Below are 40,445 nucleotides of genomic sequence, written 5' to 3'. Positions count from 1 at the left end.
GTCACCCGCGGCCGCCCAAAGAAAAAATCCGAACCCTAAACGAGGGTTCGGACTATTCCGATGTCCTGAGACATCACAGAGTACCCCCGATGGGATTCGAACCCACGCTACCGCCGTGAGAGGGCGGCGTCCTAGGCCGCTAGACGACGGGGGCTAGAACTAGTCCGGGTTGTCAGCATAGCCCAACCCGCACGGCCCGCCTAATCGCTTGGGGCGGACCGGTTTTGCTGGGGTACCAGGACTCGAACCTAGAATGGCTGAACCAGAATCAGCTGTGTTGCCAATTACACCATACCCCAATGGCCACCGAGGGCCTGGCCATAACCGCTGGTCAGCGTGCCGGTTGGGCACTACCGGCCAGCTGCTGTGGGCCGACGTGCAGACTACCAAACTTCTACCGCGAAGTACTCATCGCGCTCACTCGATGCCGTCCCGGACCGCCCGCAGCCGCGCCAGGGTGCGCGCTGGACCCAGCAGCTCCAGCGACTCGAACAGCGGCGGGCTGACCAACCCGCCGGTGACCGCGACCCGCACCGGGCCGAACGCCTTGCGGGGTTTGAGCTCCAGCCCGTCGAGCAGCGCGGCCTTCAGTGCGGCCTCGATCCCGGCGGTGGTCCAGTCCCCCACGCCCTCCAGGGCGGCGATGGTGGCGTCCAGGACGGGCGCCGCACCGGCGCCCAACTCTTTGGCCACCGCACGCGGGTCGAGCGCGTATTCGTCGTCGTTGAAGAACTTGAGCAATCCCCAGGCGTCGCCCAGCACGATCACCCGGGTCTGCACCAGCGCCGCGGCCGCCGCGAATCCGGCGTCGTCAAGCCCGGTGCGGTAACCGTGGGCGTCGAAGTAGCCGCGCAGTCGCGTGGTGAAGTCGTCGACGTCGAGAAGCCGGATGTGCTCGGCGTTGAGCGCGTCGGCCTTCTTCTGGTCGAACCGGGCCGGGTTGGAGTTGACGTCGACCACGTCGAATGCGGCGACCATCTCGTCGAGACTGAACACGTCACGGTCATCGGCGATCGACCAGCCCAGCAGCGCCAGATAGTTCAGCAGGCCCTCCGGGATGAAACCCCGGTCGCGGTGCGCGAACAGGTTCGACTGCGGGTCGCGCTTGGACAGCTTCTTGGTGCCCTCACCCAGAACCATTGGAAGATGGGCGAATTCCGGAATCCTGTCAGCCACCCCGATGCGGATCAACGCCTGATACAGCGCTATCTGGCGTGGCGTGGAGGGCAGCAGGTCCTCGCCCCGCAGCACATGGGTTATCTTCATCATCGCGTCGTCGACCGGGTTGACCAACGTGTACAGCGGATCACCATTGGCGCGGGTGAGTGCGAAGTCGGGGACGGTGCCCGCCGGAAAGCTCGTCGGCCCGCGCACCAGGTCCTGCCAGCCGAGTTCGCCATCGGGCATGCGCAACCGCAGGACGGGCTTGCGGCCCTCGGCGAGGTAGCCGGCACGCTGATCGTCGGTCAGGTCGCGATCGAAGTTGTCATAGCCCAGCTTGGGGTTTCGGCCGGCGGCCAGGTGGCGGGCCTCGACCTCCTGCGGTGTGGAGAAGGCCTCGTAGGCCTCGCCGGCCGCCACCAGTCGCGCCACCACGTCGCGGTAGATGTCGGCGCGTTGCGACTGACGGTACGGGCCGTACGGTCCGCCCACTTCGGGCCCCTCGTCCCAGTCCAGCCCAAGCCAGCGCAGGGCCTCGAGCAGCGCCTGATAGCTCTCCTCGCTGTCGCGCGCGGCATCGGTGTCCTCCACCCGGAACACCAACGTGCCGCCGGTGTGTCGGGCATAGGCCCAGTTGAACAGTGCGGTGCGGATCAGCCCGACGTGCGGCGTGCCGGTCGGTGACGGGCAGAACCGAACCCGCACAGCAGAGTCAGCCTGGAAACCTTGAGTCACGACATTCCTTTGCGAATAACCGGGTTGGTGAGGGTGCCGATGCCCTCGACGGAAACAGACACGGTGTCACCGTGTTCGATCGGGCCGACACCGTCGGGGGTTCCGGTGAGGATGAGGTCACCGGGCAACAGGGTCATCACCGCCGATATCCACTCCACGATCGCGCCGATGTCGTGCAGCATCAGCGACGTCCGGCTGTCCTGTTTGACCTGGCCGTTGACCTCGGTGCGGATCGCCAGGTCGGCGGGGTCGAGGTCGGTGACGATCCAGGGCCCGACCGGGCAGAACGTATCGTGCCCCTTGGCGCGGGTCCACTGACCGTCGGATTTCTGCTGGTCACGGGCTGACACGTCGTTGCCGATGGTGTAACCCAGGATGTTGTCCTTGGCCCGGGCGGCCGGAACGTCCTTGCAGGGCCGTGAAATCACCACCGCCAACTCGCCCTCGTAGTGAACCGGGGAAGCGTTGGCGGGCAGCTGAATCGGAACGTTCGGCCCGATGATCGCGGTATTGGGCTTGAGGAACATCGTCGGGTTGGCCGGCGGCGCACCACCCATCTCGGCGATGTGGGCAGCGTAGTTCTTCCCGATGCAGACCACCTTGCTGGCCAGAATCGGGGCCAGCAGCCGCACGTCGGCCAGTGGCCAGGATCGACCGGTGAACTCCGGTGTGCCGAAGGGGTGCTCGGCGATCTCGCGAGCTGTCATCGCGGTCATGTCATCGTCCGGATCGCCCTCCAGGCTGACGAAGGCGACGCCGTCCGGGCTGGCAATTCGACCTAGGCGCATTCGAGCAAGCCTAATGGCGATCGCAAGCGCGGCGGAGCCGGGCGCAGCGGGTCGCCATCATCGGCCCAGCCGACCGCAAGCGCGGCGGAGCCGGGCGCAGCGGGCCGCCACCATCGGCCCAGCCGATCGCAAGCGCGGCGGAGCCGGGCGCTGGCGGCGCGGTCAAACGGCACCGTGGTCGTTGCCCGGCGGATGCGACCCGGTACGGGGCAAACGTGTGGAACCATTATCCGGGTGACCACGGAGTCGACGAGCAGCGCCGCGCGCTGGTCAGTGGTCATCGTGGCGTTGGTGGCCACGCTGTGCTCGTTCGTGTTCATCAACGGGATCGCCTTCGTCATCCCGATGCTGGAGACCAAGCGGGATACCAACCTGGCGATGGCGGGTCTGCTGGCGTCGATGCCCAGTTTCGGCATGGTGCTGACGCTGTTCGCGTGGGGCGCGCTGTTGGACCGCATCGGCGAGCGGGTCGTGCTGACCGTCGGCTCCGCGCTGACGGCGCTGGCCACCTTCGGGGCGGCCTCGATGAACTCCCTGGTCGGGGTGGGCGCCTTCCTTTTTCTGGGCGGTATGGCCGCCGCCAGCGCCAACACCGCCAGTGGCCGGCTGGTGACCGGCTGGTTTCCGCCACACCAGCGCGGGCTGGTGATGGGAATCCGGCAGACAGCACAACCGCTGGGAATCGCGTTGGGAGCCGAGGTGATTCCCGAACTGGCCGAGCACGGCCTGGCCCGGGCGCTGATGTTCCCGGCGACGCTGTGCGCAGTGGCGGCGGTGGCATGCGCCATCGGGGTGGTCGACCCGCCCCGCCGACCGCGGTCGGCGGCGACCGGAACGGAGCTGGCCAACCCCTACGCCGGCTCGAAGGTGCTGTGGCGCATCCACTTGTCGTCGGCGCTGCTGATGGTTCACCAGTCGGTGTTGGCCACCTTCATGCTGGTGTGGCTAATCGTTGATACCGACTGGTCGATCGCCGCCGCCGGCAGCCTGGTCACCGTGTCGCAGCTGCTCGGCGCCGCCGGCCGCGTGCTGGCCGGTCGGTGGTCGGATCGGGTGCGGTCACGGCTGCGACCCGTCCGCAGCCTCGCCGTCGCCGGCGCGGTGGCGATGGTGGTACTCGGCGTGACCGACCATCTGCACTCTCCGCTGGCCGAGGCGGCGATGGTCGTTGCGGTGGTAATCAGCGTGCTGGACAACGGCTTGTCGTCCACCGCGGTCGCCGAGGTCGCCGGACCTTACTGGAGCGGGCGTGCACTGGGTACGCAGAACACCACCCAGCGACTCACCGCCGGAATCGCTCCCCCGGTGTTCGGCGCGTTGATCGGCGCCGCAGGCTATCCGCTGGCGTTCGCGCTGTCCGGGCTGTTCCCACTGGCCGCCGTGCGGTTGGTACCGGTCAGCGCCGAGCCGGAGGGCCACTCGGTGCTCCAGGCGCTGCGCACGCTGCGGGTGCCGCCGCAGCCGTTGCCGCCGGAACAACGCCCTCCCGACGGCTGACACCTGCCGCAACCGGGCGGATCCGCGGCCGACGCCGAATCGGCGGCCGGTAGCGTCGGCGAGATGACCGAACCGGCTCACATCGCACTCCGGACACCGACGGTGGCCGACGGCCCGGCCCTGTGGAAAATGGCCCTCGACAGCGTGACGCTCGACGTCAACGCCCCTTACGCCTATCTGTTGTGGTGCCGCGATTTCGCGGCCAGCTCGGTAATCGCCGAGGTCAGCGGCGAGCCGGCCGGTTTCATCACCGGCTACCGCCGCCCGGATCAGCCGCAGACCCTGATGGTCTGGCAGGTTGCGGTCAACGACGCGCATCGCGGGATGGGTGTGGCCGGCCGGATGCTCGACCATCTGGCGACCGCATTGGTAGCCGACGGCGGTACGCATCTTGAGACGTCAATCACACCGGACAATGAGGCCAGTCGACGGCTTTTCGGGGCATTTGCCCGGCGATGGGACGCCGGTCTGGAGTGCTCCGAGCTGTTTGAGGCCAGCTTGTTTCCCGAATCCCATCTGGCAGAAGAACTGTTTCGAATTGGGCCACTGCGGGTAAACAGCGGCCGTTGAGGACAGCATGGCAAGGTTGAGATCACAAAACGGTCTCGGTAAGGTCACGTCCGCGCAAACGTGAGCCCCGGCAGACCTAGCCGGGGGTATCCGAGCGGGGTGGTGGGTCGAGCCGAGATCACCCACGGCACGAGTTTTGAAATCGACCTGTCGTTCCGTTCCGTTGTATGTGACCGACGGACGGAGGAAATCGTGACTATTTTTGAAACCCTTGAATCCGAGGTGCGGAGTTATTGCCGATCCTGGCCGGTGACATTTGACCGGGCCCTCGGCTCCCGCATGTGGGATGTCGACGGCAACGAATACGTCGACTTCTTCGCCGGCGCCGGCGCGCTGAACTACGGACACAACCACCCGGACCTGAAGGCACCGCTGCTGGAGTACCTGAGTTCGGACCGGGTGGTGCACAGCCTGGACATGAACACGGTGGCCAAGGCGGCGTTCCTGCAACGGTTCGAAGAGGTGATCCTCAAGCCCCGCGGGCTCGACTACAAGGTCCAGTTCCCCGGCCCCACCGGCACGAACGCGGTCGAGTCGGCGCTGAAACTGGCCCGCAAGGTCACCGGCAAGGAAAGCATCATCAGCTTCACCAATGCCTTCCATGGCATGACGCTGGGCTCGCTGAGCGTCACCGGCAACTCGATGAAGCGCGGCGGCGCCGGGATCCCACTGGTGCACGCCACCCCGATGCCCTACGACAACTACCTCGACGGCGTCACCCCGGACTTCATCTGGTTCGAGCGCCTGTTGCAGGACAGCGGCAGCGGCCTCAATGAACCGGCCGCGGTCATCGTCGAGACGGTGCAGGGCGAAGGCGGGATCAACGTGGCGCGGCTGGAATGGCTGCACGGGCTGGCCGAACTGTGCAAGCGGCACGGGTTGCTGCTGATCGTCGACGACGTGCAGATGGGCTGCGGACGCACCGGGCCGTTCTTCAGCTTCGAGGCGGCCGACATCGTGCCCGACATCGTCTGCATGTCCAAGTCGATCAGCGGTTACGGGCTGCCGATGGCACTGACGCTGTTCAAGCCCGAACTGGATGTGTGGGAGCCCGGCGAGCACAACGGCACGTTCCGCGGCCAGAACCCGTCCTTCGTCACCGCCACCGCGGCGCTGAACTTCTGGACCGACAACCTGCTGGAAAAGCAAGTGCTCCGCAAGGGCGAGCAGATCGAGCAGGCGCTGCATGAGGTAATCGAGCCGTTCGACGGGGTCGAGACCCGCGGCCGTGGCCTGATCCGCGGGGTGGCCTTCGAGCGACCCGAGTTGGCCGGCGCCGTGCAGCAGGAGGCGTTCGCCCGCGGCCTGCTGCTGGAGACCTCGGGACCGGAGGGCGAGGTGGTAAAGCTGATGCCACCGCTGGTGATCGATGACGACGACCTGGCCGAAGGCCTGACACTCGCGGCCCAATCCATCGAGGCCGTGGCCGCCCGAGAACTTGCCGCTACTAGCTCAGGAGCCAACCGATGATCGTTCGTACCCTCGCCGAGATCAAGGGCACCGACCGCGATGTCCAGGCCAAGACCTGGAACAGCCAGCGACTGCTGCTGGCCCGGGACGGCCAGCGCTTCTCGCTGCACGAGACGATCCTGTACGCCGGCACCGAAACCTCGATGTGGTACGCCAACCACGTCGAGGCGGTGTACTGCGTCGGTGGCGAGGGTGAGCTGGTCAATGAAGAAACAGGCGAGACCTTTCCGCTTGCCGACGGCACCCTGTACCTGCTCGACGGGCATGAGCACCACCGTGTTTCGGCCCACACCGATCTGCGCATGGTGTGCGTGTTCGACCCGCCGGTCACCGGGCAGGAGGTGCACGACGAGACCGGCGCCTACCCCCTGCTCACCGAGGAACCTCAAGAGGCGGCGCCGTGACCCCTCCCATCACCAAAGCTGTCACCGATCACTACCCGACCCGCAACAACGTCCAGCTCGGCATTGAGCCGCGACGGGACCCGGTGGTGTGGGCGCCCGCGGGCAGCGGCGGTCCGCTGCGGCCCGACAGTGTCGCGGCGTTCGATGCCGACGGATTCTTGTCCGTCGACGCATTGGTGGACGCTGACGTGGTCGCCGACCTCCGCAATGAGCTGGACCGGCTGCGCTCCGACCCGGTGCTGGCAGCCGACGAGCGCTCGATCTGCGAGCGGGACAGCGGCCAGATCCGGTCGATCTTCGAGGTGCACCGGATCAGCCCGGCATTCGCCGCGCTCGTCGCCGACCCGCGGCTGGTCGGGCCGGTCCGCCAATTGCTCGGCTCGGAGGTCTACGTGCACCAGAGCCGGGTCAACTTCAAGCCGGGTTTCAACGGCCGGGAGTTCTACTGGCACTCCGACTTTGAGACCTGGCACGCCGAGGACGGGATGCCTACCCCGCGCGCGATCAGCGTGTCGGTGGCGCTCACCGAGAACCTGGACAGCAACGGCTCGCTGATGATCATGCCCGGATCGCACCGCTGGTTCGTGTCGTGCCCGGACGAGACGCCGCCTGATCACTACCGCTCGTCGCTGAAGCAGCAGGAGATCGGCACCCCCGACGACGACAGCCTGACCTGGATGGCGGAGCAGCACGGCATCCGCCAGATCACCGGCCCGGCCGGGTCAGCGGTGTTCTTCGACAGCAACTGCATGCACGGGTCGAGCAGCAACATCACCCCGTGGCCGCGCTCGAACGTCTTCATCGTCTACAACAGCGTGGAGAACACCCTGGTGGAGCCGTTCGGCGCTGCCGCGCCGCGGCCGACGTTCGTCGCCAGCCGAACCTTCGACCCGGTGTAAGGCTGCTGTGGCGCGTTTCCTGTCGATCACGTTGACCAGCCGCGGCGTGTCTTGCCGAGCGCGCCTGCTCGAGGACGAGGCTCCCCGGACCTGCGCCGTGGTGTGGAATGCGTTGCCGGTCGCCGGTCAGGCCTACCACGGCAAGTACGCACGCAACGAGGTCTACACGCTGTTGCCGCCGATGGGGGCGCCGGGCCGGGAGAACACCACCGTGACGCCGATCCCCGGCGACGTCTGCTTCTTCAGCTTCGAGCCGGGCGATATCGGCAATCCGGCCTATGGCTATGAGGAAGGCGCGCAAGGGAATTCGCCGGTCGGCGCGACCGACCTGGCGATCTTCTACGGCCGCAACAATTTACTGCTTAACGGCGACGTCGGCTGGGTTCCCGGAAATGTGTTCGCCACGATCGAAGACGGGTTGGCCGAGATGGCGGCCGCCTGCAACGACCTGTGGATGGCCGGCGCGGTCGGCGAACAGTTGGCGTTCTCCCGCGCCTAAGTCCCGAGCAGACGCGAAAGCCCCTCATCCAAGCGTATTTTAGGGACTTTCATGTCTGCTCGCCGTCAGAGACCCAGCACCCGCTCGGCGAACAAGCCGGCCGCCAGCACCAGATCGTCACTGTGCCGCGGTCCGATGATCTGCATGCCGATCGGCAGACCCTCCGACGTCGTGCCGATCGGGATGCTCAACGCCGGCTGTTGAGTCATGTTGAACGGGTACGTGAACGGCGTCCACTGGGCCCACCAACGCATGCCGGAGTCGGCCGGTACGTCGTGGCCGGCGGCGAACGCCGGGATCGGTGTGGTCGGCGTGATCAGCAGGTTGTGGCGCTCATGGAAGCGCCCCATGATCAGACCCAGGTCGACGCTGACCTGACGTGCGGCCAGGTAGTCGACCGCCGAGGCCGCCTGGCCGCGCTCCCACATCTCGGCCAGACCCGGATCGACCAGCCCACGGTCCGCCTCATGGCCGCGCAGGCTGCCCGCGGCCCCCGTCGCCCACAGCACTTCGAACGCGTCGATCGGATCGGCGAAGCCTGGGTCGGCCTCGGTCACGTTGAGTCCGGCGTCGGCCAGTGCCCGGACCGCAGCGCCGACCGCGGCCTCAATCTGAGGATCGACGTCGGCATAGCCCAGGTTCGGTGAATAGGCGACGCCCAAGCCGACCACGTCGCGGCGGACTTCGCCGCGGTAGGTGGTCAGTGTCGGTGCCAACGATGTCGGGTCGCGGTGATCGGGCAGCGCGATGATGTCCAGCAGCATGGCGGCGTCCTCGACAGTGCGGGTGATCGGGCCGGCATGTGCCAGTGGCCCGAACGGGCTGATCGGGTACATCGGCACCCGCCCGTGGGTGGGTTTGAAGCCGACCACGCCGCAGAAGGCGGCCGGGATGCGGATGCTCCCCCCACCGTCGGTGCCGATCGCCATCGGCGCCATCCCGGCGGCCACCGCGGCGGCGCTGCCACCCGACGAACCGCCCGGGGTGCGGGTGATGTCGACAGGATTACGGGTGACACCGGTCCGCGGGCTGTCGGTGACGCCCTTCCACGCCAGTTCCGGGGTGGTCGTCTTGCCCAGCAGCACCATGCCGTCGTCGCGCATCTTGCCGACAGCCGGGCTGTCGTCGGGCCAGGGGCCGGCGGCATCGGAGAGCAGCGATCCCCGCAGGGTGGGCCAACCGGCGGTGCGGAACACGTCTTTGACGGCGACCGGGACCCCGTCGAGCAGGCCCTTGGTGTAGTTGCCGCTCCAACGGGCTTCGGACTTACGCGCCGCGGACAGCGCGGCCTCCTCGTCGATAAGGCAGAACGCGTTGACCTCGCCGTCGCGTTCGTTGATCACCGAGAGGGCGGCCGCGGTTGCTTCAACCGGCGAGAGCTCACCGGAGGTGTAGGCGGCCACCAGTTGCAAGGCCGTCAGTTCGGTGGGATGAGTCATGTGACACGCCTCCTCAACCGGTGCCGCTCGGCGCGTATCCGTGGCCCTTGTCGACGACATTATGGAGTGGTTGGCCGGCCACGTACCGTTGAAAATTGGTGATGAACTGCTGCTGCAACGCATTTCGCCAGCCTTTGATATCGCCGCTGTGGTGCGGCGTCAGGCGGACGTTGGGCGCAGTCCACAGCGGATGGTTCGGCGGCAGCGGTTCGGGGTCGACGACGTCGAGGGCAGCACCGGCGATCACGCCGTCCCGCAACGCCGACACCAGCGCGTCGGTGTCCACCAACTCGCCACGTCCGACGTTGATCAGTCGCGCGGTGGGGCGCATCGACGCCAGCACGGCGGCATCGACCATGCCCCGGGTCTCGGGCGTCAGCGGGGCGGCGAGCACGACATAGTCCGCGTCGGCAGCCGCGTCGACCACATCGGTGGTGATGACGCCGAAGTCGGGGTCGTCGCGTGCCGAGCGCCCGACGCCGCGCACCGACATGCCGACCCCGCGCAGCAACCGCGCGACGGCCCGCCCGACCGGGCCCGGTCCGACGATGGTGACCGACGAGCCGGCGATCGGCTCGGTGTCGAAGTGCTGCCAGCGTTTTGCGGCCTGCGCGTCCCAGGACCGCCGGAAATCCTTGGCGAAGGCCAGGATCTGCCCCAGCACGTACTCGGCGATCGGTTCCTCGAAGATGCCGCGGGAATTGGTGACGACGACGTCACTGTCGACCAGCCCGTCGAACAACACCGCATCGACCCCGATGGCGGCCACCTGAACCCAGCGCAGCGCGTCGGCGTCGGACCACACCGACGCCAGGGCCGGCGATGAGAAGTCGTACACGAACAGCACATCGGTCCCGGCGATCGCCTCACCCAGCCGCGACGACGGAACCATCCGCAGTTCCGCGGCTGCGCTGATCGAATCGAGTTGGGCGGGAACCGACTCACCGTGCTGGACGGTCACCACCGGACGCGCGTCCACATTGACACGGTAAAAACCGATCGTATGATTGTCAACAATCCAGGGGCGGCCTGGGGTTGCGACGTCAGTATGGGGACACGCATGGATCTGTCCCAGTTGCCGGACTTCGACGGGCCGGTGGATCAGCGCGGTGTCGGCATCATCGCGCCCTTCGACCTGGCGATCGAGCGCGAACTGTGGCGCTGGATCCCCGCCGAAGTGACGCTGCACCTGGCGCGCACTCACTATGAACCCGTCCCGGTGAGCCGGGCGATGGCCGAACTGGTCTCCGATACCAACCACCTGCAGGCCGCCACCCGCGACGTGCTGCACGTCGAGCCGGAGGTGGTCGCCTACCTGTGCGCGTCGGGCAGCTTCATCCACGGTGTCGAGTACGAGAAAACGCTGGTCGCCGCGATCGAAGCGGCAGGCGCCAAAGCCGCGGTCACCACGTCGGGGGCGCTGGCCGAAGCCATCGTCGCGCTGGACATCTCCCGGATCTGCGTGCTGACCCCCTACGACGAGGAGCTGACCGACCTACTGCGGGTGTTTCTCAACCAACTGGGGGTGACGGTGCTGCACTCGGATTACCTCGGCCTGGGTGGCGGGATCTGGAAGGTCAACTACCGGACCGTGGCCGAGCGGATCCTCGCCGCCAACCGCCCGGAAGCCCAGGCGATCTTCGTCAGCTGCACCAACCTGCGCACCTACGACATCATCGCCCCGCTGGAGCAGATGCTCGGCAAACCGATCCTGACGGCCAACCAGCTGACGATGTGGGCGTGCCTGGGCCGGATGAATCTGCCGATGATGGGCCCCGGCCAGTGGCTCCGCGATGTCTTCACCGGAGCCCCGCAGTGAGCAGCGCCCGTGTCGGCTTCATCTATCCCGACCATGCCGCCGAATCCGACTACCCGCACGCCGCGCGGCTGCTGGGCGTGGACCTGCCCGTCGTCCACATCTACGGCACCGACCTGCACGCCGTACCGGAGCTGCTGGATCTCGGCAGCCCGGCCAGGCTCGCCGAAGGGGCCGCGCTGCTGGCCCCGCAGCGACCGGCCGCCGTGGTGTGGGCCTGCACGTCGGGCAGCTTCGTATTCGGTCCCGACGGCGCTGCCGAACAGGTCGACCGGCTGGCCGCCGAAGCCGGTGTGCCCGCGTCGAGCACGTCGTTCGCGTTCGTGCACGCCCTGGCTGCGCTCGACTGCCGCCGCGTTGCGGTTGCCGCCAGCTATCCGCACAACATTGCCGAGCTGTTTGCGGGTTTCGTTGCAGCCCACGGTATCTCGGTCGAATCGATGGGGGACGCCGGCATCCCCACGGCTGCGCAGGTCGGCCGCCTGACCCGCAGTCAGGTCCGGGACCTGGCGCTGGGCAACGATTCGCCCCGGGCGGAGGCATTGTTGATCCCCGACACCGCCATGCACACCGTGGACCAGGTCGACGAGCTCGAGCGGCTGCTGGGCAAGCCGGTGCTGACCGCCAATGCCGTAACGATTTGGGAGGGCCTGCGCATCGCCGAAATAACCCGGCACACCACCGGGCTCGGGATGTTGTTCGAGGACAACCGATGACGCTCTCGCACGAGGCCGGATTCGAGCCGTTGAGCAGGCCATCGACGCCCGAGCTGATCGCCGAGCGGCTCCGGGAGGCGATCACGCGCGGCCGGCTGGCGCCCGGACAGCAGCTCGGTGAAGCCAGCCTGGCCGCGCAGTTCGAGGTGTCTCGCGGCCCACTGCGCGAGGCCATGCAACGGCTGGTGGCCGAAGGCTTGCTGCGCAGCGAGCGCAACCGGGGCATCTTCGTTGTGGAACTCAGCGACGACGACGTCCGCGACGTGTATCAAGCGCGCAAGGCCATCGAGCGTGCCGCCGTGATCGAAGTGCTGGGCGGCGACCCTGCGGCGGCCGCCGCCCGGTTGCGAGGCCCGGTCGAGGCGCTGCGCACCGCCGCCGCCGCGGGCGACGGCTCCGCGGTGGCCGACGCCGACCAGGCGTTCCATGAGGTCCTGGTCGACTGCGCGGGCAGTCCCCGCCTGCACCGGGCCATGCGGACCCTGCTCTCGGAGACCCGGATCCTGCTCGGCGAGCTCGAAGAGGCCTATCCCGATCTGCGCGAGCAGGTCACCGAACATGTCGTGCTGCGCAAGGCGATCGCGGCCGGTGACGAGGCAGCCGCGGTCCGGCTGATCGACGAGCACATGGACGATGCGGTCCGCCGACTGCTGGCGCGCAGAGCGCAGTTGGCGTTGTAGCCGCCGGTCATCCGATTCGGTCGCCGATCTCTTTGGCGGCTTCGACCAGCAGAGCTGCCACCGCCCGGTGCCGCGACGGGCTCAGGCGGTGAACCGGCGCGGCGGCATTGAGCGCCAGCAGCACACCGGACGCCCGGGTTGGAATGGGAACCGCGACGGAGGCGACACCGTCCTCGCTCCCCTCCCGGTTCACCGCGTACCCCTGTTGTCGTATCCGGCTGAGCTCCCGTTGCAGTTCGGTTCTGGTGCCGACCGAATGCGCCGTGACACGCTCGAGTTCCTCGTCCGGGTAGAGGCGGGCGACGTCAGCCTCGGACAGACGTGCCAGCAGCGCCTTTCCGGTCGAGGTGCAGTGCGCGGGCATCGTGCGTCCGAGCCGTGATGCGACCCGAACCGCCGTCGGCCCCTCGGCGGCTGCGATGAACCGGACGCGGGCGCCCTCGATCATCCCGATATGAACCGATTCCCTGAGGTGCTCGCTGAGCCGGCGCAGCACCGGGGTCGCCGCGTCTTCGATGTCGAGGCGGTTGAACACCGACGACGCCACGCTCATCAACGCGGGCCCGGGGTAGTACACCTTGGACACCGGATCCTGGCGAACAAAGCCGCGGTATTGCAGCATCGCCAGCAGCCGATGGGCCGTCGATGACGCGACGGCCAGGTGTTCGGCCGCATCCGTCAAACGGAGCCGCGGTTGTTCTCCCAGCAACAGGATGAGCTTGAGCGCCCTGTCCACCGATCCGATCGGATACTGCGGCACCCCGTGGTTCGGGGCGGCGGGGCCGACGGCCGCGGACCGGGCGCGCGGTTGTCTCTGCATAGCAGAGAGATTACCTGGCCAATTGACCTTCAAGACGCATTCCTGGCAGAGTTTTCACCATGTACCAGGAATCTTCTCTGTGCAGCAGATACCCTGGCAGGCCCAGAGACTGGAGTCGCACCAATGAGTGATCACCGGCAAGTCCTCGACGAGGTCCGGCGGGGGATGGTGCCGGCGTACATCTACAACGACGCCGAGATCTTCGAACTCGAGCGCGAGCGACTCTTCCGCCGGGCCTGGATGTTCGTGGCGCACGAGTCGGAGATCCCGCAAGACGGCGATTACGTCGTACGGCGACTCCTCAACGACTCGTTCATCATCGCCCGCGACTCGAAGGGCGATGTGCGGGCCATGTTCAACATGTGCCTGCATCGCGGCATGCAGGTGTGCCGCGCCGAGATGGGCAATGCCTCGAATTTCCGGTGCCCGTACCACGGCTGGTCGTACCGTAACGACGGGCGACTCACCGGCCTGCCCTTTCACCAGGAGGCCTACGGCGGCGAGGCAGGCTTTCAGAAACGAGGCCAGACGTTGTTGCCGGCACCCAACCTCGCCAGCTACAACGGCATGATCTTCATCAGCCTCGACGCGCAAGCCCCGCCGCTGGAAGAGTTTCTCGGCGACTTCAGGTTCTACCTCGACTTCTACACCCGGCAAAGCCGAAGCGGTTTGGAGGTGCGCGGACCGCAGCGGTGGCGCATCAAGGCCAACTGGAAGATCGGCGTCGAGAACTTCGCCGGCGACATGTATCACACGCCCCATACCCACGCCTCGGTCGTCGACATCGGGTTGTTCCGCGAACCCAAGGCGCAGAAACGCAAAGACGGCGCCACGTATTGGGCCAGCTGTGGCGGTGGCACGACTTACAAGCTGCCCCCGGGCACGTTCGAGGAGCGGATGCGCTACGTCGGCTACCCCGACGACATGGTGGAGCGAATCAAACAAGTGTGGTCCGAGGATCATCAGCGCGTCGTCGGCGAAGACGGCTTCATGATCTCGGCGGCATCCTGCTTTCCGAACCTGAGCCTGGTGCACAATTGGCCCAAGATCCAAGACAGCGACGATGTGTTGCCGTTCATATCGATTCGCACCTGGCAGCCGATCAGCCAGAACGAAACCGAGGTGTATTCGTGGTTCGCGGTCGACGCAGCGGCGCCCGAGCAGTTCAAGAAGGACTCCTACAAGGCCTATCTGATGTGCTTCGGTTCCACCGGCATGTTCGAACAGGACGACGTGGAGAACTGGGTCTCGCTGACCAATACCGCCGCCGGATCGATGGCGCGCCAGCTACTGCTCAACGGCCGGATGGGACTGCTCGCTGACGGCACACCGGTGGTGAATGCGTTGCCGCCGGAACAGTTCCATGGACCGGGTGTCGCCCAGGTCGGCTACAACGAGAACAACCAGCGCGCCATGCTGCGGATGTGGGCAGATCACCTGCAGCTGCCTCCGGTGCCGCTGGAGCCCGCGGCTATCGGCGGACAGCCCGAGGGGATCACCCCGCTGGTGCAGACCAACGGCGTTTCGGCATGCCCGACGGCCTACCAGGAGGCCCGGGCATGACGACGACCGAACGAGATGAGCGCGCCGGGTTCCCCCGGCCGAGCGACGCCGCACGACCGTGGGAGCTAGCCGTGTTGGGCGGTCATGCGCCCCGGCAGGTCCGCACCGGCAAGCCACTGCCGTTCAACGACGTCCGGCATCTGCAGGCACATCAGTTCCTGGTCGATGAGGCCTATCTCCTGGACGCACAGCGCTACAGCGAATGGCTCGACACCCTCACCGAGGACATCCACTACTTCGCCCCGGTCCGGGTGACCACGGCCTCGGGCGCCGGATTCGACACCTCGCCGGGCATGGCCCACTTCGACGAGAACAAGTACTCGCTGAACCGGCGCGTCGCGCGCTTTGCGACCGAACACGCCTGGACCGAGGATCCACCGTCACGGCTGCGCCATCACATCACCAACGTGCGCACCTTTGCCTGCGACGATGACGCGCATCTGATCGTGGAGTCGGCCGAGTTGCTTTTCCGCAGCCGTGGTGACGTGAACGAGGCCGCGCTGATCTCCTGCGGTCGAGAGGATCTGCTGCGTCTCACCGATCAGGGGTGGAAGCTGGCGCGCCGCACGATCTATCTCGACGAGTCGGTCCTTCGCATGCAGAATCTGGCGGTGTTCCTGTGAGTGAACTCGAAGACCTCATCGGTTGCTCGGTGGGCGAAACCATAACCATCGCCAATGAATTCACCGAGGTGACGTTGCGCCGAGTCGACACCCGGAACGGTTCGCGGCTGCTCATCACCTCACCCAAGTCGGGACAGTGGATCAGTCTGGACGCCTTGGAGATCGAAGCACTGACGTGGCAGAACGCCTACACCCTGGCGGCGATGGTCGGAAAGCTGCACGAACCGCTGCTGTGCGACGAAACCGAACTGCCATGACGCGATGGCTCGAGGGCAAACGGGCACTGGTCGTCGGCGCTGGGTCCGGTATCGGTCGCGCGGTCGTGGACGCATATCTCGAAGAGGGAGCGCAGGTCGCCGTCCTGGAACGCGATGCCACCAAATGCGCTGCCCTGCAGGAGCAGTTGCCGGGGCTGCCGGTGACACAGGGAGACGCGACGACGGCCGAGGCCAACGCGCGTGCGGTCGCCGCCGCCGTCGCGTCCTTCGGCGGACTGGACACGCTGGTCAACTGCGTCGGGATCTTCGACTTCTACAAGGGCATCGGTGACATATCGACCGATGAGCTTGCGCCGGCCTTCGACGAGATGTTCACGACCAACGTGTTGAGCCATCTGCAGTCGGTGAAGGCGGCCCTGCCGGCGCTGCGAGCCCAGGAGCGGTCCTCGATCGTTCTCACCGAGTCCACGTCCTCGTTCTATCCGGGCCGCGGCGGCGTGCTCTACGTCGCCTCGAAGTTCGCGGTTCGCGGCCTGGTCACCACGCTCGCCCACGAACTCGCCCCGCACATCCGCGTCAACGGCGTTGCACCGGGTGGAACGCTGCACACCGACCTGCGCGGCCTGCGCAACCTGTCGCTGGACCATATCCGCCTGGACGACACCCCCGACCGTGCCCGCGATCTGGCAGCGCGCACCCCACTCAATGTCGCCCTCACACCGCAGGATCACGCCTGGAGCTTTGTGTTCCTGGCATCAGACCGCTCCCGCGGCATCACTGCCGGAAGCATCCATCCCGACGGCGGGTTCGGGATGGGTAAAGCCGCAGCGCCCACCGGGGACAACGCGTGATTGCAGCCGACCTGACGGTGCTACGGGCCGAGATCGCACAAGCGTGCCGAGTGGCTGCATCACGTGGCCTCGTCGACGGCATTCTCGGACACATCAGTGCCCGAATCGACGAAGATCACCTGCTCATCCGGTGCCGTAGCGACTCCGACGACGGCGTGGCATTCACCCGGCCCGACGACATCCGCCTCATCCGATTCGACGGAACACCCGGGGCAGCAGGCGAATTGAACGGCTACCGGGTGCCCAACGAGTTGCCGATCCACGTCGAGACGCTGCTGGCACATCCCGAGCACCGCGCGGTGGCCCACCTGCACCCGCCGGCCGTCGTGGCGGCTGATCTGGCCGGTATCACAATCGAACCGATCTACGGCGCCTTCGATATCCCGGGCGCATGGCTGGCCCGTGACGGTGTTCCGGTCTATCCGAGGGCGGTGCTGATCCGCACCGCGGAACTGGGCAAGGAGATGGTCGCCGCCATGCGGGGAAAGCCGGTGGTGATCTGTCGTGGCCACGGCATCACCAGTGCCGCCGCCACGGTCCCGCAGGCCGTCCTGCAAGCGATCAGCCTCGACCGGTTGGCGGCCATGTCGCTGCGCATCCGCGCCGCGGGCGGCACGTTGACACCGATCGATGAGTCCGATTGGGCAGATCTGCCCGATTTAGGCCCGACGTTCACCGCAGCCGCGGCCTGGCGCCATGAGATCGCCCGAGTCGAAACCGGCTGAACCGATGACGCCTACCGATATCGTGACGCTATGACCGGCCAGGCGGAGATCAGCGCAGAGATCGCAGCGCTCCAGGCCGAGTACCGGGCCGCAGGTACCCGGGAGAGCCAACCGAGGCTGGACTATCCGCCGTATCGCAGCAGCAGGCTTCGCCATCCCAAAAGGCCGCTACACCTCACCGATCCGGAGGCCGTCGAGTTGCGGGGGCCCTGCTTCGGCGACTCCGATGTCGATGCAGCCGACGCCGATCTGACGGCCCAGCACCCCGGCGAACCGATCGGCGAGCGCATCGTGGTGACCGGGCGGATCCTTGACGGTGGCGGCAGGCCGGTGCGCCGGCAACTCGTCGAGATCTGGCAGGCCAACGCCAGCGGGCGCTACATCCACCAAGGGGATCAGCACCCGGCGCCGTTGGACCCTAATTTCACCGGCGCGGGACGTTGCCTCACCGACGACGACGGCTCCTACCGGTTCACGACGATCAAACCGGGTCCCTACCCGTGGCGTAACCACCACAACGCGTGGCGCCCCGCGCATGTCCATTTCTCAGTGTTCGGCACTGATTTCACGCAGCGGATGGTCACTCAGATGTACTTCCCGGGCGACCCGCTGTTCGCGTTGGACCCGATCTACCAGTCGATCACCGATCAGCAGGCCCGCGACCGGCTCGTCGCGAGCTACGACCACGACATCACCAGCCCCGAATGGGCCACCGGCTACCGGTGGGACGTGGTGCTCACCGGCCCGGCCGCAACGCCGTTCGAGGAGCCGCGGTGACCAGGTTGACCGCCACCCCCGGGCAGACCGTCGGCCCGTTCTTCGGGTTCGCGTTGCCGTTCGACCGTGGCAACGAACTCGTCTCCCCCGACTCACCCGATGCCATCCGGCTGCACGGCACCGTCAGCGACGGCGCCGGAGCGCCGGTTCCCGATGCGTTGCTGGAGATCTGGCAGCCCGATACCGACGGCTCGGTGTCAACGGCCACCGGATCGCTCCGCCGGGACGGCCGGGCCTTCACCGGCTGGGGACGCGCTGCGACCGACACGCATGGTCATTACAGGTTCACGACGATCAAGCCCGGTGCACGGCAACGGTTGACACCATTCATCGCGGTCACCGTGTTCGCGCGCGGTCTGCTGAACCGGTTGTTCACCCGCGCCTACCTGCCCGACGAGCAGCTCCACGCCGACCGACTGCTCAGCTCGTTGCCCGATGATCGGCGCCATACCCTCATCGCGGTGCCCGACGAGCACGGGTTCCGTTTCGACATCAGGCTGCAGGGCGCCCAGGAGACGGTGTTTCTCCGTTATCGGGGGCAACCGTGACGGACTTGCTGTGGCCCGGCGACCACCGGGCGGGGCAGATCTTCAGCGACGCGGCGTTTCTGACCGCAATGGCACGGGTCGAAAACGCTTGGCTTCGTGCGCTTGTCGACGCAGGTATCGCGCCGGACTCGGCGCGAGCCGACCTGACCGCGATGATCGCGGCAACCGACGTCGAGGCGGTGGCCGTCGCGGCCGAGATCACCGGCAACCCGGTGCCCGCGCTGGTGACCCTGCTTCGTGACCGCACCGGCGGTGAACCGGCACGCTGGCTGCACCGAGGCCTGACCAGCCAGGACGTCGTCGATACCGCGCTGATGCTCTGTCTTCGCGATGCGCTGGAGCGCATCCACGGCGAAATCCTCACGCAGGTGCGGCGGTTGGCCGAGCTGGCCGAGACCTACCGCGACAGCCCCATGCTCGCCCGCACCCTGACCCAGCCCGCGTTGCCCACGACGATCGGCATGAAGGTCGCACATTGGCTTGACGGGGTTCTCGATGCGGCCGACTCATTAGCCGCGCTGCCGGCACTACCGGTTCAGGCCGGTGGCGCCGTGGGGACGCTGGCGGCTGCCACGGAGCTGGCCGGCTCACCCGGCGACGCCGTCGCACTGTCTGGGCGACTGGCCACCGCGCTTGATCTCACCGACCGCCCCCCGTGGCACACCACCCGGTCCGTTCTGACCCGTGTGGGCGACGCGTTGGCCACCTGTTGCGACGCCTGGGGCCACATCGCCGGCGATGTTGCGATCGGCAGCAGGGCCGAGATCGGCGAACTGGCGGAAGGCCGAGGTGGCGGTTCATCCACCATGCCGCACAAGAGCAATCCGGTGTTGTCCATCCTGATCCGGCGCGCCGCGTTGGTTGCGCCGTCGCTGAGCGCCGCCGTGCACGGCGCGTCGGCGGCCAGCGTCGATGAGCGCTCCGACGGCGGCTGGCATGCCGAATGGGCCACCCTCCGAACATTGGGCCGTCACACCGTCGTGGCCGCAGCCCAGACTGCCGAACTGCTCGCCGGACTGGTCATCGACACCGACCGTGCCGCGGCGAACCTGGCCGCCGCCGGTGATCTGCTCGCAGAGCAGCGGTCCATGACCGAGTTGACCGGTCGTACGGCACGGCGCGACTACACCGGCGCGACAAGCCATCTCATCGATGTCGTACTGCAACGCGCGCGCCACACCACAGGAGCGACATGAGCGTGCCACGGCTGATCGGGACTGACTTCGGCGGACCGCCGGACGCGGAACTGCTGCTGTTGGGGCCATCACTGGGCACCTCGGCAAGCACGCTGTGGGGCGCGGCCGCTGAACGGCTCGCCGAGCACCTGCGCGTCATCGCGTGGGATCTTCCCGGCCACGGCCGCAGCCCGGCAGGGCGATTCGGAATACCGGATCTGGCAACCGGCGTGCTCGCGTTGGCCGACGAGATCGTGCCGCACAGTGCGTTCCACTACGCCGGTGTCTCCATCGCCGGTGCGGTCGGCTTGCAGTTGCTGCTCGATGCCCCCGAGCGGTTGTCGAGCGCCACGCTGCTGTGCACCGGTGCCAGCATCGGACGGGCCGAGGATTGGGCCAACCGCGCCGCCACCGTGCGCACATCGGGCACCGGCGCGGTCATCGAGTCGTCCCTGCAACGCTGGTTCGCCCCCGGTTTCGCCGACCGCCGCCCCGACGCGGTCGCGGCGCTATCGGAGGCGCTGCGCCTCACCGACACCGAATCGTATGCGCAGGCGTGCGAGGCGCTGGCCGATTTCGATGTCACCGCGCGACTTGCTCAGATCACTGTGCCCGTGTTGGCCGTTGCGGGCTCGGAAGATGTCGCCACTCCCCCGGAATCGCTGCGGCGTATCGCTTCCGGCGCCCGCCAAGGCCGGCTGGTAACACTCGACGGCGTTGGTCACCTGGCGCCACTCGAGGCGCCCGCGGCCACCGCCAGCCTGATTCTCGACCAGCGGATGGTGCGCGACCCGGTCTACACCTCGGGCATGGCGGTGCGACGGCAGGTGCTCGGCGATGCCCACGTCGATCGGGCGATCGCGCACACCACCGGCTTCACGGCCGACTTTCAGGACCTGATCACCCGCTACGCGTGGGGCAGCATCTGGACCCGGGACGGTCTCGACCGACGCAGCCGGTCGATCGTCACGCTGACCGCGCTGGTGGCCCGCGGCCACCATGAGGAGTTGGCAATGCATCTGCGCGCAGCGCGCCGCAACGGTCTCAGTGATGACGAGATCAAGGAGGTGCTGTTGCAGACCGCCGTCTATTGCGGTGTGCCCGATGCCAATGCGGCTTTCCGCATTGCGGCGCGGGTGCTCGCCGACCAGGAGAGTTCGGACGGCGACGCACCCTGATCCGACGAGCGCGGGCCCCCCAACGACTGGGCCGCTGTCGCAGACTCAGAGCAGGTCCAGGATCCGATCGCCGGTCGCTGCCGTGGACAACTTCGCCTCACCTCGGGTGGCCAGGTGCTCGGCGACGGCCCGGTCGACCCGCTCTGCGGCGGTGTCCTCGCCGACGTGTGCCAGCAGCAACGCCACCGACATGATCGCCGCTGTCGGATCGGCGATGCCCTGACCGGCGATGTCCGGTGCGCTGCCATGCACCGGTTCGAACATCGACGGGTTGGTGCGGGTGGCGTCGATGTTGCCGCTGGCCGCCAGTCCGATACCGCCGCACACCGCGGCCGCCAGGTCGGTGACGATGTCACCGAACAGGTTGTCGGTGACGATCACATCGAACCGGCCGGGATCGGTGACCAAATAGATGGTCGCGGCGTCGGTGTGGCAGTAGGCGATCTCGACATCGGGGTATTCGGCAGCGATCTCCTGCACCGTGCGCCACCACAGGTCCCCGGCGAAGTTCAGCACGTTGGTCTTGTGCAACAACGTCAGGTGCTTGCGGCGGCGCTGGGCCCGGCCGAACGCATCGTGGACCACGCGGCGCACGCCGTATGCGGTGTTGACGCTGACCTCGGAGGCGATCTCGTGTTCGGTGCCGCGCCGCAGGAAACCACCGGTGCCGGCGTAGGGCCCCTCGGTGCCCTCGCGGACCACCACCAGGTCGATCTCCGGATTGCCTACCAGCGGGCCGCTGACCCCGGGATAGAGCCGGGCCGGACGCAGATTGACGTGGTGATCCAGCGCGAAACGTGCTTTGAGCAACAGGCCGCGCTCCAGCACCCCGGACGGCACCGACGGGTCGCCGATCGCGCCGAGCAGGATCACATCGTGTGCGCCGAGCTCCTTGAGCACCGAGTCGGGCAACACCTCACCGGTGGCGTGATAGCGCTTGGCCCCGAGATCGTAAGTCGTCTTCTCGGTGCCGGGCAGCACCGCATCGAGCACCTTGACGGCTTCGGCGATGACCTCCGGGCCGATGCCGTCGCCCGGGATGACCGCGAGTTTGACACTCATGCCAGGTCGACCTCCTCGAACTTGTTGGCACCCACCGCGGCGGTGATCGCCGACTGCACGTCCGCCGGCACCGGGCGGTCCACCCGCAGCAGGATCGTCGCCGCGGGCCCTTCGGCGTCTTCGGACAGTTGCGCGGCGTGAATGTTGATGCCGGCGGAGCCCAGCAGGGTGCCGATCTTGCCGAGGGCCCCGGGCTGGTCGGAGTAGTTGATGATCAGGTTGACACCCTCGGCGCGCAGATCGAAGTTCCGTCCGTTGATCTGGACGATCTTCTCCACCAACTGCGGGCCGGAGAGGGTGCCGGCCACCGTCACGGCCGCGCCGTCGGCGGTGACCGCCTTGAGCTCGACGACGCTGCGGTGGTTGGGACTTTCGCTGGCCGTGCCGATCTCCGCGTGCACTCCGCGCTCGGCGGCCAGCGCCGGCGCGTTGACGAACGTCACCGGATCTTCGATGATCGCCGAGAACAGCCCGCGTAGCGCCGAAAGTTTTAGTATTCCAACGTCTTCGGATGCCAGCTCGCCGCGTACCTGCACACTCAGCGAGACCGGGAGACCGTCGGAGACCGCGCCCGCCAGCAGCCCGAGCTTGCGCACCAGATCGAGCCAGGGCGCGACCTCCTCGTTGACCGCGCCGCCCCCCACATTGACCGCGTCGGGCACGAATTCACCGGCCAGTGCCAGCTTCACACTCTTGGCGACATCGGTGCCGGCCCGGTCCTGCGCCTGGGATGTGGAGGCGCCCAGGTGCGGGGTCACCACCACCTGCGGCAGGTCGAATAACGGGGAGTCGGTGCACGGTTCGGTGGCGAACACGTCCAGCCCGGCGGCCCGCACATGACCACTGGTGATCGCATCGGCCAACGCCGCCTCATCGATCAGCCCACCGCGGGCGGCGTTGACGATGATCACCCCCGGCTTGGTCTTGGCCAGCGCCTCCTTGCCGATCAGGCCCGCGGTCTCGGGGGTCTTGGGCAGGTGGACCGAGATGAAATCGGCGCGACCGAGCAACTCGTCGAGGCTCAGCAACTCGATGCCCAACTGGGCGGCACGCGCGGCCGACACATACGGGTCGTAGGCGACGATGTGGGCGCCGAACGCGGCCAGCCGCTGAGCGACCAGCTGGCCGATCCGGCCGAGGCCGACCACGCCGACGGTGTGGTCGAAGATCTCGGTACCGGAAAACGATGAGCGCTTCCATTCCTTGGCGTGCAGCGATGCGTCGGCGGCCGGGATCTGCCGCGCGGCGGCGAGCATCAGCGCAATGGCATGCTCGGCGGCACTGTGAATATTCGAGGTCGGGGCGTTGACGACCAGCACACCGCGTGCGGTGGCGGCGTCGACGTCGACATTGTCCAAGCCGACCCCGGCCCGGGCCACGATCTTGAGCTTGGTACCGGCCGCGAGCACCTCGGCGTCGACTGTGGTCGCCGAGCGCACCAGCAGTGCGTCCGCCTCCGGTACGGCGGCCAGGAGCTTCTCCCGGTCGGGGCCATCGACCCAGCGAACCTCGACCTGATCCCCCAGGGCGGCGACGGTGGATTGGGCGAGCTTGTCAGCGATCAGTACCACGGGCAGAGTCACCCGAACAGCCTAACGATGGCCGCCGGAGCGGCGTAGCCGGGCGCTGGCGGACACTTCCCGCCTTGCGGGGAAAGGCTTTTACCGTCGATCCCCGGCAATGACCGAGACCGGCGCTGCACCGCTTCGGTCGCGGCTGGACCGCACCTGGACCGGAGCAACTCGGCCGGCGACCGATTTCCGTACCGGCGGACGTATCCGGCATAGAACCCGTGTCCACATTAATTTTCAATTAAGTATGGACTTGTTTGTACTTTAGTGTAATCTCAGTTCCTCTGTGGTGACCATTACACACAGCCCTAGTCATGACACAGATCACATTTCGAGGAGCAGCCATGAACGCCACCCTTCGTCCGTTTGCCCTGGCGGGCGCCGCGATCATCGGCGCCACCGCAATCGCCGCCACGCCCGTGGTGGTCGCACCCGTGAGCGTGCCGACACCGGTCATCGAACTCACAGCCGACGTCGGCGGCGGGTTCGAGGGTGTGCTGGGCTCGCTCGGCGACGGTTTGGGCAACCTGCTGAGCAGCCTGGACCTGTCGGCGATCATCGGCGACCTCTTTGGCGGCCTGAACCTGTCCGAGCTCATCGGCGACCTCTTTGGCAGCCTGGACCTGTCGGCGATCATCGGCGACCTCTTTGGCGGCCTGAACCTGTCGGAGCTCATCGGCGACTTCTTCGCCAACTTCGACCTATCCGGCATCTTCACCGGCATCACCGACTTCTTCGCCAACTTCGACCTATCCGGCATCTTCACCGGCATCACCGACTTCTTCGCCGACTTCGACCTATCCGGCATCTTCACCGGCATCGGCGACTTCTTCGCCGACTTCGACCTGTCGGAGCTCCTGGGCGGCCTGGATCTGTCTGGCTTGCTCGACGACCTGTTCGGCGGCCTGTAAAGGGCGGCGCCGGCAGACCGGACCCGGGCGGGCCGGAGGTCCAGCCGAGCCCGTGACGATAAGCGAGTGGCCCCTGCCATGGCAGGGGCCACTCGTTTGTGGGACAGCGTCCGGCACGGTAGCCGTTGGAGACCAACGGCTATCGGGCCGATATCAGCTCGTCAGGCCGTCTCGGTGATGGGCCGGTCCACCCAGCTCATCAGGTCGCGCAGCTTCTTGCCGGTGACCTCGATCGGGTGCTCGGCGTTGGCCTTGCGCAGCCCCTCGAGTTCCTTGTTGCCGCCTTCGACGTTGGCGACCAGGCGCTTGACGAAGGTGCCGTCCTGGATGTCGGAGAGGATGTCGCGCATCCGCTGCTTGGTGTCGGCGTCGATCACCCGCGGCCCGGACAGGTAGCCGCCGTACTCCGCGGTGTCGGACACCGAGTAGTTCATCCGGGCGATACCGCCCTCGTACATCAGGTCCACGATCAGCTTGAGCTCGTGCAGCACCTCGAAGTAGGCCATCTCCGGGGCGTAACCGGCCTCGACCATGACCTCGAAGCCGGCCTTGACCAGTTCCTCGGTGCCGCCGCACAGCACGGCCTGCTCACCGAACAGGTCGGTCTCGGTCTCCTCCTTGAAGGTGGTCTTGATGACCCCGGCCCGGGTGCCGCCGATGCCCTTGGCATACGACAGCGCCAGCGCCTCGCCGTCGCCACGCGGGTCCTGGGCGACGGCGATCAGCGATGGCACACCCTTGCCGTCGACGAACTGGCGGCGCACCAGGTGGCCCGGCCCCTTGGGCGCGACCATCCCGACGACGATGTCGGCGGCCGGCTTGATCAGACCGAAGTGGATGTTCAGGCCGTGGCCGAAGAACAGCGCGTCGCCAGCCACCAAGTTGGGCTCGATGTCGGTTGTGAAGATCTCGGCCTGCGCGGTGTCGGGCGCCAACAGCATGATCACGTCGGCCCACTTGGCGACCTCGGCGGGGGTGTCGACCTCGAGGCCCTGCTCGGCGACCTTGGGGCGCGACTTCGAGCCCTCTTTGAGGCCCACCTTCACCTGCACGCCGGAGTCGCGCAGGCTCAGCGAGTGCGCGTGGCCCTGGCTGCCGTAGCCGATCACGCCGACCTTGCGGCCCTGGATGATCGACAGGTCGGCGTCGTCGTCATAGAACATCTCAACTGCCACTTTGTGTCACTTCTTTCTGTTCGTTCTTCGATGAAGTATTGGCGGGACTATTTGGCCGTGCCGATGCCGCGCGGACCGCGCGACAACGATACGAGACCCGATTGGACGATCTCGCGGATGCCATAGGGTTCCAACACCCGCAGCAGCGCCTCGAACTTGGCCGGGGTGCCGGTGGCCTCGATGATCAGCGACTCCGGCGAGACGTCGATCACCCTGGCGCGGAACAGGTTCACCGCCTCGATGATCTGCCCTCGGGTGCCGGCGTCGGCACGGACTTTGATCAGCGCGATCTCGCGCGACACCGAGTTGTCGTCCTCCTGCTCGACGATCTTGATGACGTTGATCAGCTTGTTGAGCTGCTTGGTGATCTGCTCCAGGGGGGTGTCCTCCACCGAGACCACGATCGTCATCCGCGACATGTTCTTGGTCTCGGTGGCACCGACCGCCAGCGACTCGATGTTGAAGCCGCGCCGAGAGAACAGCGCCGCCACCCGGGCGAGCACGCCGGGCTTGTCCTCGACCAGCACCGACAGGGTGTGGGTCTTCCAGGCGGTGGTCATCAGGCGTGTCCCTCGTTGTCGTCGTCGTCGAACAGCGGACGGATACCGCGGGCGGCCTGGATCTCGTCGTTGCTGGTGCCGGCGGCCACCATCGGCCACACCTGCGCATCCGCGCCGACGATGAAGTCGATCACCACCGGGCGATCGGTGATCGCCCGCGCCTGATTGATGACGTCTTCGACGTCTTCTTCACGCTCGCAACGCAATCCGACGCAACCGAACGCCTCGGCCAGCATCACGAAGTCGGGAATCCGGTGCGAGTGGGTGGCCAGGTCGGTCTGGCTGTAGCGCTCCCCGTAGAACAGGGTCTGCCACTGCCGCACCATGCCCAGGTTGCCGTTGTTGATCAGCGCCACCTTGATCGGGATGCCCTCGATCGCACAGGTCGCCAACTCCTGGTTGGTCATCTGGAAACAGCCGTCGCCGTCGACCGCCCACACCTCGGCGTCCGGGCGGCCCATCTTGGCCCCCATCGCCGCCGGGATCGCAAAGCCCATGGTGCCCAGTCCCCCGGAGTTCAGCCAGGTGCGTGGCTTCTCGTATTTGATGAACTGCGCCGCCCACATCTGGTGCTGACCCACGCCGGCGACGTACAGCGCCTCGGGCCCGGCGATCTGACCCAACTTCTCGATCACGAACTCCGGACCGAGGCTGCCGTCGCTCTGCGGGCCGTAACTCAGCGGATAGGTGGAGCGCACGTCGTCGAGGTAGGCCCACCACTCATCCAGGTCCAGCGCGGCCTTGTCCTGGCGCAGCGCGGCGGTCAGTTCGGTGATGACGGCCTTGACGTCGCCCACGATCGGCACGTCGGCATGCCGGTTCTTGCCGATCTCGGCCGGGTCGATGTCGGCGTGGATAACCTTGGCGTCCGGGGCGAACGAGTCCAGCTGGCCGGTGACCCGGTCGTCGAACCGGGCGCCGAGGGTGATCAGCAGATCCGAGCGCTGCAGGCCGGCCACCGCCGACACGGTGCCGTGCATACCGGGCATGCCCAGGTGCTGGCGATGACTGTCGGGGAAGGCGCCGCGCGCCATCAAGGTGGTGACCACCGGGATGTTGGTCAGCTCGGCCAGTTCACGCAGCTCCGCGCAGGCGTCGCCGCGGATCACCCCGCCGCCGGTGTAGAGCACCGGCCGGCGCGCCGCCGCGATCAGCTTGGCGGCCTCCCGGATCTGCCGGTTGTGCGGTTTGGTGTTGGGTTTGTAGCCCGGCAAGTCCAGCTTCGGCGGCCAGGCGAAGGTGCACTGGCCCTGCAGCACGTCCTTGGGGATATCAACGAGAACTGCCCCGGGCCGTCCGCTTGCCGCGATGTGGAACGCCTCGGCGATCACCCGGGGGATGTCGTCGCCGTTGCGGACCAGGAAATTGTGCTTGGTGATCGGCATGGTGATGCCGGAGATGTCGGCCTCCTGGAAGGCATCCGTACCGATCAGCGACCGCCCCACCTGACCGGTGATGGCGACCACCGGGATGGAGTCCATCTGAGCGTCGGCCAGCGGGGTGACAAGGTTGGTGGCGCCCGGCCCCGAGGTGGCCATCATGACCCCGACCCGCCCGGTGGCGTGCGCGTAACCGCTGGCGGCGTGCCCGGCGCCCTGCTCGTGACGGACCAGCACGTGGCGCAGCTTCTTGGAGTCGAACAGCGGGTCATAGACCGGCAGCACCGCACCACCGGGGATACCGAAGATGACGTCGACGTCGAGTTCCTCCAGCGACCGGATCACCGACTGGGCACCGGTCAGCTGCTCGGGTGCGATGCGCTTGGCGGCCGCCCTGGCTTTATCCGCCGAGGGGGCCGCGTGGGCCGGCTGCGGTGGTGCGGACCGCTCCGGCGGTCGGGTCGTGGGTGCGCTCACGGTTTCCTCTTTGTCTTCGACGGCTGTGTCTTTGGGGACTGGTGGCAACAAAAAACCCCCGCCAGCTCAGCTGCTGCACGAGGGTTGCGCGTTGGTGGTTGAAAGCTCAGGCAACAACCAACGCGCAGGGGGCTACTACGAGCATGCCGTTGTCCATAGCGGATGACGGTAGTCGCTGGACCGACCCGGGTCAAATGGCCGGGTGGTGCGCTCAGTGCAGGTGGTCGACCAGCGAGCCGCGTTCGCCGAAGAGCTCGGACTCCCAACGCTGCAGCAGCACGCTGTTGTCGTGGTCGTCGGGATGGAAGCCGGGCCGCAGGTAGTCGCCGAGCCGGCGAAAAACCGCGCGGGTCAAAAACGGTGAGTGCCGCAGCGCCGCGAAACTGCGGACCAGGCGCACCGGATGGTAGGCGGCCCGGTCGGAGAACAGCGAGATGATGGTGTTCATCGTGACGGCGATGGGAAAGCTGAATCGGATGACCCGCATCGTCCGGATCCGCCGGATCTCATCACCGCCGACGGCGCGGTAGACATCGAACGCCACCGAGCGGTGCTCGGATTCCTCGACGGCGTGCCACAGCAGCATGGACCGCACCTCCGTCGTGCCGAGCAGCTCCTGGGCCCGCTCATCGGCGAGCAGGGTCTCGGCGAACACTGCGGTGAAGTGTTCCAGTGCGGCCGTGATGGAAAGGCAGGTCAGCGGCGAGAAGCGTCGTTCGGCCGCTTTCAGGCGGCGGTGCACGAGTCGGTCGATCCTGCGGGTGGGGTAACCCATCTGCTGCAGCCGCTCATTGAGTGCCCGGTGCTCACGGCCGTGGGTGACCTCCTGGCCGATGAACCCCTTGACCTGATCCTTCAGTACCGGATCGGTGATCTGGCCGGCATAGTGGCGCACCGAACGAATGAAGAAGTCCTCGCCCTCGGGGAACACCGCCGACAGGTGCGCGATCAGGTGACTCATCACCAGGTCGCCCTGCACGAAGTGACGCTGCAACGCCGCCACCGGGTAGTTGAACCGGATCCGGCGCGGCTGCACCGCCAGATGCGCGGATTGCCGGCCGCTCTCCTCGACGGTCATGGCGCCTCCTCCGGTGGGTGAATGGTTGGTTGTGGATCTGCCGGCTCGGCCACCAGCGGCCGGGCCAGCGTCTTGAAGGTCTCGAGGATGTCCCCGGGAGGCACGGGTTCGTAGCCGTCGATCGACCGGGACATCGCCAGGCCGTTCATCAGCACGAAAGCCATCTGCAGGCCGACGCGCGAAGGCGGGGCGGCGCCGCCGGCGATGTCGGCCGGGCCCAGCAGTTGGTCGTAGACCCGTTCGCAGGCTTCGGCGAACTGCCGATCGGTTTCGATGACCGCCGGCGCCAGGTCCGGATCGGTGCGCGCCGCTACCCACAGTTCGATCGTCGCGGTGAAAGTCGGGCCGGAGAACATCGACCACAGCAGGGCGAATGCTTCGTCCAGCTTGTGGGCGGCGGGATCCAGCCCGGCCATCAATACCTGGAACTCCTCGATGCGGCGGTTGAGCGCGAACTCGATCGCGGCGGTCAGCAGGCCGTTCTTGGTCGGGAAATGTCCTTGCAGCGCCCCTACCGACACCCCGGCACGACGGGCCACCTCGGTGGTGGTGGTTCCCTTGAAACCCACTTCCACCAGCGCGTCCAGTGTCGCGTCCAGCAGTGCACGCCGGGTCTCGGCGGTGCGCTCCGCCTGAGTCCGGCGGGGTCTGGTCGACGGCATGCAGCCATCATGGCCCACTTAAAATAAGTAGTCAATATTTTTTTGAGGGCTCGGCGTCTCCCGCTAGTGCGCCCGTCCGCACCCGATCGGAACGGCGGTGACATCATGCGGGGGTGCCCTCCGCATCACCCGATCCCGCACCGCTGGTGATCCGCATCTCCCCGATGGCCCACTTCGCGGTCGGCTTCTTGACGCTGGGCCTGCTGATCCCGGTGATGACCTGGCCGCTCACCGCGCCGCTTCTGCTGTTTCCGGCGCTGTTCTCGGCACTGATCGTGCGGTGGCGGACCGTTGCCGACGCCCAACAGGTCACGGTGCGAACCCTGCTGGGAAGCCGTTCGGTGAGCTGGGATGACATCGCCGGCCTCGGGTTCAGCCGGGGATCGTGGGCGCGGGCGCACCTGCGCAACGGCGAGCGACTGCGCCTGCCGGCGGTCAGTTTCGCGACGCTGCCGCTGCTCACCGAGGCCAGCGGCGGGCGGGTTCCCAACCCGTATCGGTGAGGCCGGCCCGCCCGGGGCCGGCTGCCGGCAGAGCTAGGCCAGCGGGTTCGCCCCGTTGAGCAACACCCACATCGCCACGCCGCCGGCGATCCCGAGCAGCAATGCCGCAACCGACCCGATGAAGGGCCGCCGGGCCCAGCCGCGGTCACCGTCGAGCCCGTACCGGCCCGGCCCGACCAGCACGATCGCCACCGCCACCACGATCAGCATGATGTGGTACTCGTGGCCGTCGGGCAGGAAGTAGTCGAAGCGCCCCTGGCCCTGCGAGACCCCGGCGAGCACACCGTTGATCAGATAGGCCAGTGCGCCGGCAGCGGCCAGCGGGGTAAACAAGCCGAGCACCAGCAGCAGGCCGGCGGCGATCTGCCCGCCCCCCGCGGCGTAGGTCAAGATGTCGGCGTGCTGGTAGCCGGCCTCGGCGATCGAGCTCTTCAATCCGGTCAGACCCTGGCCACCCCACCAGCCGAACAGCTGACGCAGCCCGTGGGCGACCAGCGACACACCCAGGCCCAGCCGCAGGATCAATAGGCCCAGATCCTGGGTTCCGCGCCGGTCCACCACCCGAAACGGGTCGTCGGTGTCCGCGCCGGAACCGACCACTCGCCCGGCGGTGCTCTGCGGCTCGGCGTAGGGCAGCGGGTTGTAGTCGCCACCGAGCGGGCGCGAACCGGTCGGATCGTAGGGCGGGATCGCAGCTGTCTCGAAATCACCGGTATAGGTCGGCGATGGCATGTCGTCCTCCGGATCTACCAGACGCGCCGACTTGGGACGTCCTTTGCCTGCGTCGCCAGCATCACCCGGCCGACGCCAGTGTGAGCCCTCACCTTGACTCTTCACCCTGCAAGGGTAAGGGCAACCCCGGCGCGATTGGGGATTTGAACGGCTTCGTTAGCGAATCGATTCCGGCTCGGTGCGGCCGGGCGAGGCGCTGCTGCGGCGGGCATCGTGGCGAAACGGAACGCGGTGTCCGTACCCTGTCGGGCATGCGGATGCGCAGGGCGGTTGTTCGGGTGCCTGTCGTGCTGGGTGTGGTGTTGCTGGTGCTGACCGGTTGCGCGCACTTCGATGACGCTCAATCGCAGCCGTTCACCACGGTGCCGCGCCGCGGCATGGCACCCACCACGACCCCTCCGCCGCCCCCGCCGCTGCCCGCCAACCCGTTTCCCAAGCAGTGCCCGGCCCCCGGGGTGATGCAGGGCTGCCTGGAGAGCACCAGCGGCCTGATCATGCACGCCGACAGCAAGTCGGCGCTGGTCGCCGAGCGGACCACCGGCGCGGTCAAGGAGATCTCGCTGACCGCCGAGCCCAAGGTGAAGACTGTCATCGGCGTCGACCCGGCCGGTGACGGCGGACTGATGGACATCGTGCTGTCGCCGACCTACCGGCAGGACCGGCTGATGTACGCCTACATCAGTACCCCCACCGACAACCGGGTGATCCGGATCGCCGACGGCGACGTGCCGAAGGACCTGCTGACCGGAATTCCCAAGGGCGCTACCGGCAACACCGGCGCGCTGATCTTCACCAGTCCCACCACGCTGGTGGTGCTGACCGGGGATGCCGGGAACCCGGCGGCGGCCGCCGACCCGGGCTCGACGGCGGGCAAGGTGCTGCGCATCGAGCAGCCGACGACGATCGGGCAGGCCGCCCCCACCACCGCGCTGAGCGGGCTGGGCGCCGGCGGCGGGCTGTGCATCGACCATGTCGACGGCTCGCTCTACGTCACCGACCGCAGCCCCAGCGGGGACCGCCTGCAGCGCATCACCAAGGACTCCCGTGTCTCGACGGTGTGGACGTGGCCGGACAAACCCGGCGTCGCCGGCTGCGCCGCGATGGACGGGATCGTGCTGGTCAACCTGATCAACACCAAGCAGACCGTCGCAGTACGCCTGGCCGCCGGTACCGGTTCGGTCACCAGCGAACCCGAGGTCATGCGCCAAGACACCCACGGCCACGTCTGGGCCGTCGAGATGTCGCCGGACGGCAACGTCTGGGGCGCGACGGTGAACAAGACCGCCGGCGACGCGGAGAAGCTCGACGATGTGGTGTTCCCGCTGTTCCCGTCCGGCGGCGGGTTCCCGCGCGCCAATGACGACAAGGATTGATCCGGGTCATGCATTGACCTGAGCTTGCAATTAGGTCAACTCAGGCCAATCTTTGCAATTGGACGGGACAAGCGCGTCAGCGTTCGCCGGATTGCGCGAACGGCCAGGCCCGTGGCGGTCAGCAACTGCCCCAAGAGTGGACTAAAAATCGGCTTGAACTTGCATTTTTGTGGATCAACTCCAGAAACGTAGACCGTCGTCCGCCGTGTTGTTACGGCTGCGTAAAAAAAGTCCTGCGTTGATTAGTTTCCTACACTACTTTCAAGTAATGTTTCGGAAGCCGTGCGACCCGTCACAGCAATAGTAATGAGGAGACCCATGCAATACGTTGTTCGCTCACCATGGATCGTCACCGGCGCGGCGCTCATCGGCGCCGGCGCCATCGCCGCCGCCCCGGTCACCGCGCCGCTGCCGAGCCTGCCTGCCGCGCACTCATCTGCTGTGGCGCTGACGGCCGACTTCGACTTCTTCGGTGCCTGGCAGGACGTGTTCGACACCGCCAAGACCAACGCCACCACGCTGTGGGACGCCATGTCAGCGGCCCCGATGGTGGCCGGGCAGCAACTGATCGCCGACCTGATGAACGGCGTGTCCATCGATCCGCAGGCGGTCATCGACGCCGTTGTGCAGCCCAGCATGCAAACCGATCTGCCGATGTCGCCGCTGCTGCTGAGCAATGACGCGCTGCAGGCACTGATCGCGCTGGTGATGCCGCAGTACATGCCCGACGACTTCCCCCTCAGCACCGATGAGCTCACGCCGGTTCTCTCCTTTCTGGCGTCACCGCTCAGCGGGGTGCTGATCGGCGCGCTCGGCCCGTCCATCAGCCCGCTGGTGGCGCTGAGCAACAGCATCGGCGAGATCAGCACCGCACTGTCCGGCGACAACCCGGATTGGACGGCGGCGTTGCAGGACATCGCCAACATCCCGGCCAACATGGTCGGCGGGTTCCTCAACGGGGCCACCCTCAACCTGGACGCGCTGCTGCCGACCCTGACCGAGGCCGGTCTGCTGCCCGCGGTTCTGGACGTCACCCAGCTGAGCTACACCTTCGGCGGCCTGTTGTCGCCCGGCCTCACCGGCACCGACGTCGAAGGCTTCGTGAAGGAGATCTTCGACGGCAGTTCTCCCGGCATCGGCGGCTCGATCATCAACGGACTGGGGCTGACCACCGGCCTCATGGGCTTCCCGCTGGTGGCTGAGGGCCAAGGCGTCGGGCTGTTGGGTGCGTGGCAGAGCCTGCAGGAGATCATCGCCAACGCGCTGGGCTGGGATGGCGTGGGCAATCCGCTCGACGACCTGGCCGGCACCGGCAGCTCCGCGGCGGGCGACCTGCTCGCCGACCTCGCGAGTTCGATCGGCCTGTAGGACTGTTCGTTGCCACACCAGTGGCCCCCTTCGATCCCGAAGGGGGCCACTGGTGTCGTCGACGCTGCCGGACCGGTTCTCACAAAAGCTTTACCGCCCCCGCCCGACCGCCTTAAATATCCGGCTTACCTTGGGAGTCATCTAGGGAAAAGGATGACGACACGATGTTGATCGACGTTCGGTGGCTGCAGTTCATCTTCGAGCACCGGAACCACCCGCGGGCCCGCCGGCCGCAGCAGATCAACGGCGGTGTCTCCGGCTGAGACCTGGCGTTTACCCGCAGGCCGCCAGCACCAGTTCCCGGACCCGGGCGGCGTCGGCCTGACCCTTGGTGGCTTTCATCACCGCGCCAACGATCGCACCGGCCGCCTGTACCTTCCCGCCCCGAATCTTGTCGGCCACATCAGGATTGGCAGCCAGCGCCGCGTCGATCGCCGCTTGGATCACCGAATCGTCGCGCACCACGACCAGGCCACGGTCGGTCATCACCTGCTCGGGTTCGCCCTCACCGGCCAGCACCCCCTCGACCACCTGGCGGGCCAGCTTGTTGGACAGCTTGCCCGAATCCACCAGCGCCACCACGTCGGCGACCTGCTTCGGGGTGATCGCCAGCGCGTCGAGCTCGACGCCGGCCTCGTTGGCCTTCTGCACCAGGAAGTTTCCCCACCAGGCCCGAGCCGCCTCGCTGGATGCCCCGGCTGACACGGTGGCGGCAACCAGTTCGACCGCGCCGGCGTTGACCAGATCGCGCATCACCTCGTCGGAGATGCCCCATTCGTCTTGAATCTTCTTGCGAGCCAGCCACGGCAGCTCGGGAATGGTGCCGCGCAGCCGTTCAACCCATTCGGCGCTCGGCGCCACCGGCTCCAGATCGGGCTCGGGGAAATAGCGGTAGTCCTCGGCGGTCTCCTTGGTCCGTCCGGGGCTGGTGTAGCCGGCCTCATGGAAGTGCCGGGTCTCCTGGATGACGGTGCCACCACCGGTGAGCACCGCACCCTGGCGGCGCATCTCGTAGCTGACGGCCACCTCGACGCTCTTCAGTGAGTTGACGTTCTTGGTCTCGGTGCGCGTTCCGAATTCGGTTGCGCCGCGCGGCATCAACGAGACGTTGGCGTCGCAGCGCATCGACCCCTGATCCATCCGCACATCGGAGACATCCAGCGAGCGCAGCAGGTCCCGCAGCGCGGTCACGTATGCCCGGGCGATCTGCGGGGCACGTTCGCCGGCCCCGGTGATCGGCTTGGTGACGATCTCGATCAGCGGGACGCCGGCCCGGTTGTAGTCGACCAGGGATTCGCTGGCACCCTCGATGCGGCCGGTGTCACTGCCGACGTGGGTGAGCTTGCCGGTGTCCTCCTCCATGTGGGCGCGCTCGATGTCCACCCGCCAGGTTGTGCCATCGTCGAGCGGCACGTCCAGGTAACCGTTGAACGCGATCGGCTCGTCGTACTGCGAGATCTGGTAGTTCTTCGGCTGGTCGGGATAGAAGTAGTTCTTGCGGGCGAAGCGGCACCAGGAGGCGATCTCGCAGTTGAGTGCCAGCCCGATCCGGATGGCCGACTCCACACCGACGGCGTTGAGCACCGGCAGCGATCCGGGCAGCCCGAGGCAGACCGGGCACACCTGGGTGTTGGGTTCGGCGCCGAACGCGGTCGAGCAGCCGCAGAACATCTTGGTGGCCGTGGACAACTCGACGTGCACCTCCAGGCCCAGCACCGGGTCGAAGCGGGCGATGACGTCGTCGTAGTCGAGCAGGTCGGCGACAGCAGCGGTCATGGCGCAAAGTCTAGGTGACCGGGTCACACCGGCCAGTCCTCCGTCCGGTAGGCGGCGTCGAAGAACATCCACTCGTAGCGCGCGCTGGTGTGGAAATGCCGCCGCATCAGTTCCCCGGTGGCCGGCGACACCTGCGCACCGATACCGTCGGTGACGGCGAGCACCGCGTCGACCACGGCCTGGAAATCCTCGCCGGCATAGGTGTCGATCCAGCGCTGGAACAGTGGCACCGGTGAACCGTGGCGCTGCAGATGTTCGCCGACCCGGGCATAGACCCAGTAGCAGGGCAGCACCGCGGCGACGGCTTCGGCGTAGGAACCCGATGCGGTGACGGCCACCAGGTGGCTCGCGTAGGCCTGCGTCGTCGGGGTGATCGGCAGTGCGGCCGCCTGGGCGGTGTCCATTCCCAGCTCGGCGAGCAGCCCGGTGTGCAGCTCGCGCTCGGCGCCGAGCGCGACACCGGCATGTTCGGCGAACATCGTCAGCTCCGCTTCGACCGGCGCCTTGGCCGCGCAACCGGCAAGTGCCCGGGCGTAGGCCCGCAGGTAGTGGGCATCCTGGGCAATGTAATAACGGAATCGGTCGTGGCCCAGCGACCCGTCGGTGAGCCCGGTGATGAAGGGGTGTTCGCAGATTCGTCGGTAGATCCCGGCGATATCGGCCCAGAGCACGTCGCGCATACGGTCTGCCATGCCTCAGGCTAACCGGGCGGTACCGTTTGGCCATGGCTGAGCGCAACGTACTGGGCGGCCCGCTGGAGCCGTGCGGCAGCGACCCCGTGACCGGCTTCTACCGCGACGGCTGCTGTTCGTCGGGGCCGGAGGACATCGGACTGCACACCATCTGCGCGGTGGTCACCGGCGAGTTCCTCGAGCACCAGCGCTCGATCGGCAACGACCTGTCCACGCCGATGCCCGCCTACCGATTCCCCGGGCTGACCCCCGGTGACCGCTGGTGTGTCACCGCGCTGAACTGGCTGCGGGCACACCGAGACGGCCGTGCGGCCCCGGTGGTGCTGGCCGCCACCCATGAACGCACCCTCGACGTGGTTTCGCTGGATGTGTTGCGCGGCTACGCCGTTGACGTGCCGGATGACCTGGGCGAGCTGTGAACCGTTAGTTGCCGAGCACGGCGCCGATACCGCCGTTCTGCTGCTGCTGCTGGCGGCGATGGACATACCGGACGAATTCGTCGACCAGGCCGCCGTATTCGGGACAGTCCGCGGTCACCGAGCCGGCCAGCAGCCGTCCGGTCTGGTTCTCGGCCAACCCGCTGGTCACCAGGATGTGGTTGACCGCGGCCTTGACCCCGGCCAGGTTGGGCTGAGCATCCATGAACGCACAGACCTCCCCACCGTGATCGGCGACGTAATCGCTTACCGCGTCGCCGGTACCGTGAGCCGGGGCGGCGAGGACAAGCCCGATCGGCAGCGCCGCCAGCGCGGTGGCCGTCCGCGACAGCTTTCCCATACCGGCCCCCCAACCTTCGTTCATCCGGCAAGCGAACAGTAGTCCGGCGAACACCCGGCGACCACTCGGCGACTATTGCCCTAATCCGCCGTGTACAAACACCGGCTACCCGAAGAACGCCGCCGCGTCGTCGTAGCGGCTCTGCGGCACCACCTTGAGCTGGCGCACCGCGTCGGCCAGCGCCACCCGCCCGATCTCCTGGCCGCGAAGCGACACCATCATCCCGTACTCGCCGGCGTGGGCGGCGTCGGCGGCGTTAACGCCGAACCGGGTTGCCAGCACCCGGTCGTAAGCGGTCGGGGTGCCGCCCCGCTGCACGTGGCCCAGCACCGTGGTGCGCACTTCCTTCTTGACACGCCGCTCGATCTCGACGGCCAGCTGGGCGGCAACCCCGGTGAACCGCTCGTGGCCGAACTCGTCGATCCCGCCGGAACGCAGCTCCATCGACCCGGCCGCGGGTTTGGCCCCTTCGGCGACGACGCAGATGAAGTGGGACGAGCCGTGCTGGAAGCGCTGCTTGACCAGCCGGCACACCTCTTCGACATCGAACGGCTGCTCGGGGATCAGCGTCATGTGCGCGCCGCTGGCCAGGCCGGCGTTCAGGGCGATCCAGCCGGCGTGGCGTCCCATCACCTCGACCAGCATGACCCGCTGGTGGGATTCGGCGGTCGAATGCAACCGGTCGATGGCCTCGGTAGCGACCTCCAGCGCGGTGTCGTGCCCGAAAGTGACGTCGGTGCAGTCGATGTCGTTGTCGATGGTCTTGGGCACCCCGACCACCGGGACGTTCTCCTGCGACAGCCAGTGCGCCGCGGTCAGGGTGCCCTCCCCACCGATCGGGATGAGCACGTCGATGCCGTTGTCGTCGAGGGTCGCCTTGACCTGGTCGAGGCCGGCACGCAACTTGTCCGGGTTCACCCGGGCGGTGCCGAGCATGGTGCCACCCTTGGCCAGCAGCCGATCGTTGCGGTCGTCGTTGGCCAGCTGGATGCGCCGGTTCTCCAGCAGGCCGCGCCAACCGTCCTGAAAGCCGACCACCGACGAGCCGTAGCGCGAATCGCAGGTGCGTACCACCGCCCTGATCACCGCGTTCAGCCCGGGACAGTCACCGCCACCGGTGAGGACTCCGATCCGCATGCCCCCATCTTGCCCGGTGTGCGGCCACCGGTTTTCCCATTGCCCGGATCAGACTTTGGGAACAGACCACTCCAACTCGAATTCGACCTGGTATTTGATGTTCGTGCCCTTGTCCTCGCGCTCGATCTCGATCTCGCGCTCCAGTGCCTCGGGCACCTCCAGGCTGCCGTCGGCCCCGTAGGAGATCTTCCCGGCCTCCAGTTCGTCGGCCAGCCGCCGCAGGTCCGCCGCGGCCTCCGCCCGGGTCATCATCCGTTCTTCCTCGTGAATCGTTTCTTCAGCCATATTCCCAGGGTACGGAAGTGACGTCGCCCTCAGATCGCCGTCGGCAGTACGCCGCGAGCGGCCTCGTAGGCCGCCCCCACCCGGTAGAGCCGGTCATCGGCCAGCGCCGGCGCCATGATCTGCAGACCCACCGGCAACCCGTCGTCGCCGGACAGCCCCGACGGCACCGACATACCGCAGTGCCCGGCCAGGTTCAGCGGCAGCGTGCACAGGTCGAACAGGTACATCGCCAGCGGGTCGTCGACCTTCTCGCCGAGCCGGAAGGCCGTGCTGGGGGTGGTGGGCGAGATCAGCACGTCGACGGACTCATAGGCCGTGTCCAGGTCACGGGCGATCAGGGTGCGCACCTTCTGCGCCTGGTTGTAGTAGGCGTCGTAGTAGCCCGCCGACAGCGCGTAGGTCCCGAGCATGATGCGGCGCTTGACCTCCGGGCCGAAGCCGGCGGCGCGGGTCAGCGCCATCACCTCCTCGGCGCTGTGGGTACCGTCGTCGCCGACGCGCAGCCCGAAGCGCATCGCGTCGAAGCGCGCCAGGTTCGACGACACCTCCGAGGGCAGGATCAGGTAGTAGGCGGACAGTGCGTAGTCGAAGTGCGGACAGTCCACCTCGGAGATCTGGGCTCCCAGCGCCGTCAACTGTTCGACGGCGGTGTTGAACGACGCCAGCACGCCGGGCTGGTAGCCCTCCCCGCGGTGCAGCTGGCGCACCACCCCGATCCGCACGCCCGACAGATCCCCGGCGGCGCCGGCTTGCGCGGCGACGACGACATCGGGCACCGCGGCGTCCAGCGAGGTGGAATCGCGCGGGTCATGCCCGGCGATCACAGCATGCAGCAGCGCGGTGTCGGCCACGGTGCGCGCGCACGGCCCGCCCTGGTCGAGCGACGACGCGCACGCCACCAGCCCATAGCGGCTCACGGTGCCGTAGGTGGGTTTGACACCGACGGTGGCGGTCAGCGCGGCCGGCTGGCGGATCGAGCCGCCGGTGTCGGTGCCGATGGCCAGCGGTGCCTGAAATGCCGCCAGTGCCGCGGCGCTGCCGCCGCCGGACCCGCCGGGCACCCGCTCGACGTCCCACGGGTTGCGGGTGGGGCCGTAGGCGGAGTTCTCCGTGGAGGAGCCCATCGCGAACTCGTCCATGTTGGTCTTGCCCAGGATCGGGATACCGGCCGCGCGCAGCCGGGCGGTGACGGTCGCGTCGTAGGGCGGCCGCCAGCCTTCCAGGATCTTCGATCCGCACGTGGTGGGCGCATCCACGGTGGTGAAGACGTCCTTGAGGGCCAGCGGCACTCCCGCCAGCGGCGACGGTGCCTCGCCGGCGGCGATGGCCTTGTCGGCGGCTGCGGCGGCGGCCAGCGCTTCCTCGGCGCCGACGTGCAGGAAGGCGCCGTAACGCTGGTCGGTGGCCGCGATCTGGTCCAGATGGGCCTGGGTCACCTCTACCGAAGACACCTCACCGGCGGCGATCCGCGCCGCCAGGGTGGCCGCGTCGGAGCGAATCAGCTCACTCACTGGCTCTCCCCCAGGATCTGCGGGACCGCGAAGCGGCCGTCTTCCGCACGCGGGGCGCCCGCGAGCGCCTGCTGCTGGGTCAGGCTGGTCACCAGCTCGTCGGGCCGGGTCACGTTGACGGCCTTGAGCGGGTTGTCGGTGGCCTCGACGCCGGTGACGTCTACGGCCGCAATCGTGCTGACATGGGTCAGGATCGCGTCGAGCTGGTCGGCGAAACCGTCCAACTCGGCGTCGGTCAGCGCCAGCCGGGCCAACCGAGCCAGA

43 protein-coding genes and 2 tRNA genes (1 of these 45 cut by a window edge) are annotated in these 40,445 nt (G+C 67.5%); 23 read left to right on the top strand and 22 right to left on the bottom strand.

The window, feature by feature from the left end; translation table 11 throughout:
• Nucleotides 1–81 precede the first annotated feature (81 nt).
• From ACAG20_RS16090 to ACAG20_RS16075, 4 genes are all read right to left on the bottom strand, one after another.
• A tRNA-Glu gene (locus ACAG20_RS16090) sits at nucleotides 82–154 on the bottom strand.
• Nucleotides 155–227: 73 nt separating this feature from the next.
• Nucleotides 228–299, bottom strand: a tRNA-Gln gene (locus tag ACAG20_RS16085).
• 118 nt (nucleotides 300–417) lie between these two features.
• A complete protein-coding gene (gene gltX, locus ACAG20_RS16080) occupies nucleotides 418–1,896 on the bottom strand; it encodes a glutamate--tRNA ligase (RefSeq protein ID WP_370493279.1) in 1,479 nt (492 codons plus the stop codon).
• Nucleotides 1,893–2,684 (bottom strand): fumarylacetoacetate hydrolase family protein, encoded by a 792-nt coding sequence (locus ACAG20_RS16075; RefSeq protein WP_112687963.1) that lies wholly within the window; start codon nucleotides 2,682–2,684, stop codon nucleotides 1,893–1,895. Before ACAG20_RS16075 ends, gltX begins: the two co-directional genes overlap by 4 nt.
• A gap of 234 nt (nucleotides 2,685–2,918) precedes the next feature.
• On the opposite strand from ACAG20_RS16075, the gene ACAG20_RS16070 reads away from it, so the two are divergent.
• From ACAG20_RS16070 to ACAG20_RS16045, 6 genes are all read left to right on the top strand, one after another.
• Nucleotides 2,919–4,181 (top strand): MFS transporter, encoded by a 1,263-nt coding sequence (locus ACAG20_RS16070; RefSeq protein WP_370493278.1) that lies wholly within the window; start codon nucleotides 2,919–2,921, stop codon nucleotides 4,179–4,181.
• 63 nt (nucleotides 4,182–4,244) lie between these two features.
• Complete coding sequence (gene ectA, locus ACAG20_RS16065; RefSeq protein ID WP_370493277.1) at nucleotides 4,245–4,751, top strand: diaminobutyrate acetyltransferase; 507 nt, start codon at nucleotides 4,245–4,247, stop codon at nucleotides 4,749–4,751.
• Between the two features lie 192 nt (nucleotides 4,752–4,943).
• Complete coding sequence (ectB, locus tag ACAG20_RS16060; RefSeq protein ID WP_112687976.1) at nucleotides 4,944–6,221, top strand: diaminobutyrate--2-oxoglutarate transaminase; 1,278 nt, start codon at nucleotides 4,944–4,946, stop codon at nucleotides 6,219–6,221.
• On the top strand, nucleotides 6,218–6,625 hold the full coding sequence (locus tag ACAG20_RS16055; protein ID WP_112687955.1) for an ectoine synthase: 408 nt from the start codon (nucleotides 6,218–6,220) through the stop codon (nucleotides 6,623–6,625). Before ectB ends, ACAG20_RS16055 begins: the two co-directional genes overlap by 4 nt.
• An 8-nt stretch (nucleotides 6,626–6,633) precedes the next feature.
• Nucleotides 6,634–7,524: an ectoine hydroxylase gene (gene thpD / locus ACAG20_RS16050; RefSeq protein ID WP_370493291.1), complete on the top strand. Its 891-nt coding sequence runs from the start codon at nucleotides 6,634–6,636 to the stop codon at nucleotides 7,522–7,524.
• A 7-nt stretch (nucleotides 7,525–7,531) separates the two neighbouring features.
• A complete protein-coding gene (locus ACAG20_RS16045) occupies nucleotides 7,532–8,023 on the top strand; it encodes a DUF3830 family protein (protein WP_370493276.1) in 492 nt (163 codons plus the stop codon).
• Between the two features lie 65 nt (nucleotides 8,024–8,088).
• Here the strand turns inward: ACAG20_RS16045 and ACAG20_RS16040 are convergent, their stop codons facing one another.
• A complete protein-coding gene (locus ACAG20_RS16040; RefSeq protein WP_370493275.1) occupies nucleotides 8,089–9,462 on the bottom strand; it encodes an amidase in 1,374 nt (457 codons plus the stop codon).
• 13 nt (nucleotides 9,463–9,475) lie between these two features.
• Nucleotides 9,476–10,441 (bottom strand): D-2-hydroxyacid dehydrogenase, encoded by a 966-nt coding sequence (locus tag ACAG20_RS16035; RefSeq protein WP_370493274.1) that lies wholly within the window; start codon nucleotides 10,439–10,441, stop codon nucleotides 9,476–9,478.
• 81 nt (nucleotides 10,442–10,522) lie between these two features.
• Here ACAG20_RS16035 and ACAG20_RS16030 point away from each other — a divergent pair, with 81 nt between their 5' ends.
• From ACAG20_RS16030 to ACAG20_RS16020, 3 genes are read left to right on the top strand one after another with little or no spacing between them, the layout of a single operon-like run.
• A complete protein-coding gene (locus ACAG20_RS16030; protein ID WP_112687949.1) occupies nucleotides 10,523–11,281 on the top strand; it encodes an Asp/Glu/hydantoin racemase in 759 nt (252 codons plus the stop codon).
• Complete coding sequence (locus ACAG20_RS16025) at nucleotides 11,278–11,994, top strand: maleate cis-trans isomerase (protein ID WP_370493273.1); 717 nt, start codon at nucleotides 11,278–11,280, stop codon at nucleotides 11,992–11,994. The genes ACAG20_RS16030 and ACAG20_RS16025 overlap by 4 nt, the downstream gene beginning before the upstream one ends.
• Nucleotides 11,991–12,674 carry a GntR family transcriptional regulator gene (locus ACAG20_RS16020; protein WP_370493272.1) on the top strand — a complete coding sequence of 228 codons (684 nt, stop codon included), beginning with the start codon at nucleotides 11,991–11,993 and terminating at the stop codon, nucleotides 12,672–12,674. The genes ACAG20_RS16025 and ACAG20_RS16020 overlap by 4 nt, the downstream gene beginning before the upstream one ends.
• 7 nt (nucleotides 12,675–12,681) lie before the next feature.
• Here the strand turns inward: ACAG20_RS16020 and ACAG20_RS16015 are convergent, their stop codons facing one another.
• Entirely contained in the window at nucleotides 12,682–13,494 is an 813-nt protein-coding gene (locus ACAG20_RS16015; RefSeq protein WP_370493271.1) for an IclR family transcriptional regulator, read from the bottom strand.
• Nucleotides 13,495–13,617: 123 nt separating this feature from the next.
• Between ACAG20_RS16015 and ACAG20_RS16010 the strand changes: the two genes are divergently transcribed.
• From ACAG20_RS16010 to pcaC, 9 genes are read left to right on the top strand one after another with little or no spacing between them, the layout of a single operon-like run.
• Nucleotides 13,618–15,057, top strand: a complete 1,440-nt coding sequence (locus ACAG20_RS16010) for a Rieske 2Fe-2S domain-containing protein (RefSeq protein WP_370493270.1) — start codon at nucleotides 13,618–13,620, stop codon at nucleotides 15,055–15,057.
• Nucleotides 15,054–15,680, top strand: coding sequence for a 3-phenylpropionate/cinnamic acid dioxygenase subunit beta (locus ACAG20_RS16005; RefSeq protein ID WP_370493269.1), 627 nt, complete (start codon nucleotides 15,054–15,056; stop codon nucleotides 15,678–15,680). Before ACAG20_RS16010 ends, ACAG20_RS16005 begins: the two co-directional genes overlap by 4 nt.
• Complete coding sequence (locus ACAG20_RS16000) at nucleotides 15,677–15,937, top strand: dihydrodiol dehydrogenase (RefSeq protein WP_370493268.1); 261 nt, start codon at nucleotides 15,677–15,679, stop codon at nucleotides 15,935–15,937. Before ACAG20_RS16005 ends, ACAG20_RS16000 begins: the two co-directional genes overlap by 4 nt.
• Nucleotides 15,934–16,749 (top strand): 3-(cis-5,6-dihydroxycyclohexa-1,3-dien-1-yl)propanoate dehydrogenase, encoded by an 816-nt coding sequence (gene hcaB / locus ACAG20_RS15995; RefSeq protein ID WP_370493267.1) that lies wholly within the window; start codon nucleotides 15,934–15,936, stop codon nucleotides 16,747–16,749. The genes ACAG20_RS16000 and hcaB overlap by 4 nt, the downstream gene beginning before the upstream one ends.
• Nucleotides 16,749–17,474, top strand: a complete 726-nt coding sequence (locus tag ACAG20_RS15990) for a class II aldolase/adducin family protein (protein ID WP_370493290.1) — start codon at nucleotides 16,749–16,751, stop codon at nucleotides 17,472–17,474. The genes hcaB and ACAG20_RS15990 overlap by 1 nt, the downstream gene beginning before the upstream one ends.
• A 30-nt stretch (nucleotides 17,475–17,504) precedes the next feature.
• Nucleotides 17,505–18,251: a protocatechuate 3,4-dioxygenase subunit beta gene (pcaH, locus tag ACAG20_RS15985; RefSeq protein WP_370493266.1), complete on the top strand. Its 747-nt coding sequence runs from the start codon at nucleotides 17,505–17,507 to the stop codon at nucleotides 18,249–18,251.
• Nucleotides 18,248–18,799 carry a protocatechuate 3,4-dioxygenase subunit alpha gene (gene pcaG, locus ACAG20_RS15980; protein ID WP_370493265.1) on the top strand — a complete coding sequence of 184 codons (552 nt, stop codon included), beginning with the start codon at nucleotides 18,248–18,250 and terminating at the stop codon, nucleotides 18,797–18,799. Before pcaH ends, pcaG begins: the two co-directional genes overlap by 4 nt.
• A complete protein-coding gene (gene pcaB, locus ACAG20_RS15975; protein ID WP_370493264.1) occupies nucleotides 18,796–19,995 on the top strand; it encodes a 3-carboxy-cis,cis-muconate cycloisomerase in 1,200 nt (399 codons plus the stop codon). Before pcaG ends, pcaB begins: the two co-directional genes overlap by 4 nt.
• The gene (gene pcaC, locus ACAG20_RS15970) at nucleotides 19,992–21,152 is read left to right on the top strand and encodes a 4-carboxymuconolactone decarboxylase (protein ID WP_370493263.1); all 1,161 of its coding nucleotides are present in this window, start codon (nucleotides 19,992–19,994) and stop codon (nucleotides 21,150–21,152) included. The genes pcaB and pcaC overlap by 4 nt, the downstream gene beginning before the upstream one ends.
• A 45-nt stretch (nucleotides 21,153–21,197) precedes the next feature.
• On the opposite strand, the gene ACAG20_RS15965 is transcribed toward pcaC, so the two are convergent.
• Nucleotides 21,198–22,214 (bottom strand): 3-isopropylmalate dehydrogenase, encoded by a 1,017-nt coding sequence (locus ACAG20_RS15965; RefSeq protein WP_370493262.1) that lies wholly within the window; start codon nucleotides 22,212–22,214, stop codon nucleotides 21,198–21,200.
• A complete protein-coding gene (gene serA, locus ACAG20_RS15960) occupies nucleotides 22,211–23,797 on the bottom strand; it encodes a phosphoglycerate dehydrogenase (protein ID WP_370493261.1) in 1,587 nt (528 codons plus the stop codon). The genes ACAG20_RS15965 and serA overlap by 4 nt, the downstream gene beginning before the upstream one ends.
• Nucleotides 23,798–24,129: 332 nt before the next feature.
• Between serA and ACAG20_RS15955 the strand changes: the two genes are divergently transcribed.
• Nucleotides 24,130–24,696 (top strand): hypothetical protein, encoded by a 567-nt coding sequence (locus tag ACAG20_RS15955; RefSeq protein WP_370493260.1) that lies wholly within the window; start codon nucleotides 24,130–24,132, stop codon nucleotides 24,694–24,696.
• Nucleotides 24,697–24,857: 161 nt separating this feature from the next.
• On the opposite strand, the gene ilvC is transcribed toward ACAG20_RS15955, so the two are convergent.
• The 5 genes from ilvC to ACAG20_RS15930 form a co-directional block, all read right to left on the bottom strand.
• Nucleotides 24,858–25,859, bottom strand: coding sequence for a ketol-acid reductoisomerase (gene ilvC / locus ACAG20_RS15950; RefSeq protein WP_205277480.1), 1,002 nt, complete (start codon nucleotides 25,857–25,859; stop codon nucleotides 24,858–24,860).
• A gap of 59 nt (nucleotides 25,860–25,918) precedes the next feature.
• Nucleotides 25,919–26,431: an acetolactate synthase small subunit gene (gene ilvN, locus ACAG20_RS15945; RefSeq protein ID WP_083039088.1), complete on the bottom strand. Its 513-nt coding sequence runs from the start codon at nucleotides 26,429–26,431 to the stop codon at nucleotides 25,919–25,921.
• Nucleotides 26,431–28,287, bottom strand: coding sequence for an acetolactate synthase large subunit (locus ACAG20_RS15940; protein WP_370493259.1), 1,857 nt, complete (start codon nucleotides 28,285–28,287; stop codon nucleotides 26,431–26,433). The genes ilvN and ACAG20_RS15940 overlap by 1 nt, the downstream gene beginning before the upstream one ends.
• A 211-nt stretch (nucleotides 28,288–28,498) precedes the next feature.
• Nucleotides 28,499–29,365, bottom strand: a complete 867-nt coding sequence (locus tag ACAG20_RS15935; RefSeq protein WP_370493258.1) for a metal-dependent hydrolase — start codon at nucleotides 29,363–29,365, stop codon at nucleotides 28,499–28,501.
• Nucleotides 29,362–30,027: a TetR/AcrR family transcriptional regulator gene (locus ACAG20_RS15930; protein ID WP_370493257.1), complete on the bottom strand. Its 666-nt coding sequence runs from the start codon at nucleotides 30,025–30,027 to the stop codon at nucleotides 29,362–29,364. Before ACAG20_RS15930 ends, ACAG20_RS15935 begins: the two co-directional genes overlap by 4 nt.
• A gap of 164 nt (nucleotides 30,028–30,191) precedes the next feature.
• Here ACAG20_RS15930 and ACAG20_RS15925 point away from each other — a divergent pair, with 164 nt between their 5' ends.
• Complete coding sequence (locus tag ACAG20_RS15925; RefSeq protein WP_112684650.1) at nucleotides 30,192–30,530, top strand: PH domain-containing protein; 339 nt, start codon at nucleotides 30,192–30,194, stop codon at nucleotides 30,528–30,530.
• 33 nt (nucleotides 30,531–30,563) lie between these two features.
• Here ACAG20_RS15925 and ACAG20_RS15920 read toward each other — a convergent pair whose 3' ends face one another.
• Entirely contained in the window at nucleotides 30,564–31,367 is an 804-nt protein-coding gene (locus ACAG20_RS15920; RefSeq protein ID WP_112684612.1) for a DoxX family membrane protein, read from the bottom strand.
• A 146-nt stretch (nucleotides 31,368–31,513) separates the two neighbouring features.
• Here ACAG20_RS15920 and ACAG20_RS15915 point away from each other — a divergent pair, with 146 nt between their 5' ends.
• Complete coding sequence (locus ACAG20_RS15915; RefSeq protein ID WP_370493256.1) at nucleotides 31,514–32,635, top strand: PQQ-dependent sugar dehydrogenase; 1,122 nt, start codon at nucleotides 31,514–31,516, stop codon at nucleotides 32,633–32,635.
• 318 nt (nucleotides 32,636–32,953) lie between these two features.
• Nucleotides 32,954–34,003, top strand: a complete 1,050-nt coding sequence (gene gjpA, locus ACAG20_RS15910) for an outer membrane porin GjpA (protein ID WP_370493255.1) — start codon at nucleotides 32,954–32,956, stop codon at nucleotides 34,001–34,003.
• Between the two features lie 273 nt (nucleotides 34,004–34,276).
• Here gjpA and gatB read toward each other — a convergent pair whose 3' ends face one another.
• Nucleotides 34,277–35,779, bottom strand: a complete 1,503-nt coding sequence (gene gatB / locus ACAG20_RS15905) for an Asp-tRNA(Asn)/Glu-tRNA(Gln) amidotransferase subunit GatB (RefSeq protein WP_112684616.1) — start codon at nucleotides 35,777–35,779, stop codon at nucleotides 34,277–34,279.
• Nucleotides 35,780–35,802: 23 nt separating this feature from the next.
• On the bottom strand, nucleotides 35,803–36,471 hold the full coding sequence (gene tenA, locus ACAG20_RS15900; RefSeq protein ID WP_112684618.1) for a thiaminase II: 669 nt from the start codon (nucleotides 36,469–36,471) through the stop codon (nucleotides 35,803–35,805).
• A 32-nt stretch (nucleotides 36,472–36,503) separates the two neighbouring features.
• Here tenA and ACAG20_RS15895 point away from each other — a divergent pair, with 32 nt between their 5' ends.
• Entirely contained in the window at nucleotides 36,504–36,890 is a 387-nt protein-coding gene (locus ACAG20_RS15895; RefSeq protein WP_112684620.1) for a DUF2237 family protein, read from the top strand.
• Between the two features lie 4 nt (nucleotides 36,891–36,894).
• Here ACAG20_RS15895 and ACAG20_RS15890 read toward each other — a convergent pair whose 3' ends face one another.
• The 5 genes from ACAG20_RS15890 to gatC all read right to left on the bottom strand — a co-directional run.
• Nucleotides 36,895–37,248, bottom strand: a complete 354-nt coding sequence (locus tag ACAG20_RS15890) for a hypothetical protein (protein ID WP_112684654.1) — start codon at nucleotides 37,246–37,248, stop codon at nucleotides 36,895–36,897.
• A gap of 105 nt (nucleotides 37,249–37,353) precedes the next feature.
• On the bottom strand, nucleotides 37,354–38,385 hold the full coding sequence (locus ACAG20_RS15885; protein ID WP_013829661.1) for an ATP-dependent 6-phosphofructokinase: 1,032 nt from the start codon (nucleotides 38,383–38,385) through the stop codon (nucleotides 37,354–37,356).
• Nucleotides 38,386–38,433: 48 nt separating this feature from the next.
• Nucleotides 38,434–38,670: an amphi-Trp domain-containing protein gene (locus tag ACAG20_RS15880; RefSeq protein ID WP_112684622.1), complete on the bottom strand. Its 237-nt coding sequence runs from the start codon at nucleotides 38,668–38,670 to the stop codon at nucleotides 38,434–38,436.
• A 29-nt stretch (nucleotides 38,671–38,699) separates the two neighbouring features.
• Nucleotides 38,700–40,181, bottom strand: coding sequence for an Asp-tRNA(Asn)/Glu-tRNA(Gln) amidotransferase subunit GatA (gatA, locus tag ACAG20_RS15875; RefSeq protein WP_370493254.1), 1,482 nt, complete (start codon nucleotides 40,179–40,181; stop codon nucleotides 38,700–38,702).
• Nucleotides 40,178–40,445, bottom strand: the 3' portion of a protein-coding gene (gene gatC / locus ACAG20_RS15870; RefSeq protein WP_370493253.1) for an Asp-tRNA(Asn)/Glu-tRNA(Gln) amidotransferase subunit GatC. The gene runs 32 nt beyond the window's last position; the window shows 268 of its 300 coding nt (coding positions 33–300); its start codon lies off the right edge, out of view; the stop codon is at nucleotides 40,178–40,180. The genes gatA and gatC overlap by 4 nt, the downstream gene beginning before the upstream one ends.

The sequence above is a fragment of the Mycobacterium sp. pW045 genome (genome assembly GCF_041287085.1).
GTDB lineage: Bacteria > Actinomycetota > Actinomycetes > Mycobacteriales > Mycobacteriaceae > Mycobacterium > Mycobacterium algericum_A.
Note: the sequence above shows the minus strand (reverse complement) of the source record. Positions and strands in the feature narration are given on the sequence as shown.

Bases quoted from the DNA above. Each gene is read 5' to 3' on its own strand.
- ACAG20_RS15880 (WP_112684622.1), bottom strand. From the start codon at position 38,670: ATGGCTGAAGAAACGATTCACGAGGAAGAACGGATGATGACCCGGGCG.
- tenA (WP_112684618.1), bottom strand. From the start codon at position 36,471: ATGGCAGACCGTATGCGCGACGTGCTCTGGGCCGATATCGCCGGGATC.
- ilvC (WP_205277480.1), bottom strand. From the start codon at position 25,859: ATGTTCTATGACGACGACGCCGACCTGTCGATCATCCAGGGCCGCAAG.
- gjpA (WP_370493255.1), top strand. From the start codon at position 32,954: ATGCAATACGTTGTTCGCTCACCATGGATCGTCACCGGCGCGGCGCTC.
- ACAG20_RS16030 (WP_112687949.1), top strand. From the start codon at position 10,523: ATGGATCTGTCCCAGTTGCCGGACTTCGACGGGCCGGTGGATCAGCGC.
- pcaH (WP_370493266.1), top strand. From the start codon at position 17,505: ATGACCGGCCAGGCGGAGATCAGCGCAGAGATCGCAGCGCTCCAGGCC.
- ectA (WP_370493277.1), top strand. From the start codon at position 4,245: ATGACCGAACCGGCTCACATCGCACTCCGGACACCGACGGTGGCCGAC.
- ACAG20_RS16020 (WP_370493272.1), top strand. From the start codon at position 11,991: ATGACGCTCTCGCACGAGGCCGGATTCGAGCCGTTGAGCAGGCCATCG.
- ACAG20_RS15965 (WP_370493262.1), bottom strand. From the start codon at position 22,214: ATGAGTGTCAAACTCGCGGTCATCCCGGGCGACGGCATCGGCCCGGAG.
- ACAG20_RS16005 (WP_370493269.1), top strand. From the start codon at position 15,054: ATGACGACGACCGAACGAGATGAGCGCGCCGGGTTCCCCCGGCCGAGC.
- ACAG20_RS15930 (WP_370493257.1), bottom strand. From the start codon at position 30,027: ATGCCGTCGACCAGACCCCGCCGGACTCAGGCGGAGCGCACCGCCGAG.
- hcaB (WP_370493267.1), top strand. From the start codon at position 15,934: ATGACGCGATGGCTCGAGGGCAAACGGGCACTGGTCGTCGGCGCTGGG.
- ACAG20_RS16055 (WP_112687955.1), top strand. From the start codon at position 6,218: ATGATCGTTCGTACCCTCGCCGAGATCAAGGGCACCGACCGCGATGTC.
- ACAG20_RS15895 (WP_112684620.1), top strand. From the start codon at position 36,504: ATGGCTGAGCGCAACGTACTGGGCGGCCCGCTGGAGCCGTGCGGCAGC.
- ACAG20_RS16015 (WP_370493271.1), bottom strand. From the start codon at position 13,494: ATGCAGAGACAACCGCGCGCCCGGTCCGCGGCCGTCGGCCCCGCCGCC.
- ACAG20_RS15925 (WP_112684650.1), top strand. From the start codon at position 30,192: ATGGCCCACTTCGCGGTCGGCTTCTTGACGCTGGGCCTGCTGATCCCG.
- ACAG20_RS15955 (WP_370493260.1), top strand. From the start codon at position 24,130: ATGAACGCCACCCTTCGTCCGTTTGCCCTGGCGGGCGCCGCGATCATC.
- gatB (WP_112684616.1), bottom strand. From the start codon at position 35,779: ATGACCGCTGCTGTCGCCGACCTGCTCGACTACGACGACGTCATCGCC.
- ACAG20_RS15890 (WP_112684654.1), bottom strand. From the start codon at position 37,248: ATGGGAAAGCTGTCGCGGACGGCCACCGCGCTGGCGGCGCTGCCGATC.
- ACAG20_RS15935 (WP_370493258.1), bottom strand. From the start codon at position 29,365: ATGACCGTCGAGGAGAGCGGCCGGCAATCCGCGCATCTGGCGGTGCAG.
- pcaC (WP_370493263.1), top strand. From the start codon at position 19,992: ATGAGCGTGCCACGGCTGATCGGGACTGACTTCGGCGGACCGCCGGAC.
- ACAG20_RS16040 (WP_370493275.1), bottom strand. From the start codon at position 9,462: ATGACTCATCCCACCGAACTGACGGCCTTGCAACTGGTGGCCGCCTAC.
- ACAG20_RS15915 (WP_370493256.1), top strand. From the start codon at position 31,514: ATGCGGATGCGCAGGGCGGTTGTTCGGGTGCCTGTCGTGCTGGGTGTG.
- ACAG20_RS15885 (WP_013829661.1), bottom strand. From the start codon at position 38,385: ATGCGGATCGGAGTCCTCACCGGTGGCGGTGACTGTCCCGGGCTGAAC.
- ilvN (WP_083039088.1), bottom strand. From the start codon at position 26,431: ATGACCACCGCCTGGAAGACCCACACCCTGTCGGTGCTGGTCGAGGAC.
- ACAG20_RS16010 (WP_370493270.1), top strand. From the start codon at position 13,618: ATGAGTGATCACCGGCAAGTCCTCGACGAGGTCCGGCGGGGGATGGTG.
- ACAG20_RS16075 (WP_112687963.1), bottom strand. From the start codon at position 2,684: ATGCGCCTAGGTCGAATTGCCAGCCCGGACGGCGTCGCCTTCGTCAGC.